Source organism: Fontibacillus phaseoli (assembly GCF_003337355.1).
In the GTDB taxonomy this organism is placed as follows: Bacteria; Bacillota; Bacilli; order Paenibacillales; family Paenibacillaceae; genus Fontibacillus; species Fontibacillus phaseoli.
The window spans coordinates 269167-326837 of the sequence record NZ_QPJW01000004.1; the positions used below are offsets into that span (position 1 = coordinate 269167).

Consider the following 57671-nt stretch of genomic DNA (forward strand, 5'->3'; position numbering starts at 1 on the left):
AGTTTCATAGCGAACTGGCTCTTTGCGTCTCATGGGATGAGAACCCCTAAAAGGGGTTCGTCGTAGTGAGTCCAATTCGGCGCTTAGCGGAATGTTGGAGGAACGGAGTCTCGCGCGGAAGCGCGAGTATCCTCCTGGGACGTAGTCAAAAGCCAGTTCATAGCGAACTGGCTCTTTGCGTCTCATGGGATGAGAACCCCTAAAAGGGGTTCGTCGTAGTGAGTCCAATTCGGCGCTTAGCGGAATGTTGGACGAACGGAGTCTCGCGCGGAAGCGCGAGTACCCTCCTAGGATGCTGTGTCACCAGGCTATTTTAATGCCACGAGCAGCGCTCCGGCGGCAATCATGACGACACCGGCCGTAGCCGTCCAGGAAATTTTTTCGCCGAGGAAAAGAAAGGCCAGGATTACGGCAATCACGACGCTAAGTTTGTCGATCGGGCCGACCTGGGATACTTTGCCGTATTTCAGGGCAAGGAAATAAAACAACCAGGACAGGGCTCCGGCAATGCCGCTTAGGATAATAAAGGACAGTGCTTTTTTCTGCGCGACGATCTCCGCCAACTGCGTGAACTTGCCTTGAACAGCAACGACGCCGATCAGGAATAAGGCCATGATGACGGATCGAATGGCCGTCGCTGCGTTAGCGTCGATGTGCTGGAGTCCGATTTTTCCGAAAATCGCGACCAATGCTGCGGATACAGCGGACAGAAGGGCATAGATAAGCCATAACGGCATCTGAATCATCAGCTCCTTTCAACTTTGGAAAAACAGAAAACCCTTTGGTAAATTCCAAAGGGTTGATTTTATGTATGGAGCGGGTGAAGGGAATCGAACCCTCGCCTCAAGCTTGGGAAGCTGGCGTTCTACCATTGAACTACACCCGCATTTAGCGACTTGAATATTATATCACATGGAGATAAAAGATCAAGCCTTTACACGCTGTCGCATGCTTCACTGAACCGTTGCTTTTCCACTAGATTGTCGCATGCTTCACAGAACCGTTGCTTTCCACCAGATTGTTGCATGCTTCACAGAACCGTTGCTTTTCACTAGATTGTCGCATGCTGCACTGTACCGTTTCTTTTCCACTAGATTGTCGCATGCTTCACTGAACCGTTGCTTTTCCACCAGGTTGTTGCTTACTTCAAGGTTATCGTTAGCTTACATCACTACAATCCGCCGGGCCGCCGCCAAAGAGCGAAGCTCGACATTGATTTTTTCCTTTTCCTCGCTGGTCAGTTGCAGGGATAAGCCATAGTGATAAAATTCAGATCCATAAGGTTTTTGCCAGCGAATCTCACCGAGAAATGTATAGTTTTCCTCACTTAATTGAAAATGGACGGCAGCGCCAATAGAGTGATTTTCAGCATGAAGGTTAAGCTGGGTCTTGATCCGGCAGCCTGATTTGCTGATATCGATCAATTCCGCCTCGGCCAGTTTGCTGCTGACCGGCTTGAAATCGATGGATTTTATCTCGATCCAGCAATCCATCGGCGGATTTATAGTATAACGAAACGGTTCATTTCTGCGGGAATTCATAAGTAGTCGGGAACCTCCGAAAGTTAAGTTACCCAGATTATACAGGGAAAATGGGATGAAAGACATGAATCTATTGCCCCATTTTTCAAAAGTAAACTCGAAATTTCTAAAGAAAACGCTTGCAGATAATATAGGTATATGATATAAAGAAAATAGAAATCTAAACGTTTAGATTTTGTGATTTAAATTCTGCGATTTGGATTTTGATAATTGTAATATTATTATTGGATTCCCCAGAAAAGTTGGTGAAAATCAGGGAGGTTGTGGGTTATGTCTAACATCGGCATCAAAGATATAGCCGCACGGGCTAATGTATCAACGGCTACCGTCTCCTATGTGCTCAACGGAACGCGAAACGTCAGTCCGAAAACCCGTGAACGCGTGTTGGCCGTTATCGAAGAGCTCAATTACAAACCGAACGACATTGCCAAAAGCTTGAAGCGGAGGCGCACCGACACGATCGGTGTCATCGCCGAGGACGTTACCGTCTTTAACACCCCGGAGATTATCGACGGAATCAACGATTACGGGGACCGGCATGATCTCCATATCTTGCTGACAAACCTTCGGTTGGACAAGCGGATCGGCCGTGACTTCACAAATCTGGACAAGTACCGGAGGTATGCAGCAAGCGCCGTATCCGAGCTGCTAAGCAAGCAGGTTGACGGAATCATTTATATCGGCGTGCATACCCGGGATCTGACGGGATTGATCGATACGGAAGGCAAGCCAATCGTTTATACCTACGGGTATACGCAAGTGGATATGGCGATTCAATATAACGATGAGCAGGCTTCCTATGAGGCCATGTCATATCTGATTGAAAAAGGGCACCGCAAGATTGCGATTATCAGCGGCCTGATGGATTCGATACCTTCCAGGCTCCGTCTGAACGGGTATTACAAAGCCGTTACCGAGTACGAGCTTCCTTTTGATCCTCAGTACATAAAAATGGGTGATTGGGAGCGGGAGTCCGGCTACGGTTTGACCAAGGAATTGCTTCAATTGCCTGAGCCGCCGAGCGCAATATTGGCGATGAATGACGTGATGGCCGTAGGGGTGCTCCAGGCTGCAAAGGAGTCCGGGGTGCAAATTCCGGCAGATTTATCGGTGATCGGATTTGATAACCGTGAATTCAGCGATTACTTAAGCCCGCGAATTACTACAATGGATATCCCATTGCATGAAATGGGCTACAAAGCCATGGAAGCCCTGCACTGCTTGATGCAAGGCAAGCCGTACAAACCGGCTGAAATGCCGGTATGCCGCCTGATTGAGCGCGATTCGGTAGGGTTGCTGCGGAACTGAGGGAATATTTCAATAATGTGCCTCAGTGTCCAATAAAATCTAAACGTTTAAATTATTGAACGATTTGTGACTTTGGGGTGTGATCACCATCTGATTCAACCCATACACACGGTGATATTTTACACGGGATCTTAAGAACAGGCTCCCTTGTAAATTCACATATAGAGCTTTCATACATTAAGGAGGGGTTAGTATGAAATTGAGCAAGAACAGGAAATGGGTAGTTCTCTCTCTGGTAGCGGCGCTTTGCCTCGGTTTGTTGTCCGCCTGCGGCGGCAAATCTGAAAGCGGTGTCAATTCTCCGGAAGCTTCGGCCGAAAACGGCGGAAAAGAGGGGGAAGTCACGCTGCGGTTTATGACATGGGATTCGGGACAAACGCTGCAGCCTTACCAGAATGCGATCAATGCCTTTATGGAGAAGCACCCTAACATTAAAGTCAAGGTGGAATCCGTACCGGACAACTACGACCAGAAGCTGCTGACATCCCTTGCGTCCGAAACTGCCCCCGATGTGTTTATGGCTTGGAACTACCCGCTGTATGTCCCTGGAGGAGCACTTGAAGACATGCAGACCTGGGCGGATAAAGACAACTACGATTTAGCCAAATATTATCCGATTCTGATGGATTACATGAAATACGACGGTAAGCTTTGGGGCCTGCCCACTACGTATTCGACACGCGCCATTTATTACAACAAGAAGCTGTTTGACGACGCCGGCGTACCTTATCCGAAGGATGGCTGGAGCTGGGATGAATTCGTCGATACGGTTCAAAAGCTGACGAAGCCCGGACAATACGGCTTTATCATGACGCCGGACGACGTGATGACCATGCAACCTTATGTCTGGAGCAACGGTGGAGATATGGTGAGCGAAGACGGAAAACAGATTGATGGCGTGCTTAACAGTCCGGAAAACGTGAAGGCGTTTACATTCCTCAAACAACTTTACGATGCGTCCTCAAAAATCAATTCCGCGGGCAAGTTCAGTACCAACAATGGGCTGGAGTCGTTCCAAACCGGACAGATCGCCATGTTCGACAACGGCATGTGGCCGTTAGGGGATATTTTAAAAGAAGGCAAGCTGGATCTCGGAACGGTAACTCATCCGCTTCCTGAAGGCGGAAGTCTTAAAGGGATTATCCATACTTCCGGGTATTCGATGCCGAAATCCGGTAAAAACAAGGAAGCCGCTTGGGAACTGATTAAGTTTATGTCCGGTGAAGAAGGCATCAAGATCATTACGGCCAATAAATTCGCGTTCTCGCCGGTCATCTCTGTCGACAAAGAGAACGGATATGCCACGGATCCTTATTTGGAGGCTTTTGCTAAAGAATTGGAAGGCTCCGACAAACTGATCGCCAGCATGCGCAATGAAAAATGGAGCGAAGCGGAAGATATGATTCGCGCAGGGGTACAAGCTATTTTCTACAGCAATGCTGATATCGAGAAAACCTTGGGCGAAGCCGCCAAACAAGCGCAAGACGTATTAAAGTAACGGAAGGGACGGGAAGCCTAACCGCTTCCCTTTTCTTCTCCCAAACGAGGTGATGATGAAGTGGCACTAGCAAGCTCGGATACATTGAAGATGCGCCGCTCCGCCAAATTGAAAAGAAGACGGGAAAACGTAGCCGGATTAATGTTCATTTCCCCTTGGTTGATCGGTTTTCTCCTGCTGATGTTCGGACCCTTAATGTTCTCGCTGGTCATCAGTTTTACCGAATGGAACATGGTCGGAAGCCCGAAATATCTCGGCCTGGACAATTATGTCCGGATGTTTACCAATGATCCGTTTTATTTCAAGGCGCTGGGCGTGACGTTTAAATATGTGTTTATCATGGTTCCGCTACAGGTGATTTTTGCGATCCTGATCGCTTTGCTGTTGAACCGCGCAACTTATGGGATCAAGTTTTTTCGGGCGGTTTTTTATCTGCCTTCCCTGATCCAGGGCGTGACCCTGGCCCTTATATTCAGTTGGATGCTGAACGATGATTTCGGGCCCGTGAATTACATGCTCGAGTTGGTGGGACTCCCGAGGGTCCATTGGCTGACCGATCCGAACGTCGCGCTGTATGCGCTCATCTTCATCGCCCTATGGGGCGTAGGTTCACCGATGGTGCTCTATCTGTCGGCGTTACGGTCGGTATCATCGGAATACTATGAAGCCGCCGATATTGACGGAGCGGGGCCGGTGCGCAAATTTTTCAATATCACGCTGCCTTTGATTACGCCGACAATCTTGTTCAACATTTTAACGAGTCTGATCTCGGCATTCCAGACGATCGTTCTGGCGTTCGTGCTAACGGGCGGCGGACCAGCGAACTCGACTTATTTTTATTCCCTGCATGTTTACCGCAACGCCTTCACCCACTTCAAGATGGGCTACGCGTCGGCGATGGCCTGGGTGATGTTCGTATTGATCGTCATTTTGACCGGCCTTATATTGAAGTCGTCTAAATACTGGGTGCATTACGAAGCTGACGGAGGTGGACGCTGATGCATACGATCGGGACAAAAAAGCGGACCCAGTCCATCGTATTTCTGATTCTGATTATTCTGCTCGCGGCAGCGTTTCTGTTCCCGATTGCCTGGATGCTGTCGACTGCGGTCAAAGCGCCCGAGGATATTTTTACGCCCAAGCCGCAGCTGTTTCCCGAGTCCTGGCATTTCAATAATTTCGGAGACGCCTGGAACGCACAGCCGTTCGGCCGGTTCTTGCTGAACACGTTGATCGTGGTCGTCGTTTCGACCCCGCTTGCGATGCTGTCCTCCACGATGGTCGCTTTCGGCTTTGCCCGGATTAATTTTTGGGGACGAAACGCCTTGTTCCTGCTCGTAATCGGGACGATGGTCATTCCTTGGGACGTAACGGCGATTCCGCTGTATATCGAATATAACAAGCTGGGCCTAATCAATACTCTATGGCCGATGATTTTACCCGGGGCATTCGGTTCCGCCTTCTTTATCTTCCTCGCCCGGCAGTTCATTATGGGTATCCCGAAGGACTTGGACGAAGCGGCGGAAATCGACGGCTGTAACCGGTGGCGCATTTACTGGAACATCATTTTGCCGCTCTGCAAGCCGACCGTCGTAATGATTGGCGTCTTCCATTTCGTCTGGTGCTGGAACGAGTTTTTGACGCCGCTTATTTTTATCAACGATCAGAGCATGTACACGTTGCCGCTAGGCATCAATCTGTTCAAGAACGCGTTTAACATCGAATACGAAAAACTGATGGCCGTATCCTGCCTGTCGGTTCTATTCCCGGCAACGCTGTTCTATTTCACGCAAAATCTAATTCTAGGGGGCATTTCGCTCAGCGGAGTCAAAAAATGATCAAGCGACAAGACTGAGGGGTGGAGGCACATGAACATACTGAGCAATTCCAAGTTTGAGCTGGTCTTGAACGAACGGGGAGCGGTGAAGTCCCTGATATTGAAAGAGGATCGGGCCGGCATGAATTGGGTAGTGGATCCCGCCTATTTAAGCAAAGCCGGTTTCGGAGACGCCGACAAGCTGTTCGGGGAGTGGACAGCTGTCGTCGACGGGCGGAACGTTAGTAGCGCGGAACTTGATCCGCCGCAAATCAAGGTCGAGAACAGGAGACGGGCCACAATTAGTTATGAGGCGTACGGGTTGAAGATCGAACTCCAATATGGCTTGGAGGGCGACAAGCTCCACTGGAAAATAACCTGCGCCAACCCAATCGATTCAAAACGGGTTATCAGCGGCTTCCATATCTGGTTTTCTTTGGCCTATATCATGTTCCGGGATGAAGATGTGATGCGCAATATGGAGCAATCCTGTGCTGTTTTTGGGCATCTGGGCGGTGACTATGCCAAATTTGCCGCCATGCGCCGCAGCAACGGAGCACCGCACCTTGGCATTTACGGGACGAATGGGAGAACGGCGGCACTAGGTTCTCTCTGCAGGTATGAAAACAGGTTCCTGGAACAGGTGTCCCCTTCCCTGGACGGGCTGTTGTTTCACAGGCTCTCACTGGTCGAAGACGGGAGCTCGATGCCGGAATCCGCGGCGGTCGACTGGATCTACCAAGACGGTTACGGTCAATTGGTCTTAGAAGCGGGTCAGAGTGCGGAATGGGAATATGTACTTACCCCATTTGCGGATCAGGAGGATTTCTACAGGCAAGCCGGAGAGTTCGGCCATCCCCGCTGGAAGTATACCCCGGTGCTGACTCAAGGCGGCCTGTTCGAAGCGGAACTTGTAGTTCCCGAAGGAGAGCAAATTCGCGAAGTGCTGGTCTATACCGTCTCGGCGGAAACGGAGAGGATCGAAAAGGAAAGCGTAACTCCGCAGCTCACGCGGGACCCTCGGAAGCAAGATAGCTTACGTCTTTCCCTAAAAAGGGATCAACCCGGAGAACATAAGCTGGAGCTGTATTTGGAAAGCGGACAAATGGATGTGCTGGTCTGGAACGTGCTGGAGCCCGTTGACCGGATTTTAGAGAAGCGCGCCGAATGGCTATGCCGCCACAATTATGATCCGGAAGGGAAAGCCGGGCGGCCGCATGCTTTCTTGCCCTTGTCGAATCAAGGGGAATCGCTGGGCAAGCTGACGTTCCTGCTGATGAAGAATAGTCTGGATAAGCCGGTGCCGGATCAGGTGGAAAAGGCGGAGGCGTCCGCCGTGCTGGACATGAAGCGACATTGGTTCGAACTTGGCAATTTTGCCAAGCCGCGCAAGCTATACGGTACGTTTTACCGCATTTTTGATCTCGACTATATCGCCCATGTGTTTTATTTGCTTTCCCGTATGCCGGCTTCGCTGCTGAGGCTGAATTCACCCGAAACCTATTTGCAATGGGCAGCGGAAGTTCTCTCGGTCCGGCTTAATCCGGACTGTCATTTAGGGCAGCGGGAAAAGGATGAAACCGGCCTTAACGGGGTGTTCACTTTATACATTCACGATTTGTTGAAAGATTTGAAGGCATCATACCTGCAGGAAGAACACCGGCGGCTGCTTAACTTATGGGAAGAATTCGGGGTACGGATGGAAACGGAGAGCCGCCGGTACGGCGGAGCCATTACGGAGCATTTTTACGACAACGCCGGCTTCGGTCCGACGTGCGAAACGTTGCTGATCCTGGGCAAGGAGGAAGAAGCGCGGGAGTATGGGGAGTTGATTCTGGCAAACATCGGATTCAGCAACGACTACCGGGCGCAAAATCCGGACCGCTGGTGGGAGGCACTCTCTTATATGATTCATTCGTTATGGGGGGGCATGGTTGCCTCATCGGCCAGAAGGGCGTATGAGCATTTCGGCGATTACCGGTATATTGAGGCCGCGTATCGTGCGACAATGGCTGTCTTCAACTGCTATGACTGGAACGTGAAGTCAACGCCGCGCCGCCTGCAGCCGGGAGAGGCCGCTTCAACGTTCAGCGTGGCTGCGCCTAATCTGAATATGCCTTCTCTATCTCGCAACCGGTTTGGTCAATCCGTGTTCCGGGAAGCCAGCGATCCACTGTTTGCGGCATTGTTTGCAAACGCCTCGGGTGATGATTGGGATATGGGCGAAGAACTGGTAGCCTACCTCCTCGGATTTGGGACTACCGCCTATGTTTACCGGGATTCCAATGGAGAACTGCATTGCGTGAACGGCTTTCTAACTCGGGAACAGGCCGGTGACGGTTGGATCATCACCAGCTATGCGGCTTACCCCCGGAGAATTCTGATGCTGGACGACAAGCTTGAGCTGTGTGCGGGTCCGGGCGAAAATCTTCGGCAGGCACGTTTTGCGGAGGGATGTCTGACGCCAGCGGGCGGAGTGAATGGTAGTATGGATGCTTAGCGGTTCTATTAACATAATGGAAAAGTAAAGGGTCGTGACCGAAGCAAAACTTTGCCTTGGTCACGACCCTTGTTCTTATTATTTCGCGGCCATGCCGTTCATGATCAGCCTGATGGTATGACGGATTTCTTGTTCTTCGTCCCAAGGCGAGTCCCTTAGCACCAGAAAATGGGTGACAAACAAGCCGATCATCGCCGTTGAGCTGAAACGAAGCAAGGCTGGGGTGGGCAGATCGACGACCTCTCCTTTAGCTTTGAAATGTTCAAGAATCTCCGTAAAACGGTTGAATACCCTCGATCCGATATGCTCCTTGAATTCTTTCTGCAGCATGGGCTGAAACGGAATTTCCTGAAGCAGGATCTTGATGATTTTGAGGTGTTTGCGCGCAAAATTCATGCGGTTGACCGCAACCGCATAGAGGAAGTCTTCCAGCGTAGGATAGTCGGTTTCCAGGACCTCTTTAAAATCGTTCAGGACAAAAGGGGCAAGCAGCTTGCTCATCATCGGGGAAACGATGGCGATCAGCAGTTCTTTTTTCGTTTTGTAATGCCGGAAGATCGTTCCCTCGGCCACGCCCGCTTTTTGGGCGATCTCACTGGTGGAGGAAGAGGCGTATCCTTTCTCGGCGAACACCTCCACGGCAGCATGCACGATTTTAAGCTGCTTTTCGGTCATTTTTTCGTCGCTCATTTTGATGATTTCCTTGATCCATTGATCAACGGGTTCCTGCTGCGGCATAACTTGATTCCTCCTGCATACGGCTAATTATTATCTCATCTTAACATAAAGGGCAGATGCCTTTTCAAATCTTGCGGTGTTTGCGCAGGGCAAGTACGTTCAGGAACATGAACAGCAGCGAGAAACCGATCAGCACGAATACGTTTCCCGCAATCGTATCCCATCCCTTGCCCCGAATCATTACCTCGCTGAGCGCCTCGGTCCCGTAGGTCAGCGGCATCACAATTTTCAGTTGCTGCAGCCATTCCAGAAGGGTCTCCAGCGGGAACAGGCCCGATAAAAATAGCTGTGGAACAATAATGAGCGGAATAAATTGAATCATTTGCAGTTCGTTATTGGCAAATGCAGACAGCAGCGTCCCGAGGGTCAGCGCCGTCATCGACAGGAGCAGCGTCAGCAGCAATACGAAGGCAAAGTAACCAGTCATGAGGATTCCGAGTACTTGTATACAGAACCAGGAGATCAGCAGTGCCTGAATTACCGTAAAGAGGCCGAAGCCGCCGACATATCCGACTACGAGCTCCCAGCGCTTGATCGGGGTCGAGAGAAGCCGCTCGAGCGTTCCGGTGGTACGTTCGCGCAGGAAGGATACCCCTGCGATAAGAAAGACGAAAAAGAATACGAAAAATCCGATCAGGATCGGTCCGAACTGGTCGATGCTCGTCATATCCTCAGATCCGTGCAGATAGGATACGTTCATCTTATCCGCAACTCCGCTCTCTTTCGGCTGAAGTTCTTTCGCAGCCTTCTGAAGCAACATTATCACGGATTTGTTTACACTCGGCTCGCTACCTTCCAATTTGACGTCCAACCCATTCTCCGCCGGGGTTAAAATCGCGTCGATACTGCGGTCGTCCAGGGCTTGACCGGCTTTTTCCTTGGTATCATAAGTAAAAATCTTTGCCCCCTGCTTTTCCAGGCTCGTGATCAAGGGGGCAGGGATTTGGACGATACCCAGATTGGGTTCATAATCTTTGCCGTTAAACACCAGATGCATCAAGGTTAGCACTACAAGAGGCGCAATGAAGATGAGAGCCAGCGTCCGCTTATCGCGGCGAAATTGCCGAAGGATGCGTAAAATGATGGCCCAGATTTTCATGACTCTCCACCCCCGTAATAAATGAATGCCTCTTCGATCGTTTTTTTACCAGCCTGTAAAGTGAGAGCGGATGGCGTATCCACGGCGAGAAGCGCACCGTCCCGGATCATGCCGAGGCGGTCGCATTTCTCCGCCTCGTCCATTACGTGCGTGGTCATGAGGATCGTGGTGCCTTTCGTGTTAAGAGCCCTTAATTCCTTCCAAATGGACTGGCGCAGCAGCGGATCGATGCCGACGGTCGGCTCGTCGAGAACGAGCAGCGGCGGTTCATGCAGTAGGGCAATCGCCAACGATAACCTTCGTTTCATTCCGCCCGAATATTGATCCACTCTTTTGTGTAACTCCTCTTCAAGGGCGACAACCTCCATGACCTCTTGGATCCTGATTTTGCGACGGGGTCCTTTCATGCCGTAAAGGGCGGCGAAAAACTCCAGATTTTCGAGGGCGCTTAGCTCGGTATAGAGCGCGTCGGATTGCGCCATATATCCGATTCGGCGAAGCATGCCCAGCTTCGGCATGAGCGTCCCGAATACACGTACTTCGCCGGAAGTGGCCGTATCGATCCCTGTCAACAGTTTGACGAGCGTGGTTTTGCCGGACCCCGACGGGCCGAGCAAGCCGAAGGTTTCGGCCGGGCGGACTTCGAGTGAGATATTTTCCAAAACCGTTTTTTTTCCGAAACGTTTACCGACGTGGGTCGCTTGAATAACCGATCCGTCATGAGACATTTAGCAGCCTCCTAATTGCATTGAAAATAAAATGAGTGAGTACTCACTTTTTAATATAAGTCAAAGTGCGCAAAATGTAAATGGGAGTGGATTTTTTTTAACATTTTACAAAGTATTACAATTCCTAAGAATTGATTTAACAATTCTGTACGACAATCAAGGCATAGCACAATATACCAATTCATCACCCCCACAAAGTTACATAAATTCTCAACTGCTTATCTGGTCACTTTGAGGGACCCTGGAAACAAAATCATAAAAAAAGGGTGAACCGAATGAAAAACAGTAAAATGCTCGGCATGGCTCTTGCTACCGCCGTATTGGCCTCGGCCACGGCAGTCGGTACCGCTGGAGCCGCCGTCAACACAAAAGCCGGGAATGCGGGAGCCAAGTCTACAGTAGCTCAAATCAAAACGTCAAACGTTAAACTTACCGTCGATGGCAGCCCAGTCTCCGTTAAAACGGTGACGGCCGAGAAAACAATGCTCTACTCGCTCCGGGATCTGGCAAACGCTTTGGGCGCCGACATCAAGCTTAGCGGAGGTAATCTGATCATCCAGGATGCTTTGCAACTGTACGAACTAAGCCTTAAAGTCGGCTCCAAAGATTACCGGGTAAACGGAGAAACGGTTCAATTCGGCACAGCCCCGCAACAGATCGGCGGAACGGTTTACGTCGAGTTGTCGCCGGTAATTGAAGCGCTTGGTGGCGAAATACTGTCAGCCAAGGGTGAACTGAGCAGCGTTGGCCGCTTGTCCGGTCAGTTTGACTTACCGTTTTTTGATGCCGCAGGGAATGTGATTGCCGCCAAAGAGGATGGAGAAGTTCCGCAATTGATCAAGCTGGATTCGGCCGGCCGGTATGAAGTCTTTTCCTCGAATCAGAATGCGGCGGGTGCGGTAGTTTCCCCGGATGGATCGCAGGCTGCCTTTACGGACGAGAACGGCGGACTTTACTTGCTGAATACGGTGAGCGGGTTGGTGAAGCAACTCGGTAAAGATACCTCGGTGAAGACGGATCTGTCCTGGTCTCAAGACGGCAAGAGCCTTTATTTTATCCAAGGGGACAAACAAGAGAAGATTGCATACATAAGCGTGGATACCGGTAAAGTGACCGAGTTGCTGGCGGATAAAGTGGAAAACAAATCCGGTGTGCGGGTTACGGAAGACGGGAAAAAAGCGATCTATTTCGTGCAAGTGACAGGTAAAGCCGAAACGGACAAAGAAGGCACGGAGGAGTCGCTCAAAATCGATTATTCCAAAGCAGGTACTCAGGTATTCTCTCTGGATCTCGCCACCAAAGATTCCAAGCCTGTTCAATTAACCAGCGATGCTTACAATAAGCTGTATCTTTCAGTGCTGGCGGATGGCAGAGCCATTTACGTAAGCGCAGATCCGGATGGCGTGATTCCGAACAGCGTGCTGAAGGTCATTTCTGCGGACGGTAAGAACGTGGCGGATTTAACGGGGGATCTGGATGTCGTTTCGGCAGTAGTGTCGGGAGGCAAACTGATCGTGCTGGCAGCGTTAGAAAACGGCAGCAAGGTTTATGAAGTGGCTTCGTCGGGAGTTAAAACGGAACTGTACAGTACGGATAAAGATGTGACCGAGCTGACGGTTTCCAAAACGGGGACGATCGCGCTGATCGCCGAAGGCAAGGTAGTGCTGGTGCAGGGCGGCAAAGGAACGGAATTAACCAAATAGAACGGAATCGAGAGGAGAATCATCCATGAAATTTTTCAAAAAATTATCATTATTCACCGTAGCATCCGCTTTATTGCTGTCATCGGCGATTGCGGGTACAGCCGGGGCCAAGGACGATTTGAAAGGCAAAATCACCGTGAACGGTTCGACGGCATTGCTTCCGCTCACTTTGCAGGCCGCAAAGGAGTTTCAAAAACTTCATCCGAAGGTTAAGATCGCTGCCAGCGGCAAAGGTTCCGTTACCGGCCCGCAGGCCGTTAAGAAAGGAATTGCCGATATCGGAGCGTGCGACTGGGACGCCAGTATCGATGTACCAGGGTTTAAGGCATTCGACGGTCAAGTGGCCAACAAGGTCGCCGTCATCCCGTTTGCCACGATCGTAAACAAAAGCGTAAAAGTCGATAATTTGACTACCGAGCAGCTTAAGGGCATCTATTCCGGTAAAATTACAAACTGGAAAGACGTTGGCGGAGAAGATGAGGACATTGTGGTGATCACCCGTTCCTTCGGTTCCGGCACGCGCGTTAATTACCAGGCTAAAGCACTGGGCGGTGGCGATATCGTGAAAAAAGAGAAGAACTATAAAGAAGTTGGCTCGAGCGGCGACATGAAAACGGCTGTAGCGACGACTCCGAATTCGATCGGTTACATCGACCTTACCTACATCAGCGGCAGTGACTTTAAAGCCGTGAAACATGACGGCGTTGCAGCGACTACGGAAAACGTCATTAACGGCAAATACAAAATCTGGTCCTACGGTTACTACATGACCAAAGGTGAGCCAACCGGGGCGACCAAAGCGTTTATCGAATACGTGCAAAGCAAAAAGTTCCAAGAAAGCTCGCTGAAAAAGCTCAAATTCATTCCGATTTCCGCCATGAAATAATTCGTTCTTATTGTTATCGTAACCCGGCCAGCCCTGTTTTTCGGGGCTGGCCGCTGTATGGGAGGAAACTATTGTGAGCATGCCAGTTCATCAAGCCGGCAATCCGGAGGAAGCAGACCCGGCTCCTTCGTCCAAACGCGTGTTGACCGGGCGGTTTAGCAAGGCCTTTTTTATAAATAAGCTGTTTAAAAATTATTTTCTGTTTAGCATTCTAACGCTCTGTGCCGTGCTGGCTATGGTCATCTTTTTTATCGGCAGAACGGCGGTCCTTGTATTTGGAGACGTTTCTCCGGCCGAGTTCTTCTTCTCGTTGGACTGGACGCCGGAAGAGGGACGCTTCGGTGCCGGATTGTTTATTATCAATACGCTGTCTTTAACCGTACTGACATTGATTATGGCTGTTCCGATTTCTGTCGGACTTGCGATTCTCATGGCTGAAATCGCTCCGAAATGGCTGAAAAAGTCCATCCGGCCGGTTCTCGATCTGCTGGTAGGCATCCCCTCGATCGTATACGGTTATCTTGGTTTAACCGTTCTGCTCCCGCTCCTTCGTGAGCTGAGCGGTGAGGGATTGGGGGACGGCTTGTTGGCGGCCGCCATCGTGTTGACGATCATGATTCTGCCGACGATCAGCCGGATTAGCGACGATGCCATCGGTGCCGTCCCGAAAAAATACCGTGAGGCCGCCTATGCGCTGGGCTCAACCCGCCTCCAGGTCATTTTCCGGGTTGTCTTGCCGGCGGCCGGCCGGGGAATTGTGGCCGCGGTCATTCTGGGGATGACCCGGGCCATCGGAGAAACGATGGCCGTTGTTATGGTAATCGGCAACACGCCACAGTTGGCTAAGTCGTTGTTCGCACCTGCGTCGGTGCTGACGAGCAATATCGTGATGCAAATCTCGAACGTCGAGTTTGATTCAACATGGAATTACGCACTGCATATGATGGCTTTCCTGCTGCTCCTCATTTCCTTCGCGCTCATTCTGATCATCCGCTATCTCGGAAAAAAAGGAGGGGCTGAATCATGAACCGGTTCGGCGCATCACGAAAACAGGCCCGCTCGCTGCGGTTGGACCGGATCGCAACGGCTTGTTTCTACGGGCTCGGCGCACTGGTCTTGCTCCTGATTTTTTGGCTTTTGTTTACGATTTTGGGGAAAGGGTTGCCGGGAATTACCCTGTCATTCCTGACCAAGCTCCCCGAGGAAATCGATCCCGGCGGCGGTATCGGCCCCATGCTGTTCAATTCCTTTTACGTGCTGATCCTGTCGCTGATCATATCTATTCCGATCGGAGTCGGGGCCGGTATTTACATGGCCGAATATGCGCCGAAGAACCGGTTTACGGAAGTGCTGCGGATCTGCGTCGAGTCGCTGTCCTCCGTTCCGTCCATCGTTTTCGGGCTACTGGGACTAGCGATCTTCGCTGAGCTGCTTGGCATCGGGCTTACGATTCTGGGCGGCGCGGTCAGCCTTGCGTTCCTCAATTTGCCGATGCTGGCCCGCGTCACTGAGGAAGCCGTCCGGGCAGTTCCGGACGACTTGCGGAATGCTTCGTATGCGCTTGGCGCGACGAAGTTTGAGGTGATCCGCACGGTCGTTCTCCCGGTGGCGATGGATGGTATTGTCACCGGCATTTGCCTTGTGGCCGGGCGGGCTTTCGGGGAGTCGGCCGTCATTATTCTGACGGCGGGCCTCAGCACGTCAGGAGAGATGTGGGACTTCAACCTGTTCTCGCCCGGCGAGACATTGGCGGTTCATCTATGGTACGTACAATCTGAAGCTATCGTGGAGGATGCCCGCCAGATTGCCGATAAATCGGCAGCGGTGCTGGTTTTTGTGGTGCTGCTCATCAACATGGTATTCCGAGTGCCCCTTTGGTTTAACAACCGGAAGTTGAAACGTTAAAAAAAAATCGCTGTATTCGCAAGCGGCGGAGGCTGGTTATCCGCTCTTGCGATACAGCGATTTTTTAATTCAGGGTTGATCTTGGACATGTTATTCTGCCTTTTGAAGCTGCTGGCGGATGTCTTCTTCCAGCGCTTCCGGCTCAGTGCGGGCACTGTATTGCGTTACGATATTGCCTTGGCGGTCGATGAGGAATTTGACGAAGTTCCACTCGATATCGCCCGTACGGTAAGGCTCCGGAGTATTTTCTACCAGATACTTGTATAACGGGTGAGCGTTCTCACCCTTTACATCGATTTTGCTGAACATCGGGAAAGTTACCTGATAGTTCAAGTCGCAAAAGCTTTTAATCTCATCCTCGGTCCCGGGTTCCTGTCCGGCGAATTGGTTGCAGGGAAATCCGAGTACGGTAAACCCCTTATCCTTATAAGTGCCGTAAAGATGCTGAAGCCCTTTGTAATGGGGGGTCAGGCCGCAGGCGCTGGCCGTGTTGACGATCAGCAGGACTTGTCCTTTGTACGGTTCAAGCGTGGTTTCTTTTCCGTCGATGGTATTTACCTGGAAGTTATACAGGGATTGACTCATGGCTCCGCCTCCGTTTTCAAATGTAATCTATTCAATTTTAACTATTAGTACGACGAAACTCAATTTGAATGGAAAATGGATCGATGATCAAAGGGAGCGAAATAGACTAAAAAGTGTAAAAAATATGAAAGTAAATCATTGGAATGCCTCTGTCGATTCCGGTTATAATTTAGGAAGATATTTTTTTTGAATATAGAAATCGGAATCGGAATTGGTTAAAAATGGGAGGCGGGAAGATGGCCAGGAAATCAAGAAAAGTGACTATCGTTGGGTCAGGTCTCGTCGGGGCGGCGTGTGCATATTCGATGATCAATCAGTCCATCTGCGATGAGATTATCATGGTGGACCGAACCTATGACCGTGCGGTGGCTCAGGCGCTGGACTTGTCGCATTGCATGGACTTTACTTCCAACAGAACAAAGGTCCATGCCGGTTACCTGGAGGATTGCAGGGATGTCGACGTAGTCGTGCTGACCGCCGGAGCCAATCCAAAACCGGGGCAAACGAGGCTGGATGTGCTGGAGGACGCGGAAAAAATCACCTCGGACATCGTGTCCCGCATCATGAGTAGCGGCTTTGACGGCGTGTTTGTCGTGGCGGCCAATCCGGTGGATATCGTGACTTATATCGTGCGCGAGGTTTCCGGATTTCCGCGTCATAAAGTAATCGGCACAGGAACCTCCCTGGACTCGGCGCGATTGAAAACGCTGCTGTCCGACGTTTTCTCCATCGACCCCCGCAGCGTAAACGGGTATGCGTTAGGAGAGCATGGGGAGTCCCAATTCGTAGCCTGGTCCCACGTGACGATCGGCGGGAAGCCGGTGCTGCAAATTCTGGATCAGCATAAGGAACGTTTCAAAGATGTGGATTTGAACGAGATCGCGCGCAAAACGAAGGATGCGGGATGGGAGATTTTTACCCGAAAGGGCAATACCCAGTTTGGAATCGGGAACGCGCTTGCCTACATCGTACGTTCGATTCTTAATGACGAGCATAAAATTATCGCTATCTCCGTCATCCTCGAAGGCGAGTACGGACAAAGAGACGTTTGCACCGGAGTCCCGGCCATCATCGGGGAAGGCGGCATTCAGGAAGTGGTAGAGCTCAACCTGACGGAAGAGGAACGGCTCAAATTTCAGCATTCTTGTTCCATATTGCGAAGCGCGATTCAGGGTCTTCCCGGGAAGGGTTGAATCCGCTGTCGCAGAACAGGAATTATCTCATTTAATGATGATTGGGATCGATGACGTTACTCAGTAAATGGAAATTGTGCCCGAAATGTTGAGGATGAGAGTTAATGAAAAATAGGGGTTCTCATCCCAGGGACGCAAAAAGCTCTCCCTATAGGGAGAGCTTTTAACTTATACGTCCCAGGAGGGATACTCGCGCTCCGGCGCGAGACTCCGCTCAGCCACTCCCGCAAAACGCGGGAGGCCTCGCTCCGACGAACCCCACAGGGGTTCTCATCCCAGGGACGCGAAAGGCTCTCCCTAGGGAGAGCCTTTAATTATTACGTCCCAGGAGGGATACTCGCGCTCCGGCGCGAGACTCCGCTCAGCCCCTCCCGCAAATCGCGGGAGGCCTCGCTCCGACGAACCCCACAGGGGTTCTCACCCCAGGGACGCAAAAAGCTCTCCCTAGGGAGAGCTTTTAACTTATACGTCCCAGGAGGGATTCGAACCCCCGACCGACGGCTTAGAAGGCCGTTGCTCTATCCAGCTGAGCTACTGGGACATGAAAAAATAAAAAACAGAAGCAAAAAATATTTTATCATAGCTAGTTAGGTTGTGCAACAGGTTTTTAGCAAGGCGCCAAATCGGACTGATGCGAACCGACGATTTTTTGTCTTCCATACTCTCTATGCTATAATTCTGGTGAATTAGACCGGAAGAAAGGAGGTGCCCTTATTAGCGGTCATCATCAGAGCGAGAAGGACAACCTTGTTTTATTTCCCAAAACATTGGATTTTTATCAGATAGAGCTGACGAGAATGCTGGAGACGGAGCGTTACGGCGAGGCTTCGGAGCTCCTGAAATTTTTGTTGCAATGCCAAGGGCAGGACTCCAGACTATACGAGGAATGGCAGGCGCTGCTGGATTGGCTGACAGACGCATTTCCCCTGCTGCAGGGGGGCGAATCAGGCAGTGTCGAGGATGATGAAATCGGCGAGGAAGACATGGCTAGGCAGCATGTGGAGGCCAAACTGGCGGAAGATAAAAATTATGCCGACAAGCTGCTGCATGCCGTCATGGAAAAGCCGATGTCCGAGCAGACGTTTCTGGCGCTGGAACAGCTCGCCTACCTGGATCGGCCGGAAGTCGACGATGAACTGATCGGCTGGCTGCACCGCAAGGAGATACATCCTCTCCTGCAATACCGGGTATTGCAAATTTTGCGGCGCCGGGGAACTCAAGGCATGATACCATTTTTCCGTTCGGGCGAACATGTGGAAATCGAAATAGAGTCGGTGCCGCTCAAACCGGAGGAATTTCCCCAGTCCGTTCAAATTGTTTTGGAGCGGGTGGGGGAGCAGACGCAGGTTCACGATCCGACGTTGTTTTATTTTGCCCAGGAACTTTGGACCCAATTTGTTATGGCGATTTACGGAACGAACGATTACAAATCGCTGCTTGGCGAAGAGGAGACCATGATCGATATTTGGGCAGCGGCGCTGCATCAAATGGTGGCCGACAGTCTGCCCGGGGGAATAAGCGATGAGGAAATTCGCAGTCTCTACGGCATTACGGACAGCCTACGTCTCCGTTTCGAACAAGCATACCGTTCTATGCGCCAGTTCGTTGCTGCCGGCGTGAACGGTTAAGAGTTTTTTCGGCAAAAGAGCTAGGTTGCTGCAAGTGTGGCTCCGAACGGCTCTTGTAAAAAGAAGTATTGTTGTTTATAATATAATGGTTATTCTGAACGTGGACTAAGGACAGCTATACTGGAACCAAGGTAGCTGCTTTTATCGCGCGATTCGGTTTCAGTATTTTAAGTATATGTGAAATTTGGAGGGGAAGGCATAAAATGAAAGCAACTTGGGAAAAAATAGAGAAGAACCTCGGCGTTCTTGAGGTTGAAGTGGAAGCGGAACGTGTATCCGTTGCACTTGATAAAGCTTTTCAAAAAGTAGTTAAGAAAGTAAACGTACCTGGTTTCCGTAAGGGTAAAGTACCACGGGGGATTTTTGAATCCCGCTTCGGTGTTGAAAGCTTGTACCAAGACGCCATCGATATTTTGCTTCCTGAAGTTTATTCTGAAGCGGTCGATCAAACCGATATTTTCCCGGTAGACCGCCCGGAAGTGGACGTAGAACAATTCGCTAAAGGACAACTTTTCAAATTCAAAGCTAAAGTAACAGTAAAACCTGAAGTGAAGCTTGGTGATTATAAAGGAGTCGAAGTTCCTGCAACTGACGTTGAAGTCAGCGAAGATGAATTGAACGAAGAGCTTACCCGTATGCAAGAGCGTCATGCTGAACTCGTTGTTATCGATGAGGAAGCGGCGCAAAATGGCGACACGGTTGTTATCGACTTTGACGGCTCGGTAGACGGTGTTCCATTTGAAGGCGGCAAAGCGGAGCGTTACTCGCTCGAGCTCGGCAGCAATACATTCATCCCTGGTTTCGAAGAGCAAGTGGTCGGTTTGGCAACAGGCGACTTCAAGGACGTAACCGTTACGTTCCCTGAAACTTATCATGCTGAAGAATTGGCCAGTAAAGAAGCGGTATTTAAAGTGAAAGTTCACGAAATCAAACGCAAACAGCTTCCTGAATTGGACGATGAGTTTGCCAAGGACGTTAGTGAATTCGACACGTTGAACGAGTATAAAGAAGACTTGAAGAAACAACTGGAATCCCGCAAGCAAAAAGAAGGCGAAGCGGAACGCGAGAAAGTGCTCGTTGATAAAGTCGGCGAAAGTGCAGAAGTTGAAATTCCGCAAGCCATGGTGGACAGCGAAGTTCAAAACATGGTCCGCGATTTCGACAACCGTCTTCGCGCTCAAGGCATGAACCTGGACATGTTCCTAGGTTTCTCCGGCCAAAGTATCGATGACTTGAAAGAACAGATGAAGGGCGACGCCGAGAAACGCGTTCGCAACAATCTGGTTCTGGAGCAAATCGCCAAAGCCGAGAAAATCGAAGCAACGGAAGATGAAATCAACAAAGAGCTTCAGGATATGGCTGAAGCATACAAACGCAGCACTGATGAAATCCGTAATATCCTTGCCGCAAACGGTTCGCTCGGTAGCTTGAATGAAGACGTGCTTCTTCGTAAGACGATTCAGTTCCTGCTTGAAAACTCCAAGGAAGTTCCAGCCGTAAAGACTGAAAAATCCGAAGAATCCAGCAAGCCGGCTGCCAAAAAGTCAACCAAGAAAGCAGCAGCTAAAGCCGAGCCAAAAGCAGAGGCTGAAGAAGCGGTAACCGAAGATAAACAAGACGAAGAATAAGCATCGTCTTTTCGCCTAAGGGATTCACGGGCACACCAACACATTACAAATGTTAAGGCACGTATACTAAAATGCGTGCCTTAATTTTTCACTTTTCGACATACATTTATTTCCAAAGTTGATCCGGACAACCCTTCGGTTACATATTGTATTTTCGGGAACATAAACTGTAATGTGTGAAAAATGACATGCGCGTTTGAACGTGATAGAATATTGTAGGGCGCAGGAAATTTGAAAAGGAAAAGAGGTTGGTCACATGAGTCTGGTACCTATGGTCGTAGAACAAACAAACCGGGGAGAACGGTCCTACGATATCTATTCGAGACTGCTCAAGGATCGCATTATTTTTCTCAGCAACGCGATCGACGATGACGTAGCCAATCTCGTGATCGCTCAACTGCTGTTTTTGGCAGCGGAAGATCCGGAAAAGGACATTCATCTGTACATCAACTCGCCGGGTGGTTCTGTTACAGCCGGGATGGGTATATATGATACGATGCAATATATCAAACCCGATGTGTCAACGATCTGCGTGGGAATGGCTGCCAGCATGGGGTCGCTTTTGCTTACTGCAGGAGCACCGGGCAAACGTTTTGCACTTCCGAACAGCGAAGTGATGATTCATCAGCCTTTGGGAGGAATCTCGGGCCAGGCAGCGGATATTAAAATTCATGCCGACTGGATTATCAAGACACGGGAGAAACTGAATCAAATCTATGTGGAACGGACGGGTCAACCCCTTGAAAAAATTCAGCGCGACACGGATCGCGATTTCTTCATGAGCGCGGAAGAGGCTAAGGCCTACGGGATTATCGACCAGGTCATTAACAAGCCCATTAAATCTTAAAGGGGTGTTTACATGTTTAAATTCAACGATGAAAAAGGACAATTGAAATGCTCGTTCTGCGGCAAATCGCAGGAACAAGTCCGCAAGCTGGTTGCCGGACCGGGCGTTTATATATGCGACGAATGTATCGAACTGTGCACGGAAATTGTGGAGGAGGAGCTCGGACATGAAGAGGAGCTCGATCTGAAAGAAATTCCGAAGCCCAAGGAAATTCGCGATATTTTGGATCAATACGTAATCGGGCAGGAACAGGCGAAAAAATCACTGTCCGTGGCCGTTTACAATCACTATAAACGGGTTAATACGCAAAGTAAGATTGAAGACGTCGAACTGCAAAAGAGTAACATTCTCCTGCTTGGGCCTACGGGTTCCGGTAAAACATTGTTAGCGCAGACGATGGCTAAAATTTTGAATGTCCCGTTTGCGATTGCCGATGCGACTTCCCTTACGGAAGCCGGTTATGTCGGTGAAGACGTGGAAAATATTTTGCTGAAGCTGATCCAAGCGGCTGACTATGATGTGGAAAAAGCGGAACGCGGCATCATTTATATCGATGAAATCGATAAAGTGGCGCGTAAATCGGAAAATCCGTCCATTACCCGCGACGTTTCCGGTGAAGGCGTTCAGCAAGCACTCCTGAAAATTCTGGAAGGCACGGTGGCTTCCGTTCCTCCTCAAGGTGGACGTAAGCACCCGCATCAGGAATTTATCCAAATCGATACGACGAATATTTTGTTTATTTGCGGCGGCGCCTTTGACGGGTTGGAGCAGATGATCAAACGCCGGATCGGCAAAAAAGTGATCGGATTCAATACGGGCAGCGATGGACAAAAGGATTTGAAACCGGGGGAATACTTGTCGATGGTATTGCCGGAAGATCTGCTGAAATTCGGATTAATTCCGGAATTTGTCGGCCGTCTGCCAGTCATCTCGACATTGGAGCCTTTGGACGAGAAGACCTTGGTCCGTATTCTGGCCGAGCCGAAGAACGCTTTGGTGAAGCAGTACCAAAAGCTGCTGGAGCTGGACAATGTAAATCTCCAGTTTGAGCCAAAAGCGCTTGAGGCGATTGCTCGCGAAGCGATCAAACGGAATACCGGCGCTCGCGGACTTCGTTCCATCATTGAAGGCATCATGCTTGATGTGATGTATGAAGTTCCTTCCCGCGATGACATCACGGATTGCGTTATTACCGAGAAAGTCGTTCTGGAGAAAACGGTACCCGAACTGGAAGACAAGAAGAGCAAGAAACAAGAAGAGAGCGCGTAAGGCTTTAAGCCGTAATCGCGACAAAATAGATGCCGAAATCTCCATCTTTGCAGCAGAAAGGTCCCTTGACGGGCCTTTCTTTGCAGGGGTGGAGCTTTGGCGTTATGGGGGAGACCTAAAATGTTCTTGAGACAAGATACGCGGCAGGTCAAGGTCGGGAATCTGACGATCGGCGGCAGCAATGAAGTGATCATTCAGAGTATGTGTACGACCAAAACGGCGGATGTAACCGCTACAGTTGCCGAAATTCACCGGCTTGAAGAAGCCGGATGTCAGTTGGTTCGTGTGACGGTCAACAATGAAGAAGCTGCTGCGGCCATCAAGGAAATTAAGAAGCAAATTCATATTCCGCTCGTCGCCGACATTCACTTCAATTACAAATTGGCTCTCATGGCCATTGAAAATGGTATCGACAAGGTCCGAATTAATCCGGGCAATATCGGCCGTCGCGAAAAGGTGGAGGCTGTGGTTAAGGCTTGTAAAGAACGCGGAATTCCGATCCGGATCGGAGTTAACGCCGGTTCCCTGGAAAGCCATCTGCTTGAGAAATACGGATATCCCACACCTGAAGCGATGGTGGAAAGCGCCTTGTTCCATATCGGTATTTTGGAGGAACTGGATTTTCACGATATTATCGTTTCGCTGAAGGCTTCGGACGTGCCGATGGCTATTGCCGCTTACAGTAAGGCTGCCGAAGTAATTCCTTATCCGCTTCATTTGGGAATTACGGAAGCAGGGACCCTGTTCTCGGGTACGGTGAAAAGCGCTGCGGGGATCGGGGCGCTGCTCTCCATGGGAATCGGATCTACGGTACGTATTTCGCTGAGCGCCGACCCGGTGGAGGAAGTGAAAGTGGCTCGGGAACTGTTGAAGACGTTCGGGCTGATTACCAATGCGGCTACGCTCGTTTCCTGCCCGACCTGCGGACGGTTGGATATCGATCTGTTCTCCATAGCCAATGAGGTAGAGGATTACATTTCGAATTTGAAGGTGCCGATTAAAGTGTCGGTCCTTGGCTGCGCCGTAAACGGCCCGGGCGAGGCTCGTGAAGCCGATATCGGAATCGCCGGAGCCAGAGGGGAAGGCCTTTTGTTCAGATACGGGGAGATGATCCGCAAAGTGCCCGAAGCAGAACTGCTGTCCGAATTGAAAAAGGAAATCGACCATATTGTCGAGGTCTACGAAGCGACTGGGGAAATTCCCGGGCGCAAGGAGCATCGTCCTACTGCCGCAAGATAAATGTCAACAAGCGCAAGCGTGAAAATTGGATGAACAAGCCTGAGGCGGAGCCTCGGGCTTTTTTGTACTTTTGGGAGTTTCCCGTTTTATGATGGAGCGAAAAGGCTATACTACCAAGTATCAGTCAAAGTGGGGAGGCCTGTGACATGGAACTGAATGTGATTCTGATGTCCGTCCAATTGTTTTTTGCCGTTGTAGTCGGTTTGTATTTCTGGAATCAGCTGCGCAGCCAGAAGGGAAACCGTACAGCGGTTGATCGCGAATCTCGCAAGGAGATGGAGAAGCTGCGCAAGCTGCGGGCGGTATCGCTCACCAAGCCGCTTGCGGAGCGGACGCGTCCTGCTTCATTGACCGATATCGTCGGTCAGAAAGACGGGCTCCGCGCGTTAAAAGCGGCGCTGTGCAGCGCCAATCCGCAGCACGTGATCGTTTACGGGCCCCCGGGGGTGGGCAAAACCGCAGCGGCGCGGGTTGTGATGGAAGAGGCCAAGAAGAATCCGGCCTCACCGTTTAAAGCCGACGCGAAGTTTATGGAGATCGATGCGACGATCGCCAGGTTCGATGAGCGCGGCATTGCGGATCCGTTAATCGGATCGGTGCATGATCCGATCTACCAGGGGGCCGGCGCTATGGGCGTCGCAGGCATCCCGCAGCCAAAGCCGGGGGCGGTTACGAAAGCGCACGGCGGGATCCTGTTCATCGATGAGATCGGTGAACTTCATTCGATCCAGATGAATAAGCTGCTGAAGGTGCTGGAGGACCGCAAGGTGTTCCTGGAAAGCGCCTATTACAATTCGGAAGATACCGGAACACCGGCTTATATTCACGATATTTTTCAAAACGGGCTGCCGGCGGATTTCAGGCTTGTAGGCGCTACAACCCGATCGCCGCAAGAAATTCCGCCAGCGCTTCGTTCGCGTTGCATGGAGATTTACTTCCGGCCGCTGCTTCCCGAGGAAATCGCACAGATCGCCGAGGATGCGGTGAAACGGATCGGCTTCCAGCCTTGTCCGGAAGCCGTGGACGTCATAAAAAAATATGCGACAAACGGTCGCGAGGCTGTCAATATGGTTCAGCTTGCAGCCGGTCTTGCCTTGACGGAGAAACGCGATCATCTGTTGGCTGCGGATCTGGAATGGGTGGCGACCAGCAGCCAGTTGACGCCGCGCCCGGACCGCAAAATTCCGTCGCATCCGGAAATTGGCGTGGTGAACGGGCTTGCGGTTTATGGCGCCAATATGGGGACACTGCTCGAAATTGAAGCCACGGCAGTGCCCGTTGAAAAAGGAAAAGGAACCTACAACATCACAGGTGTGGTGGATGAAGAAGAGATCGGCGGCGGCAGCAGGACGCTGCGGCGTAAAAGCATGGCGAAAGGTTCGGTCGAGAACGTCTTAACCGTCTTGAAGCGAATCGGTTTGGATCCATCCGGATACGATCTCCACATCAATTTCCCTGGCGGAACTCCGATTGACGGCCCCTCTGCCGGGCTGGCGATAGCTACGGCAATCGCTTCGGCAATCAAACGGGTTCCGGTAGATCACCGCATCGCTATGACCGGCGAAATCGGAATCTACGGCAAAGTGAAGCCGGTCGGCGGTGTCGTCGCCAAAGTGGAGGCCGCTTTCCAAGCGGGAGCTACGACTGTATTGATCCCAAAGGACAATTGGCAGAGCTTGTTTGAAGGCTTGGACGGTCTTCGCGTGATTCCGGTAGAGTCGGTAGGTGAAGTATTCCGGCATGTGTTCGGGGCCGAAGCCGAGAAGGATTTTGGGCTCACTGCAGGCGGGGAGCTCTTCCCGCCCGTTCCTGCTCCGGCACCGTTCCTTCATGCGGAATCGCCTCCACCCGGCGGGGTCATGTAAGGGCGATTTTTTCATGGGCGGCTGCCAATCAAGCAGCCGCTCTTCATTGGTGTTTTCATGTAACATTTGCTAAAATAGGAATGATATCTTACGAGAACGTTTGGAGGTGCAAAAGCGATGGGACCCCATAAACCCAAAGGCCGTCGTTTTCCTTTGCTGCCTTTGCGCGGCCTTCTCGTCTACCCTAGTATGGTGCTGCATTTGGACGTAGGCCGAGAGAAGTCTGTAAAGGCGCTGGAAAAAGCGATGGTCGACGACAATTTGATTCTCCTCTGTTCTCAATCGGAAGTGAACATTGAAGAGCCGACCCAGGAAGACATTTTTCGCATAGGTACGGTAGCGAAGGTCCGGCAGATGCTGAAGCTTCCCAACGGCACTATCCGCGTGCTGGTGGAAGGCATGGAACGTGCCGAGATCGTGGAATATTTGGATAATGAGGAATATTACGAGGTGATCGCGAAGGAGCGGCCGGAAGAAGATTCCGCCGACCCGGAAGTCGATGCGCTCATGCGCACGGTGCTTACCCAATTTGAACATTATATCAATTTATCCAAGAAGGTAACTCCCGAGACGCTAGCAGCGGTATCGGATATTGAGGAAGCGGGCAGGCTCGCGGATGTAATTACGAGTCACTTGTCGCTCAAAATCAAGGATAAGCAGGAGATCCTGGAGACGATTGATGTCAGACAACGGCTTGAGAAGCTGCTCGATATTTTGAACAATGAGCGCGAAGTGCTCGAACTGGAGCGGAAAATTAGCCAGCGCGTCAAAAAGCAGATGGAAAAGACGCAGAAAGAATACTATCTGCGCGAGCAGATGAAGGCGATCCAGAAAGAGCTTGGCGAGAAAGAAGGCCGCGCCGGCGAGGTGGAGGAACTTCGGGCCCAGCTTGAGGAGAAGAACTTGCCTGATAAAGTCCGCGAAAAGACGCAAAAAGAAATCGACCGTCTGGAGAAAATGCCTTCGAGCTCTGCGGAGGGCGGAGTCATCCGCAATTATGTGGATTGGCTGCTCAGCTTACCGTGGGACAACAAGACCGAGGATGACCTGGATTTGAGCAAGGCGGAGCAGGTGTTAAATGAGGATCATTACGGTCTGGATAAGCCGAAGGAACGCGTTCTGGAATATCTCGCCGTTCAGAAGCTGGTCAAAAAGCTGAAGGGGCCGATTCTTTGTCTGGTGGGACCACCCGGGGTCGGTAAAACCTCGCTCGCCCGTTCTATCGCCCGTTCGCTTGGGCGGGAATTTGTCCGGATCTCCCTTGGCGGTGTCCGAGATGAAGCCGAAATCCGCGGACACCGGCGTACCTATGTAGGTGCAATGCCGGGCCGCATCATTCAAGGCATGAAGACGGCAGGAACGCTGAATCCGGTATTCCTGCTGGATGAGATTGATAAAATGGCTTCCGATTTCCGCGGAGATCCTTCCTCGGCACTGCTGGAAGTGCTGGATCCGGAACAGAATAACACGTTCAGCGACCATTTTATAGAAGTGCCGTTCGACTTGTCGAACGTCATGTTCGTCACAACAGCCAATGCGGTGCATAACATTCCGCGTCCGCTGCTTGACCGGATGGAAATGCTCTACATCCCGGGCTATACGGAATTAGAGAAGCTGCAAATCGCTACCCGTTATTTGCTGCCGAAACAAAAGCGGGAGCATGGCCTGGAGCCGGAGCAACTGGAACTCGGCGAGGAGGCTTTGCTGCGGACCATCCGGGAGTATACCCGGGAGTCCGGCGTGCGGAATTTGGAACAGCAAGTCGCCGCGCTTTGCCGGAAAGCCGCCAAGAAGGTCGTTTCCGAAGGTTTGGAACACATCGAAATTCTGCCCGGGGACATCAAGGATTACCTGGGGGTTCCGAAATACCGCTACGGCGTGGCGGAACTGGAGGACCAGATCGGTACGGTGACCGGACTTGCCTGGACCGAGGTAGGCGGAGAAACGCTTGTCATCGAGGTAACCGTCGTGCCGGGCAGCGGGAAGTTGACTTTAACCGGGAAGCTTGGAGATGTCATGAAAGAATCGGCGCAGGCCGCGTTCAGTTATACGCGTTCCAAGGCGTCGGAGCTTGGAATAGCAACCGACTTTTATGAAAAGAACGACATTCACATTCACATTCCGGAAGGCGCTATCCCTAAAGACGGTCCTTCTGCCGGCATCACGATCGCAACCGCGCTGATCTCCGCATTGACTGGCCGCCATGTGTCCAAAGATGTAGCGATGACGGGTGAAATTACGCTGCGCGGGCGCGTGCTGCCGATCGGGGGATTGAAGGAAAAATCATTGGCCGCCCATCGGGCAGGCTACAAAAAAATATTGCTGCCGAAAGACAATGAGCGCGATTTGCGCGACATTCCGGACAGTGTGAAGGAAGACGTGGTTTTCGTGCCGGTGTCCCATATGGACCAGGTGCTGGAACATGCGCTTGTGGAACAGTCCGGGCTGCATTAGAGAGGATTGGAATCATGAAAATAACCAACGCAGAGTTTGTGATCAGTGCCGTTGGCCCCGATCAATATCCTGAGGACGCCTTGCCGGAGATTGCCCTGGCAGGGCGTTCCAACGTGGGGAAGTCTTCGATGATCAACCGCATGATTAACCGCAAAAATTTGGCCCGGACGAGCTCCACCCCCGGGAAAACCCAGCATTTGAACTATTACCGCATTAACGATGAGGTCTACTTTGTCGATTTTCCGGGGTACGGCTATGCCAAGGTTTCGAAATCCCAACGCGAGGTATGGGGCAAAATGATCGAGAAGTATTTGCTGGAGCGGGAAACGCTTCAATTAGTGCTGCTTGTGATCGATTTACGGCATCCGCCGTCCAAAGACGACGAATTGATGTACGATTGGCTGAAGCATTATGACCTGCCGGTCTGCGTCGTAGCTACAAAAGCCGATAAAATCCCGAAATCACGCTGGCAGAAACATCTGAAAATCATTAAGGAAGCGCTTGTCATGCGCGCCGGCGACCAGATCATCATGTTCTCTTCCGAGGAGGGCATGGGCAGAGACGAGCTGTGGGCCCATATTTCGCGATTTGCCTTTCCGGAAAGCCCGGAAGAGGCAGGGGAAGATAACAGAAAAAATTTGCCCGAATCGTTGGATAAAGAAGGGATTTGAAGAATGATCGGCAGGAAAGTGAGCATGCAGGGGGAATTTTGCATCTAAAAACGGCTTAAACCGTTTTTTTCTGAAAAATGGCAGGATTTCACGTTTTAGCCGCTGAGCAAGAAATTGAATGAGTAGTGTATAATTATTTTAAAGGATTGTTAAAAGAATTGAGGAGATTTTTATGGCTCAGCGGTTAGCCACAGAGTATGTTAATGCCAGTTTAAGTTTGTCGGAAGTTCAGATGTCGCAGTTTGTTCACAAAGTCTATGATCCTCATGTCCGCCAGCGGGTGAAAGTGCTGGACAACGGCGGCCAAGTGGTGGTACTGGAGGATGACGGCGGGGAAGAAGTCCATCTGCCTTTTGACCGCAAAGACGGTTATTATGTCTGTGAATTGTCTTTCCGCTTGGAAACACCACATTTAACGAATGTCATGAGACTTTTGTTCGCTGCTTTCAAGGGCTCCGGAATGGTTACAAGAATTTATAACGGATTCATGATGATGTATTATTATCAAAATGGCCGGGTACGCAAAATCGTGGAATACTCCCGTGACTCGTACAAATTGGTGTTCGAATTCAAGGACACTCTGGGAGAACTCCAAAGAATCTACCGGAATAATGATGTGGAACGGGAGATTGAGTCGATTCACGGAAGCATCAATACCCTGCTCGACAAACGCATTATCGCCATGGACCCAGAAGCCGTGAACCTCATTGACGATGAACTCCGCGGCTGCACGCGCCGATTATTCGTACTGGAAGCATAGTAATTTCTAAATAGCAGCTTCAACCCGCCGACAAGGATGACCATTCCTTTTCGGCGGGTTTTTCCACTTTTAGGATTCACCTTTCCTGAAATGATCAAGTGAGCAAGCAGGAGTAGTCCAAAAAAGGGGGGACTCAGGACCAAGTTTTCTATGCGGAAATCCAGGAGGACGGATCGTTTTTTCTGGACAAATATCAGGATTTCATTCATTGAAATTCCCGAAAAATGCGCACAACGAACCTATGAAAAGAATATTATTTATCTGGAAGCAAAAAAGTATTGCATTTGTCTCCGAGAGATGTTATTTTTAATCTCGTTGAAAAGAATATAGGAACCAGGATTCACTCAGGACATGGAGATGTTGCGAGAGATTTTTCCCTCGGGAAGTGAATGACGTAGGTCCTAGCGGATGAAATTTTTTCAAACATTTTATTCCTAGGAAGGGGGAACCGGAAGATGGAATATTCAACTTTCGGAAGACACGTTGCTGTTGATACTTGGGGAGTCGACTTTGAGGTACTGAACAACGCGGAGTTGCTGCAAGTTCATTTGGTGGAAGCCGCCGAAGCTTGCGGAGCCACGGTGATGTCCGTGCAAGCCAAACAGTTTGAACCACAAGGTGCTACGGTGCTTGTTTTGCTGTCGGAGAGCCATCTCTCGATTCATACGTATCCTGAGAGAGGTTTTGCTGCGATTGATTGTTACACATGCGGAGAGACTGTAGATCCGCAAATGGCGATTGATTACCTGGTGACTGTTTTGCAACCGGAAAAATGCTATGCAAAGAAATTGATTCGCGGTTTGGGCGAACTTGAAGTGGTAACGCCTGAAATTAATCAAGTAGAGCTTGTTTAAAAGCGATCTTTATAACATAAGAAAGATGGGTAAACTAAGATAACCATGGAACTTTCCATGGTTATTTATTTTTAGCTATGTGGCTTCATATTTCATAAATAATTCATAAAAAAATCATAGAAATTGCAGGGTAACGGACTACCCCTGTGATATAATTAACATAGTTTGTTTGCATATATTGCTGTGACATCTTTTAGAGGCAGGTGAACTTGCAATGCACATTGTCGTAGTCGGGCTGAACTATCGGACGGCGCCTGTTGAAGTCAGGGAACGTTTTTCGTTTGCGGATAAAGATATGCCGCAAGCGCTGCAGGAGCTTCTACGCACCAAAAGTGTATTGGAAGGCGTCATTATTGCTACCTGTAACCGGAGTGAAATTTATGTGGTCGTAGACCGGCTGCATATGTGCGGGTATTTTATTCGTAGTTTTATGGAGAAATGGTTTGGGATTCCACGTGAGGAGTTTACCAAACATTTATATATGTATGAGGACGAGCAAGCGATACGTCATCTTTTCCGGGTATCTTGCGGATTGGACTCCATGGTGCTCGGCGAGACGCAAATTTTGGGTCAGGTCCGCAACGCATTCCTCCTGTCTCAAAGCGAAAAAGCGACGGGCAAGTGGTTTAATATGCTGTTTAAACAGGCCGTGACTTTGAGCAAGCGGGCTCACTCGGAAACCGCAATCGGTGAAAGTGCCGTTTCCATCAGTTATGCGGCTGTTGAGCTGGGCAAGCGGATCTTTGGCAGCTTCAGCGGGAAAAAGGTTCTGATTCTGGGAGCCGGCAAGATGAGTGAATTGACCGCTAAACATTTGAGCGGCGCGGGAGCCGATGAAGTGTTTGTCGCTAATCGTACCTTCGCACGGGCCCAGGAACTGGCTTCCAAATTCAGCGGTACTTCCTGCTCCATGCAGGAGGCGATGCAGCGGCTGGAGGAAGTGGACATTCTGATCAGCTCCACCGGCGCTGAAGGCTATGTCGTTACTTCATCGCAAGTGTCGCAAAGTATGAAGCAGCGTCAGGACCGTCCGTTATTCATGATTGACATCGCGGTTCCGCGGGATATCGATCCGGCGATCAGCGAATTGCAGAACGTATTTCTGTATGATATCGATGATCTTGAAGGTATTGTGGAGAGCAATCTGGAGATGCGGCGGGGGGAAGCCTTGAAAATCGAGGACATGATTGAGGAAGAAATCGCGGCTTTCGGTAACTGGCTTCAGACGTTGGGCGTTAAACCCGTCATCCGCGCCTTGCAGGAGAAATCTTCTTCGATTCACGAAAGCACGCTTGAAAGTATGTTCAACAAGCTTCCCGAGCTTGACGAGCGCCAGCGGAAAGTCATACGCCGATTGACCAAAAGCATCGTGAACCAGATGATGCATGATCCGATTAACCGCATTAAGGAAATGGCGGGCGAGGAAAACGGAGCGGAAGCACTGAACTGGTTTACGGAGATTTTCGCCTTGGAAGATCAATTGGAGATGTTAGCCGATTCCGCCGGTAAGGAAAGCGTCGCTTCCCTAGAGATACCTGAATCTTCGGCGGATGAGAAGCAACCGCTGGAGGAAAAGCCGTCGCTGTCCCTGGTACAGGCATCGGTTTAGTTATATGCCCTGGGCTTACTGTTTCATCCTGCACTGCAGAATTTCTGCAGCCGGAGAGACTGTCGGCACGGGGCTTATTTCTATCGCTGGAAAAATGCTGGGGTGTACAGTATGCTATACACAATGGCTAACGCGATAATTAGTTGATAAGAGGCATGGACCTGTTCTGTGGCCGGGGAGGGTTGCTTTTGACACATTATGTTCCCTTAATGATGAACCTGGAAGAACGAAGGTGCGTTATCGTTGGTGGCGGAACTGTAGCGGAGCGAAAAGTGGCTTCCTTGATCGAAGCGGGTGCAGAAGTAACGCTGATTTCTCCAACAGCGACGAACCGCTTGCAAGGTTTTCATAGTGAAGGTCGGATGGACTGGATTCAGCGCGGTTATCAAGCTGGCGATCTGGCTGGCGCCTTTTTGGCTTATGCCGCAACGGACCGGCAGGGCATTAACGATGAAGTTGTCCTGGAAGCCGAAGGATTGGGCATTCCGGTTAATCATGCCGGGGACGGGAGCAGAGGCTCCTTCATCACTCCGAGTATCGTGCGGCGCGGAGGCCTGATTTTGGCTGTTTCTACGTCAGGAGCGGGACCTGGAGCTTCCAGGGCGCTAAGCCGGGAAATCATGGAACGGTATGGCGATGACTATGAAACTTATGTGGATTTTCTGAGTTTTGTCAGGACTGCGGTGAAAAGGCGGGTTCAAGACCGCCAAATGAGGGCAAGGCTGTATAAATCATTGGCTGAAATGGATATATTGTCATCGATTCGGGAAGGGCGCTTCCAACCCTGGAACGAGGCGGAAGTGATAGCATGGATGGATTCATACCGGGAGGAATGAAGATGATAAAGCGAACTATAGTAGTAGGAACCAGACAGAGCCAATTGGCCTTGACGCAAACGGGCCATGTGATCGAGGCGTTGAAGGCGATTTGCGAGGAACATCGGCTGCCGTACGATTTTGAAATCAAAAAAATAGTTACTAAAGGGGACCGCATCTTAGACGTCACGTTGTCCAAGGTCGGCGGAAAGGGCTTGTTTGTCAAAGAAATCGAACAAGCGATGCTGGACGGGGAAATCGATCTGGCGGTACATAGTATGAAGGATATGCCTTCCGAATTGCAGGAAGGCCTGGTGACTGGGGCCGTACCAAAACGGGTGGACCCCCGAGATGCATTCATCTCAAGAGAAGGACTAAGCCTGGACAAGTTACCACAGGGAGCCAAGGTGGGGACTAGCAGCTTGAGACGATCAAGCCAGCTTAGCGCTTATCGCCCCGATCTCGTAATCGAACCGTTACGGGGAAATATAGATTCCAGGTTGCGGAAGCTAGAGACGGAAAACTTCGATGCGATTATTTTGGCGACTGCCGGATTGTTCCGGATGGGCTGGGAGGATAGAATCACTTCCCATCTCCCCGTGGATATTTGTTTGCCGGCGGTAGGACAGGGGGCGCTCGGCATCGAGTGCAGAGAAAGTGATGACGAGGTCCGTCACTTGCTTTCGCTCTACAATGATCCGGAAACGGCGCTGACGGTTGGAGCGGAGCGCAGATTCTTGGGTGTGCTTGGCGGGAGCTGCCAGGTTCCAATCGGTGCTTACGCCGTATTGGGTAAACATCATTATGGGGACGACGAGAGTGGCCTTTCCGGCGAAATCGTGCTGACCGGTATGGTCGGGACGCCGGACGGAGGTGTTGTCCTGAAAGAAACGATGGCGGGAAATGACCCTGTGACGCTAGGAGAGGCGGTAGCGGACAAGCTAATTTCCAGAGGAGCGGACGAAATTTTGGCAGCAGCCGGGGAGTGAAGGACATGACGGGAACGAAGGGGAAAGTGTATTTAGTCGGGGCAGGACCCGGAGATACAAGGCTGATTACTTTGAAAGGTCTCGATTGTCTGGAAAAAGGGGATGTAGTCGTTTATGACCGCCTCGCAAATCCAAGCTTACTGAGGAAAATGAAGCGAGGGGCCGAAAAAATATATGTTGGTAAACGGACGGACCGCCACACGATGAAGCAGGAGGATATCAACCAGTTGTTGGTTGATCTGGCTTTGACGGGCAAAACGGTCGTGCGCCTGAAGGGCGGGGATCCGACCATTTTCGGGCGCGTCGGCGAAGAAGCCGAATTGCTTCGTAAACATGGAATACCTTATGAAATCGTGCCGGGCATTACCGCTGCGATATCGGTCCCGGCTTATGCCGGGATTCCGGTAACGCACCGTGATATGGCTTCTTCGCTTTCGATCATTACCGGGCATGAGAGCCCGGACAAGCTGGATTTGTCGATCAATTGGGAAAAGGTGACCAACGCTACGGGGACGCTTGTGTTTATGATGGGCGTAGCTAAAATCGGGTATATCAGCAAACAGCTGATCTCCTATGGCAGACCGCTGGAGACGCCGGTCGCCCTTGTGCGCTGGGGAACCCGCGCCGAACAGGAGACGCTGACCGGTACGTTATCCGATATTGAGCAGAAGGTCATCGAGGCCGACTTTAAGCCGCCGGCCGTCATCGTCGTCGGGGAAGTCGTCAAACAGCGGGAGCAGTTGAAATGGGCCGAAGATATGCCCCTTTTCGGCAAGCGGATACTTGTCACCCGTTCTCGTTCCCAGGCTAGCGAACTGGTTCGGCAGATCGAGGACCTCGGCGGGGAGGCCTATGAGTTTCCCGTTATTGACTTTGAAATGCCGGCTGGCGACGTTCTGAACAGTACTAGCGAGGCTCTGGACAAGTTGACGGAGTATGACTGGGCTTTTTTCAGCAGCGTAAACGGAGTTGAATTTTTCTTCAAACACCTGGACAGGCTGGGAAAAGACGTCCGTTCACTGTTTAAAGCCCGAATCGCTGCTGTCGGCCCGGCGACGAAGGAGGCGCTGCGGAAGTACGGTATCTGCGCCGAAGAGCTGCCTGGACGATATCAGGCCGAAGGGCTGCTGGAGCAATTCGAAGGGGCGCTGAAGGCGGGGCAGAAAGTCTTGTTGCCGCGCGGCGACTTGGCCCGCTCCTGGTTGCCTGACGTGCTTCGCGAGCTGGGACTGGCCGTTACGGAAGCCGTAATGTATGCCACCGTCCCGGTCGGAGAAGATGACGACGAACTGGCCAAGATGCTTAAAGAAGGCCGCATTCATGCCGTTACCTTTACCAGTTCCTCCACCGTCACGAATTTCGTCGGCGCTTTGAAGGCGATGGGATTCGAAGATCCGGTGGAGGCTTTGAGCAGGGCGCAGATTGCCTGCATCGGACCGGTTACTGCAAAGACGGCCGAAGATGCCGGCCTTTCCGTCGGCATGCTTGCTCAGGAGGCTACCATCGATAGCCTGGTGGCGAGGTTGTGCGATTGGCAACAGGAAAGTGAAATTAAGAAATAGCCGGCTTGGCTGTAATATATGTGAATCCAGGAGGTAATTCAGCATGAGTTTTCCTATAGTAAGACACCGTCGTTTGCGGCAATCGCCCGCGATTCGCGGTATGGTGCGCGAAACGGTATTGACGGTGGATGATTTCATCCAGCCGATTTTTGTCACTTATGGCAGCGGCGTGAAAAACGAAATCTCATCCATGCCGGGCGTGTATCATTTTTCGCTCGATACGCTTGAAGAAGAAGTAAAAGAAATCGTAGACCTTGGCATCCCTGCGGTGCTGCTCTTCGGTATTCCGGAAAGTAAAGACAGCGTAGGTTCGTCGGCTTTCGCCGAGGCCGGCATCGTTCAGCAAGCGACCCGCAAAATTAAATCTTTGTATCCCGATCTGCTTGTCGTAGCGGATACCTGTCTGTGCGAGTTTACCGACCACGGCCATTGCGGCATGGTGCATACTTTTGAGCGGGACGGTCATGTATGCGGCGATGTCATGAACGACGAATCGCTGGATTTGCTAGTGCGTACCGCGGTTTCCCAAGCCCGGGCGGGTGCGGACATCATCGCTCCGTCCAACATGATGGACGGCTTTGTACAGGCTATCCGTTCAGGATTGGATGAGGCGGGGTTCGCTAACGTGCCGATTATGTCGTATTCGGTTAAATATGCCTCCGCGTTTTACGGTCCATTCCGCGAAGCGGCCGATTCCGCGCCGCAATTCGGCGACCGCAAAACCTATCAGATGGATCCGGCCAATGCGCGGGAAGCGCTCCGGGAAGCGGAGTCCGATGTGCTGGAAGGCGCGGACATGCTGATGGTAAAACCGGCGCTGGCTTTTATGGATGTACTGCGAATGCTCCGCGACCAGTTCGATCTGCCGCTCGTCGCTTATAATGTCAGCGGCGAGTATTCCATGGTCAAGGCGGCGGCTCAAAAAGGATGGATCAATGAGCGGGCTATCGTAACGGAAATGCTGCTGGGCATGAAACGGGCCGGAGCGGATATCATCATTACGTATTTTGCCAAAGACGCCGCGCGCTGGCTGCGCGAGGGTAAGTAAGAACAACCCATCAACGGACAAGGAGAGGGTTTTGATGAGTGAAAAGATCGGTCGCCGCGGCGAGGAGTTATCCAAGCAGGCTTTCGAGGAAGCGAAACAATTTTTGCCGGGCGGCGTGAATAGTCCGGTTCGGGCTTATAAATCGGTTGGCTTAACACCAGTTTATATAGAACGGGGCGTAGGCTCGCGGATCTATGATATCGACGGGAATGAGTATATCGATTATGTCGGCTCTTGGGGTCCGCTTATTATGGGCCATGCCCACCCGGAAGTGGTCTCAGCGCTGCAAGAGACGACTGCCAAGGGGACGAGCTTCGGCGCTCCCACGTTGCTGGAGACGAAGATGGCCAAGCTGGTTGCCGAGCGTGTTCCGTCGATCGATGTAGTCCGGATGGTCAATTCCGGGACGGAGGCGACGATGAGCGCGATCCGGCTGGCGAGAGGTTATACGGGCCGGAACAAAATATTGAAGTTCGAAGGTTCCTATCATGGCCATGCGGACAGCCTGCTGATTAAGGCCGGGTCCGGCGTGGCTACACTGGGTCTTCCCGACAGCCCGGGTGTGCCGGAAGGGGTAGCGGCAAACACGATCACCGTCCCCTACAACGATCTGGAATCCGCGGAGCTGGCCTTTCAGCGGTTCGGCACGGAGATCGCGGGCATAATAGTGGAGCCCGTGGCCGGAAATATGGGCGTCGTTTCGCCTCAGCCGGGCTTTCTGGAAGGTCTGCGCCGGTTGACGACGGAGCACGGAAGCCTGTTGATTTTCGATGAAGTGATGACCGGCTTCCGGGTTCATATCCACTGTGCCCAAGGCCGTTTTGGGGTTACCCCGGATCTGACTTGCCTCGGGAAAGTGATCGGCGGAGGACTTCCTGTCGGAGCCTATGGCGGCAAGCGCGAAATTATGGAGCAGATCGCACCGAACGGACCGATTTATCAGGCCGGAACGCTAAGCGGGAACCCGCTGGCCATGACGGCCGGATTCTCGACGTTGTCGCTGCTGACTCCGGAAGTTTATGACCGTCTGGAAGTCTTGTCGGCAAAACTTGGTGCCGGATTCGCGGCCAATGCCAAGGAAAAGGGGATTCCTTACACGATTAATCGCGTTGGATCCATGGTGTGCCCATTCTTTACGGATTCGGAAGTGATTAATTTCGAAACGGCCAAGAGCAGTGATCTGGATCTGTTCCGCCGCTATTTTGCCGCGATGATTGAAGAAGGCATCCATATTGCACCATCCCAATTCGAAGGGATGTTTGTTTCCGGGGTTCATACCGAGGCTGACATTGATGCAACGATTGAGGCGCACCGCCGTGCGCTGCAAAAGCTGTGAGTACCGGGATGAACGGACAGAAGCGCGGCGAGTGGCTGGAACTCATGCCGGGCAAGCTGAATCCGCCGGAACAGGGGGGCCGCTATGAAGCGGCCCTCATTTGGCTTGAACGCGTTTTCGGCTTCCCGCCAAAATTGCAGCGGTCCCTTGACGCGGAAGGCGGAATCAAGCTGGCAGGAGATCGTCTCCGACTGCGGTTGTTCCCGCCTAGTACTTCGCAGTACGAGCCGGTAGATCGCCCCGTAGAGATACTGTACGAGGATGATTTCTCCCTTGTTGTACATAAACCCGCCGGCATTAAAATCCATCCGGACGGAGTGAACCCGGAGCCTTCGCTTGCCAATCTGGTATCGGCAATCTATTCGCAGCGGGGCGAGCCGGTAGCCCCCGAACATATCCACCGTCTGGACGAATATACATCCGGGCCGGTACTATACGCCAAAAATACTTATGCCCAGCTTAAACTGGACGCTGCCATGGCGCGAAAGGAAATCGGCAGGGTTTATGTGGCGCTGGCGGAAGGAATCGTGAATCCTTCCCTCAGCAGCATTAACGAGCCGATCGGCAGGGACCGTCATCATCCTTCGCGCCGTCGCGTGTCTCCGTCAGGTAAAGAAGCTAGGACACGGGTGGAACTCCTGGAGACTTATTCGAAGGCCAGCCTGGTACGTCTCATTCTCGAAACCGGGCGGACCCACCAGATCCGCGTTCATCTGAGCCATGTCGGTCATCCGTTGATCGGCGATGCATTATATGGCGGAAGCACCCGTTATTTGCCGTATCAGGCGCTTCACGGGGAAAGCCTGGCCTTCCCGCATCCTTTAACCGGTGAGACCGTTCATGTAAGTGATCCCTGGCCGGCGGAGTGGGACAAACTTCGGGCCAAATTGCTTGACGCGCAGTAACAAAGTAACGTGGAATTTCGCCCGCCGGGAACATCGAATGCTTATTGCTTTTATGGTGAAAAAGCAGGCATGCACTCTTTTTTCAAGCATATAGATAAAAACGAGCGATGATTTGGACCATGCAGTTTTCTGGATACAAAATCATGTTTGTATATGCTGAAAGGAGGCAATATTTTTGGCGGATCAATCCTACGGTCTGAGGTTCGATATTTATGAACGAGTACATTTGTCTGAAAATGTGGTAGGGATCGACGAACTGGAAGAAATTGAACTGTTCCCGAAAATTCAGGTCATCCCCGGGGAAGAATATGCTTCGCTTCGCGGTCACTTGTTGCTGTCTGGACTTTATCGGGGCGGGGGCGGTACGCAAGAACTGGAACACTGGATTCCAGTGGAGATTACGATTCCGCTCAGCCGGGTCGGCAAACTGGAGGATATCGCGGTTGAGATCGAAAATTTCGATGTCGACCTGCTCAGTGCCCGCAGCCTGAACATTACGGGCGTTTTGTCCCTGCAAGGAATTGAAACCTCGTCGCTGACCGTGGAGGCGGAGGAGTGGAAGGACCGTGAATTTGTGGCGTCCCACGAGCCTTTCGCTGATTATCGCGGCGATGGGCAACCCGAGAGTAAGTTTTCAATCAGAGAAGGATTGGACGCTGAAACTCTTGAACGCAGTTATACCGAACATTTCCGTACCTGGGAGAAAGAAGCCTTGCCGGAATTGAGCGATACGGACGAGCAGCAAAGCATATTGACTTGGAACGATAGCGCATCCCCGCTTTTTGCCCAGTCCGTTTTGGCGGACAAGGAGGCGGAGGAGCTGGAGGAGAATCCGGCTGCCAACGAAGCCGATTTCTCGAATGAAGATCACTTTAAGAACCGGGATCAAGAACTCCAATTTGCAGAAGAGCAGCAATCCTGGTTTAAAGAAGAACAGCAGTCATGGTTTAGAGAAGAAAGTCGCCCTTCGGTAGCGGTTTCGGAGATTGCCCTGGATGATTTGGCGGACCAGGTTCAGACCGAAAGGGAAGAAGCGTCTCCATTCTCCGGAGAAACACCGTTTCAGTTTGAAGCGGATGCCCCTGTTTTCTCCGAATTAGAGAAGGAAGAAGACGTACTATCCGGGGATGACAGTCAAGATACCGAAATCCGTCCCGGGGTGGAAGAGAAGAAAGAGCTCAAAATTGCCCTTGGCAGCAAAAAGAGCGGAGACAGCCCGCAGGAAACCCAATTCGGCATCAGCAAACTGTTGTCCACGCATCGTACGGATACTGAATCCGGGCATATTTTGCAGGAAGATCAGAGCGCCGTTTTGACGGCGGAACAAAGCGATGGAGAAGAAGTCCGCTGGAAGAGCTTGTTCATCGGAAATACGGAGGATCAGACGCCATTCCGCAAAGTCAGACTGGTGATTGTCCAGCGTGAAGAGACATTGGATGAGATTGCGGAGCGGTATCAGCTCAGCTCCCGGGAACTGCAGCTTTATAACCGTCTGTCGGAGCAACATATATCGGAGGGACAGGTGCTTTACATCCCTTAATTATTACTGCTTATGTTAAAAAGCTGCACGCTGAATGTGCGGCTTTCTTTATTATTGTCCTCTGTAAGCGACAGTTGTCTATTTTCGATCCCTTTTGTTGACTCATGAAGGTATTCAAGCTATTATGATAAAGATAAACTCAAAAATTCTTTATTGTAAAGACTTGGAATGGGAAGAGTAGGCAGTGAACCCTTCAGAGAGCGGAATTGTTACGCTGGAAAATTTCGCAGGACACAGCTGTCCGAAGTCGCCCGGGAGTCGTCCGTTTGATCCGCAGATATGTAGGTTAGAACGGGCCGGCAGCAGCCGTTATCTGTTTGAGTGTCGCATGTGAAAATTCACCTGATCCCGGAAATTTGGGATATAAAGAATTGAAGCCTGCGAAACAAAGGTGGTACCGCGAAAGATAAGCCTTTCGTCCTTTGAGACGAGGGGCTTTTTTGTGTTTTTTGCCTTCGGTAATCGATATGCAGGCTGACCAGCCTGCCCTGCTCCCAGTAGCTGCACCCTTCATGGATATCGCCTACCGCCTAGGTCATTTAATTGTTACGGAGGTTTGATACAATGACAGAAAACCATGAACAATCCCAGTCGGCCGAGATGCCGACCACGTACGATCCGAAAGCGGCCGAGCAAAAATGGTATCGCTATTGGATGGAAGGCGGCTTTTTCAAGGCCGGAAAAAAACCGGAGGCAGAGCCTTTTACGATTGTGATCCCGCCGCCCAATGTGACCGGCATGCTGCATATCGGCCATGCGCTGGACTGCACGCTTCAGGATATTTTGATCCGTACGAAGCGGATGCAAGGTTATGATGCGCTTTGGCTTCCGGGATCGGACCATGCCGGGATCGCCACCCAGACCAAAGTGGAACAAAAGCTTCGCGAAGAGGGCGTGACACGTTACGATCTCGGACGCGAGAAGTTCCTTGAGAAGGTTTGGGAATGGAAAGATAAATATGCGGCTTCCATTCATGAGCAGTGGGCTAAAATGGGCTTTTCCCTTGATTATTCGAGGGAACGGTTTACCTTGGATGAAGGCCTTTCTTTGGCGGTACGCGAGGTGTTCGTCAAGCTCTATGAAAAAGGCTTGATCTACCGGGGCAAGTACATTATTAACTGGGACCCGGTTGCCCGCACGGCGCTATCCGATATTGAAGTGGAATATAAAGAAGTTAACGGCTATTTGTATCACTTGCGGTACCCGCTTAAAGACGGCAGCGGTTTTATTACGGTTGCCACCACGCGGCCCGAAACGATGCTTGGCGATACGGCGGTAGCCGTTCATCCCAAGGATGAGCGTTATAAGGATCTGGTAGGCAAAATGCTCGTTTTGCCGATTACCGGCCGGGAAATTCCGGTCATTGCAGACGATTATGTCGATAAGGAGTTCGGTAGCGGGGCCGTGAAAATCACGCCGGCGCACGATCCGAACGACTTTGAAGTAGGCCTGCGCCATGAGCTGCCGCAAATCATCGTGATGGATGAGAGCGGTACGATGAACCAGGAAGCGGGTAAATATCAGGGGCTCGATCGAAGCGAATGCCGCAAGCAAATCGTTAAGGATTTGCAGGAAGCGGGCATTCTGGTTCGTATTGAGGACCATGTCCATCAAGTAGGGCACAGCGAACGGACAGGAGCTGTAATTGAACCGTTTTTGTCAACACAATGGTTCGTAAAAATGAAGCCGCTGGCTGAAGCTGCAATCGCCTCCCAAAAATCTGGCGACGGCGTTCAGTTCGTACCGGACCGCTTTGAAAAAACGTATCTTCATTGGATCGAAAATGTCCGCGACTGGTGTATCTCCCGGCAATTATGGTGGGGGCACCGCATTCCGGCCTGGTATTGCGAAGCGACCGGGGAAATGGTCGTTGCCCATGATGAGGCGGAAGCCAAGGCCAAGCTGGGACGGGATGATATAAAACAGGATGAGGATGTTCTCGATACCTGGTTCAGCTCCGCTTTATGGCCTTTCTCGACACTCGGCTGGCCTAACGAAGAGAGCGAAGATTTCAAGCGCTATTTCCCTACAAGCGTACTGGTTACGGGGTATGACATCATTCCGTTCTGGGTCTCCCGCATGATCTTTACCGGATTGGAGTTTACAAAATCGATTCCGTTCAAGAATGCCTTGATTCATGGCCTGGTTCGCGATAGTGAAGGCCGCAAAATGTCCAAATCGCTGGGCAATGGGGTCGATCCGCTAGAAGTAATCGAGAAGTACGGCGCCGATGCGATGCGATATATGCTCTCGACCAGCAGCACGCCTGGACAGGATCTTCGCTTCCATTGGGAACGCGTAGAGCAGGCTCGTAACTTTGCCAATAAAATCTGGAATGCTTCCCGTTTCGCATTGATGAACCTGGAAGGTGTCACGATCGAAGACATTGATATCAGCGGCGATCTGGCAACCGCCGACCGCTGGATTCTGCACCGGTTCAATGAAACGACAAGAGAAATCACCCGATTGATCGATGCCTACGAATTCGGGGAAACCGGTCGTCAGCTGTATAATTTTATCTGGGACGATCTCTGCGATTGGTATATCGAGTTTGCCAAATTGTCGCTCTATGGAGAGGACGCAGCCGCTAAACGCAAAACCCAATCCGTACTCGCATACGTGCTGGATCGCACACTGCGGCTGATCCATCCGTTCATGCCATTTATTTCCGAGGAAATATGGCAGCATTTGCCGCATCGTGGCGAATCGATTACGCTGGCCGAATGGCCGAAGTACGATCCTGCGCTTGAAGCTCCGGATGCTGTACAGGAAATGAGCCTGCTTGTCGACGTCATTCGCGCCGTTCGGAATATCCGTGCGGAAGTGGGCGTTCCGATGAGTAAAAAAATCGAATTAATCGTTAAACCGGCATCTGCTGAATTGCTGCAAATCGTAAATCAGAATGCGCACTATATCCGCCGTTTCTGCAACACGTCTCAATTTGAGGCTTCCTTAGAGGCGGCAGTACCTGGTAAGGCGATGTCCGCCGTGGTTACCGGAGCGGAATTGTATTTGCCGCTCGCGGGTTTGATTGATATCAGCCAGGAAATTGCACGCCTTGAAAAAGAGGTTGAACACTTGAACAAAGAAGTGGAACGCGTGGAGAAAAAGTTGGCTAACGAAGGATTCGTCTCCAAGGCTCCGGCCAAGGTGATCGAAGAAGAACGCGCCAAAATGGCGGACTATTCCGGCAAGCGCGATATCGTATTGGCCCGGATTAGCGAACTGAAAGGCTAAAGCCCTCGGGTCACTCTTCCTTTCCGGCTGAGATCAAATGTCCGATATTAAGGACAACGATCTCGGCCGGACCTTACTGTGTTATGAGACGATGTTTTTTATTCCAACAATTCAAATGAAGGTGAAAGTGATGGGGGCTCATAAAGAACAGAGCGAAGAAGTGTCGTTGCAAAGTTACGGCGAGGCTGTCGATTGGATTAACGGGCTGATTCCGTTCGGAATTCGTCCGGGATTGGAACGGATCCATTTGTTAATGGATCGTTTGGGCAATCCGCAGCGGAGGCTGAAATTCATACATGTGGCCGGGACAAACGGCAAAGGATCATCCTGTGCTTTTTTAACCCAAACGCTGCTCGAATGCGGGTATAGTGTTGGGACGTACACCTCCCCGTATATCACCAAATTTACGAACCGGTTTCAGTTCAATGGAGAAGATATTCCGGAGGAAACGCTATTGTCCCTGACAAATCGGTTGAAGCCGCTTGTTCTGGAAATCGCCGGAACCGAACTTGGTTCTCCGACGATGTTTGAAGTTAGCACGGCAGTCGCCATCCTTTACTTTGCCGAAGAATGCTACCCGGATGTCGTGGTATGGGAGACAGGTCTTGGGGGAAGGATGGATGTAACCAACATTGTGACGCCGATCGTTTCGCTGATTACGAATATCGGATATGATCATACGGATGTCCTTGGAGATACAATCGAACAAATCGCTACCGAAAAGGCCGGGATTATCAAGCCAGGCGTTCCGGTAGTCAGCTGCGTGGAACAAACCGAGGCGATTGGCATATTGAAGGATACGGCGGCTAAGCAGAACAGCAGTCTATATTTGATGGGCGAGCAATTCACCTTTGATCGGCTTCAAGTTAGCGACCGGGGGCAAGTCATGCTGTTCCGCGGACCTTTCCGTGAGTTCGAGCTGCAGATGAGGATGCTGGGTGAGCATCAATGCAAAAACGCGGCCGGAGTCATGATGGTGCTTGAAGTGCTGCGTCAATATATGGCTTTTGTGCTGGAAGATGAGACGGTGTCATCCGGGTTTAAAACTACCTTTTGGGCAGGACGCCTGGAGCAGGTGTCGGATGAACCTCGCATCGTCCTTGATGGAGCGCACAATCCGGAAGGTGCGGAGACGCTTGCCAAGAGCATTCGGGAAACTTTCCGGTACCGGAAGCTGAATTTGATGATGGGGATGCTGGCTAATAAGCATCATCATGCCTACTTGCAGCATATATTACCTATAGTGGATACACTTATACTGACCGAGCCCGATTTTCGCCGTAAACTGGATGCGGAAGCACTGTACGATCTTGTCCAGGAACTGAAAGACGCCAAGGCGAAACCTGAGTTGGATATTATTGTGGAACGTGACTGGAGAAAGGCTCTTTCGCTATTGGAGTCACGGACGGAACGGGAAGATCTTGGGGTAGTCACCGGCACGCTGTACATGATTTCGGATGTGCGGGCAACTCTTTTGCATCAAACCGATTCTGAAAAAGGCTGGTGAACTATAAATTGTTAAATACGACTGAACAACATGTGCATTTTATCGGTATCGGAGGGTATGGCATGAGTGCCATTGCCCGCGTGATGCTGGAGATGGGTTATACCGTAACCGGATCGGACGTGGCTTCCCAGGAATTGACGGAGAAGCTGGCGGCTAAAGGAGCCAAAATCTATATCGGCCATACAGCGGAGCATGTCCATGGCGCCGATTTGGTGGTTTATTCAACCGCACTGCCGCAGGATAACGTGGAACGCTTGGAAGCCCAGGAGCAAGGGATCCCGATTTTGCACCGTTCGCAGATGCTGGCCAGACTGCTCAACGAACGTCATGGGGTGGCTGTTGCCGGAGCGCACGGCAAGACTACGACATCTTCGATGATCGCGCTTGTCATGGAACAGTGCGGGACCGATCCAACCTATATTATCGGCGGAGAGATTATGGACATCGGGACGAACGCCAAAGCCGGACAAGGGAAATTTGTTGTGGCCGAAGCGGATGAAAGCGACGGATCGTTCCTTCAATACCATCCCTATCTAGGGGTTGTTACGAATATCGAAGCCGATCATCTGGAAAACTACGGCGGCGATTTTGGTCGCTTGAAGGAAGCTTACGTCCAGTTTTTTAATCAGATCAAGCCGGAAGGTAAAGCTGTGATCTGCGGAGATGACGATAATATCAGGGAATTGCTGCCTAACCTTAAATGTCAAAGTATTACTTACGGCATTGAATCGGACTGTGATTATACGGCAGAACAAATCAAGCTTGGGGACCGCCATGTGAAGTTTACGTTGATGCATGGGAAGCAGGAGCTAGGCGTAGTTGAGCTGTCTGTCCCGGGGAGACATAATGTATATAACGCTATGGCTACAATTATCGTATGTCTCGAAGCCGGCATTCCTTTTGCAGAGATTACCGCAGCCATTGCCGGATTTCATGGAGCAAAGCGCCGGTTCCAGGTGCTGGGTGAAAAAGGCGGGATCCTCATTATCGATGACTATGCGCATCATCCGACGGAGATTGAAGCAACGATTGCCGCAGCAAAAGCAACCGGCAAGCGAATCATCGCCGTATTCCAGCCTCAACGCTATACGCGGACGTTCTTCTTGCTGGATGCGTTCAGCCGGGCGTTTGGCGGGGCGGATGAAGTGATTATCACGGATATTTACTCGCCGGCCGGCGAGAAACAAATCGAAGGGGTCAACTCCTCCAAACTGGTTGAATTGATCAAGGAAAACAGCAATGCGGGAGCCAAGTATTTTCCTACTAAGCAGGATGTCATAGAGGAACTCCAAGGCCGGCTTCAACCGGGAGATCTTGTTCTGACGATGGGAGCCGGGGACATTTACAAGGTTGGATACGAACTGGCTAAGAAGATGTCCAACTAGTACCTGTCCCCAACTAGTACCTGTCCGTTTATAAATGCTGCGTGCGTACGGCTTGGCTGCTGGTCGGAGTATCCGGGTGCAATTAGCTGGGAAATATACAGTTAATTTTGTGCTTTTCCACGGAATTCCGAAATTAACTGGAAATTATCCAGCTAATTTGCTGTTGTTACCTGTAAATCAGCAATTTCGGTTGAATTAGCTGTAGGTTTTCCAGCTATATGAGCCTACCAAAGCAGAATAAGCAATTTAACTGGATAAAAACCAGCTAATTTTACCTCTGATAGTATCTTTGTCTCGCATTAATCATTTGCTATAGGATTCAATATAGAAAACCTCGTTAATGCGAGGTTTTTCTTATGGGCTGGCATATAAGCCGCTCTCAGTTCATATTGTATTTTTAGAAGAATGGACAAGGAGCGTGCGGACAGTGAATAAGGCCAAAATGACTTTCCGGTTTGACGACCAAGGACGGCAGACCCCGGATCATCGACAAACTCCGCAAGAGGAGCAGGCACAGCAGGAATGGCAAACTCCGCAGGAGGAGCGGGTTCGGCATAAGTGGCAAGCTTTGCAAGAGGGGCAAACCCCTCCTAATCGCCAAGGTCCTCAAGGCGGGCAAACCCCGCCCGAGCGGACGCTATATGCGGTGCCTGCACCGGAGCGAAGAGCGGCGGAGATTCCTTTAGATGACCCGGTGGTCGGACATGTGCATAATGACAGGGGAAAGAGTAATGTAGCAACGACAAAGGGAATAGCAATGGAATCGGATTTGTACCGGGAAGAGCATGGGGAGCCGATTCCCCCGGGGCAAAGCTACCGCCCGGTGGAGATGACGGATGATTGGGGAGATCCTTTTACGGACTATACGGGAACCGGAGGGACGATTTTGCCGTCCTATACCGCTGTCCGCGAGCATCGTACGTCGTGGTGGAAGGTTGCGGGTTCCCTGACCGGAGCCATAGTTACGGGTGCTTTGTTCGGTTTTGTGGTCTTGTCCATGTTCAACGGGGAAGTGACCGTACCTATCCCTGGAATTTCCGTCCCTAATCAGACTTCGGCGGGAGAGTCCGTCACGGATGTTCCTGTTTTAGGTCCAATTATCGGATTGGATGATACGGAGTCTTCCGCTGGCATGAAAGTCAATATCGCGTTACCTCCGCAAAGCTATTATTTCCTTCAGTACGGCGTGTTCAGCACGGCGGAAGGGGTGGAGCTCGCACAAAAAGAATTGCAAAATTCAGGAATCGCCGCGGCCAGAGATACCATTGACGAGAAGCGGGTTTATGCCGGGGTCTCCTCCGACCGGGAGCAAGCCAAGTTACTCAGTAGCCAACTTAAGACGGCCGGGGTTCATCTCATTTTGCATGAACTATCACTGCCATCGTCGGCGGAGATCGTGTTCGACGGAGACGTGACACTGCTTGAACGGTATTTTGCCGAAAGCGCCGAACTGGTCGGTTTGCTCGGTTCCCTGTCGGCTTCTCGACTTGTTGAAGCTACTCCACAGGCACTAGCGATCGAGGAGATTGAAGACCTTCGGCAGAAGCATCAATCCTGGACGGAAAGTGCGGCGATCGTCCGCGGTAAGCAGCCGGAGGAATTTGCCTCCGGGGCCGGCGAAATGGAAAAGGCGATGAACAGCGCCGTAGAGGCTATGGCTGAATATAACAAAAAACAAGTTAAAACGTTGCTCTGGGAAGTTCAGGATGAGGTCATGAGCTTTATTTTGGCAGAGCAAAAAATGGTGGGTACGGGAGGCTGACCGGAGGCATCACGTAACAAAACGGCAGGGGATTGGTAATACTTCCCCTTGTCGTTTTTGTGTTTGTATTGAGGCAGAATAAACCTTATAATAATGAAGTGTCAAAAAATGGCGAGGATGACAGTGAAAAGCTGTCGATTTTTATTCAAATCAAATCTGGTGAGCAGCATTGCCCAAGGAAGAGAGGCTTCCTCTGGACAAGCCGGGCCGGTAAAGGAGAGTAGTGCACCTTTGGATTCTTCTGCAGTACGCCGCATCATTCTTGCATCGACATCCCCGCGCCGACGTGAACTTGTGTCTTCTTTACATATTCCGTTTGAAGTTATGCCCAGCCATGCCGATGAAACGACGCCGGAGGGTTGGACGCCGGAGAAAATCGTGAAGGAGCTTGCAAAACGGAAGGCAGACGCTGTCTATCTGACCCTGGAGAAATCAGAACATGGTGTCATTGTCGGTAGTGATACGATTGTCGTACGAGACGATGTCGTGCTTGGAAAGCCGAAGGATACGCAGGAAGCCGCCTCCATGCTTCGTTCATTGCAGGGCAGAAGCCATCAGGTGTTTACCGGGGTTGCCTGTGTGGACAGCATTACTGGAGCAAGCCGGGTGGATTACCGGATGACGGTAGTGACGATGAAGCCGTTGACGGAAGTACAAATCGAAGCTTATGCCGCCAGCGGAGAAGGACTCGACAAAGCCGGTGCTTACGCTATTCAAGGTCTTGGTGCGACGATCGTATCCGGGATTGAAGGGTGTTATTTTAATGTGGTCGGACTTCCGTTGTCATTATTAGCAGAGATGCTGACTTCTTTTGGCATCACCGTTTTTTAGAGTCAAGGAAGAGATAAAGCATATCCTTCCGGAATGCATTTTGTCCACAAGGCCGTCCAGGCTTTGTCAAAAACATTCGGAAGCGAGGGGATTGCGCTTGGAAACGGCAACTTATATGCTGCGTGATATTCCTAATGAAGAACGGCCCAGAGAACGGTTGCTGCAATATGGAGCAGGTGCGTTAAGCCTGACTGAACTGTTGGCTATTTTGCTGCGGACAGGAACCCGCCATGAATCGGCGATCCATGTGGCCCAGCGCATGCTGGGGGAAAGCGGAGGCATTCGCGGCATCGTGGATCTCAGTCTTGACGAATTAACACAATTAAAAGGAATCGGACCGGCCAAAGCGGTGCAGATCAAAGCGAGCATCGAACTTGGACAAAGATTGGCCAAAACCCGTCTGCCGGAGGCACAGATTATCCGCAGCCCGCGGGACGCCGCCGATCTCCTTATGGAACAGCTCAGGTATTTGCAGAAAGAACATTTTGTCTGTCTATTTTTGAATACGAAAAATCATATCATTGCTCAGGAAACGCTGTCGATTGGGAGTCTGAATGCGTCGATTGTTCATCCGCGCGAAGTATTCCGCTCCGCCATCAAGTGCAGCAGTGCATCTGTCGTCTGCGCCCACAACCATCCAAGCGGCGACCCGACGCCAAGTCCGGAAGACATTCGGATGACGGAACGACTGTGTAAGGCGGGAGATATTGTGGGAATCGACGTATTGGATCACATCGTCATCGGCGACGGGAAATTCGTCAGTTTGAAGGAGCAGGGCTTGATGTAATATAATAGATAAGATACAGAAGGAAAGGGAGATACAGCATGTTTGGTGGCTTTACGAAAGATTTGGGAATCGATTTGGGGACGGCTAACACCCTGGTTTATATCCGTGGAAAAGGAATCATTGTGCGAGAACCCTCGGTAGTAGCAATCCATACCGATACAAAAAATATTGTCGCGGTCGGAGAATCGGCCAAGAAAATGATCGGCAGAACGCCGGGCAACATCCGGGCGATCCGTCCGATGAAAGACGGCGTAATCGCAGACTTCGATACGACGGCAACCATGATCAAGTATTTCATTCGCCAAGCACAGAAGCAGCGTTCGCTGTTCCAGCGTCATCCTAACGTAATGGTATGCGTTCCTTCGGGTATTACCGCCGTTGAACAACGCGCCGTGGAGGATGCGACGAAGCAAGCCGGAGCACGTGAAGCCTACACCATCGAGGAGCCGTTTGCCGCGGCGATTGGAGCCGATCTGCCGGTTTGGGAACCGACGGGAAGCATGGTCGTGGATATCGGCGGCGGAACGACGGAGGTTGCGGTTATCTCGCTCGGAGGCATCGTAACCAGCAAATCGGTACGTGTTGCCGGAGATGAAATGGATGAATCGATCATCCAATATATCAAGCGGCAATATAATTTAATGGTGGGCGAAAGAACCTCCGAACAGTTGAAAATGGATGTCGGGTCCGCCCTTGCTTTGGAAAAGGTGGAAACGATGGAAATCCGGGGCCGCGATTTGGTTTCCGGCTTGCCTAAGACCATCACCATCACTTCGGACGAAATTTCCGAAGCGCTTAGCGATACGGTAAATGCCATTGTTGACGCTGTTAAGGTAACGCTTGAGAAATGTCCTCCGGAGCTTGCGGCCGATATTATGGATCGTGGTATCGTACTGACCGGTGGCGGCGCTCTGCTACGTAATCTCGACAAGCTGCTGGCCGGCGAGACGGGAATGCCGGTCATTGTTGCTGATAATCCTCTGGATTGTGTGGCAATCGGAACGGGCAGAGCATTGGATAACATTCATTTATTCAAGTCCAAAAGCAGTTCCGCGCTCCGCTCCAAACGCTAATAGCGATAGCGAACAAGATGCGATCCAGCTTGATAGATATCTGTAATATGTCTTGGAAGCATCGTTCGTTGTACGGAAATGTTGGATTTATTTTATGAAGCATACTTATAAGCGGCGCCGTCCGGCTAGCGGACGGCCAATCCGTTTTTCTCTGCTTTGATCGTATTTATCCGGGAGAATCCCTGCCTGCGGGGATGGGAGAATAATGTAAGGTTGGAGGGTGCTTAAACTGTTTAAGCTGCTTGGCAACAAAAGACTGTTTATTTTGTTGATGGGACTCATTCTATTCATTGCGGTCATGGGTTTCACTCTCGGATCGAGAACCAACTTGTCCTGGCCAGAGAAGTTTGTGAAGGATACGGTCGGCTTCGTGCAATATGTGTTTTACAAGCCCGCTGGTTACGTAGCGGGCTTGTTCGAAGATATCTCGGAATTGCGTTCGCTTCAGGAAGAAAACGAGGAACTAAAAATTGCGCTGTCTCACTATACTCGAGATAAAGCTTATTTTAACTGGGTCGAGCAGGAGAATAAACGGCTTCAGAATGACCTGAATTTTACGAATGCCCAAAAAGAAATGTACGACTACACATGGAAGATCGCGCATGTCATCAGCGTGAATGATGATCCTGTCAACCGGACGGTCGTGCTCAACATCGGAGGACGGGAAGGCGTGAAAGAAGGCATGGCCGTTTCATCCGCCGAGGGTCTGGTCGGTGTCGTTAGCCACGTAAGCAATTTTACGTCTACCGTGAAACTCGTCACGACGATGGATGCAAGAGACCCCAATTCGAACGGAATCGCGGTGACGGCCGAAGGCAAGGAAAATCAGGTTTTCGGGGTCATCGAGACTTTCGACAAATCGAATGGTACCTTCTTGATGAGCCGGATCGAAGATCAGAAGTCTCTGGCTAAGGACGATCTTATCGTCTCCTCCGGGATCGGGGGCGTGTTTCCCCGCGGGATGATCATAGGAAAGGTGACCGACATTCAGGTAGGCGAATACGGTCTGACATATACGGCTACCATCAAGCCGGCGGCAAGCTTCACGGATTGGAAGGAACTGTTCGTAGTCTTTGAACCGGAGGCTGAAAAAGAGTGAGGAAGCGCAAATATATCCTGATTCTGCTGCTGTTCCTTCTGTTTATTGTGGAGGGAGCGATCATCCCTTGGTTGATTCCTCCTTCCTGGGAGACTCGCATTACTCCGCATTTGGTTTATGTCGCCATTTTATTTTTTTCCGTTTATGAGAACCGTCATACCGGGCTGGTGCTGGGGCTCTGTTTCGGGTTGCTGCAGGATGTGGTTTATTATGGTTCCATGATCGGGGCCTACTCGTTTGCGATGGGGCTTTCCTGCTACTTGTTGGGGCTTTTGTCACGAACGCGTCAAGCTCCGCTTCCTTTAATGATGATTATCATTTTGATAGGCAGCCTGCTATTGGATTCGATTTTATTCGGGACGTATTCTTTGTTCGGTCTTGTTCACGAGCCATACTCCTGGGCTTTGATGAATCACATTATTCCGAACGTTTTCGTTCAATTCGTATTCGCGTTAGTGATCTATGTGCCGCTTCGACGTCAGCTTGAAATCATTACCAAACGACGTTCAGTCGAGGACAAGGCTTGATTTCCGCGACTTTTGCCCGGAAGAAGCAGGAACTTGCCGCCTTCTGCTCGAATTGATTAGGGAGGAGGGACAGGCTTATGACAGTAAAACCTAATCATGTTACGATCAAAGGCATCAAGGATGGCCTGGTTTTCCTGCTGGACGACAAGTGTGAATTCGGAACTTTGCTGGAAGAATTACGTTATAAATTGGAACATAGCCATCAAAATATTTTGACCGGTCCGATTATACATGTTGACGTAAAGTTGGGGAAGCGGATCGTAAGCGAAGATCAAAAAGAGTTGATCCTAGATATATTAAGGCAGAAGGGTAACCTGCTTATCCGCTCGGTGGAGATGCCTGAGCTGGAGCCGGCCGCGGATCCATTGGAAACTTTGACTACGATGTGTGGGATTGTACGGTCCGGTCAAGTGCTTCACCATGAAGGGAACCTGATGTTCCTTGGGGACGTAAACCCCGGCGGGACTATCGCTTGCACGGGAGACATATTTATACTTGGATCATTGCGAGGTATGGCGCATGCAGGGGTGGAAGGCAGCGAAGATGCGGTTATAGCGGCCTCTTATTTGGCACCTACCCAACTCCGAATTGCCGAGGTTATCAGCCGGCCTCCGGATGAATGGGAGAACCGGGAGACCAGCATGGAATTTGCTTTTTTGCGTGACGGAAAGATGCAGATTGACAAAATTAGCAATATGCTCCGGATCAGGCCGGATTTTATCGCGTTTAAAGGGGTGTAATCTATGGGAGAAGCTATCGTTGTCACATCCGGTAAAGGCGGTGTGGGGAAAACGACCACCTCGGCCAATATCGGCACGGCGCTTGCGCTGCTTGGCAAAAAGGTGTGTCTGGTGGATACGGATATCGGACTGCGGAATCTGGACGTCGTGATGGGTCTCGAAAACCGGATTATTTATGATTTGATCGATGTGGCGGAAGGACGTTGCCGGTTGAATCAGGCTCTTGTCAAGGACAAGCGTTTTGACGAGTTATACATGCTGCCCGCGGCGCAAACCAAGGACAAAAACGCGGTGAGTCCGGAGCAGGTCAAGGATATTATACTTGAATTGAAAAAAGAACATGAATACGTAATTATCGACTGTCCTGCCGGGATCGAGCAAGGGTTCAAAAATGCGATTGCCGGCGCGGATCAAGCCATTGTTGTTACTACGCCGGAGCATGCCGCAGTGCGGGATGCGGACCGGATCATCGGACTGCTTGAAAGCTCGCATATCGCTTCACCCAAATTGATCGTTAACCGGATTAGGGCAAACATGGTTAAGTCCGGCGACATGCTCGATATCGAAGATATACTCCAGGTGCTGAATATCGACCTGATCGGTATCGTACCGGATGACGAGGCCGTGATCAAAGCTGCTAACTCCGGCGAACCGACGGTGATGAATCCCGAATCGCGGGCGGCTATCGCCTACCGGAACATCGCCCGGAGAATTTTGGGTGACACGGTTCCGCTGATGCTGCTGGATCAGAAGAAAGGCATGTTCACGCGCTTCAAAAAGTTTTTTGGAATGGGTTGATTTCTGTTGTTTTTTAAACTGAAAAAATTGGACTGGCCGATGGTGGGCATCCTCGTCGTATTCATGGTGTTCAGCACGCTGCTGGTTCGAAGCGCGATCGCTCCCTATGAAACGCAATTTAAAGCCTACGATTTGAAGACGCTCGGATTTTATCTTGCCGGATTTATCGTCGTATTTGGTATGTCTCTGGTGGATTACCGGACGCTTTTGAAATACAGCTGGTATATTTACGGGGGAGGCTGTTTCCTGCTCGTCCTGGTGTTTTTGTTTGCCCCCGAAATTAATGGAGCCCGCAGCTGGTTTATGCTTCCGGGAGGACTACAGTTTCAACCGGCCGAACTGGTCAAGGTCATCTTGATTCTGACTACGGCTTACTTGCTGGGTCAACGAAACGGACAGCCGCTGCGCTTCCGCCGGGACATTATTCCCATCGCGGCGGTGACCATGCTTCCGTTTATTTTGGTGCTTATTCAACCCGATCTGGGCAATGCCATTATATACTTGGTCGTACTGGTCGCCATGCTGTGGATCGGAAACACGAAATATAGCCATGTGTTGATCGGACTTACCGCCGTCATCGCGGCCCTAATTGCTTTTGTTACCATTTTCAACAGCTACAATGTGCAAATTCACGACTATCTGGAACAGCACAAGAAGCTGCACTGGTACCAGCGGATCAATACGTTTATTAATCCGGACCAGGCTTCGAGCGATGACAAGCATCAGTCCAGTTACGCCAAAATTGCAATAGGCTCCGGTGGATTGCTCGGAGACGGGTACTTGCAAGGCGAATTAAAAAACAAAAAGTTCGTTCCCTATCCTTATTCCGACTCCATATTCGTCGTAGTCGGCGAAGAATTCGGATTTCTCGGCTCCGCTCTGCTGCTGCTCATCTACTTCCTGTTTATTTACAGGATGATTCTTATTGCCTTGCACTGCATCGACAAGAGGGGCGCCTACATGATCGTCGGCATTGCCGCGATGTTTTTGTTTCAAATTTTCGAGAATGTCGGGATGATGATCGGATTGATGCCGATCACGGGAATTACGCTCCCCTTTATTAGTTATGGCGGGACTTCGCTGCTAATTAATATGCTATGCATCGGACTGGTTTTCAGCATTAAGCTGCATCAGGAAAAGTATAAGGTAGATTAAATAACCGGTGCCGGCGGGCATCGGTTTTTTTGTGATCGGTATGTTAATACCTAGGAAGCGCTTCGGGTTCCCTCCGCAAGAAGCTCGTTCATATTCTGGTCAAGCTCCTCATACATATATAGCACGAGATGTGATCGGGAGGGTGGGGAACATGGACGTGAAATCGAATGTGCGGAAGCGGTGCGAAGAAGTAATCAGACAGTTGACCGTAGGGGATTTGGCCCAGAAAGGCCATCCCTCTGATTTTGATGGAATGCCTGCCGGAAAGGGAGAAGGAAATATCGGCCGGGCAGGCAAGCCCATGTCAAAGCCCCTCTTTCCGGCCGATGCGGATGAGCCGGATCCGGAACTGCTCTGGAAACGGGGACAGGGCCGTTGGAATGGTATGGATGTGACGGGCAACGGGGAGGACGGATTTTCCGGCGGAAGCCAGAGGTCATTTTGGACGATGCTGTTTATACGAACGGTGATCAGTACTCTTTTATTCGCCGCCTTATGGGGAGTTGAAAAGTATGAGCCCGCCTGGTCGGTTCCCGTCCGTGCGTTTGTGGCTCAGTCGCTTACAAAGGAAATGGATTTCAGTGCGGCCGAAGCCTGGTATGAAGAAACCTTTGGAGGACCGCCTTCCTTTATTCCGATATTTAAGCATCATGAAGAGAAAGGGCTAAGAGTCGGATCGGGTAATGGGTTTACGCTTCCGATCAGCGGTAGGCTTGCTGCGCCGTTTGCCCTTAATCTCAAAGGGGTAGAAATTATCCCCGCTGGAGATTCGGACCGCGGCGAACAGGTTAAAAGCGTAGAAACGGGACGTGTGTTGAGCATTGCCAACGATGCTTTCACGGGGAGGACCGTCATCGTCCAACATGCAGGTGGGTATACGTCGGTGTACGGTCATTTAGACCAATTGTCGGTAATGAAAGGGGATTGGGTGGAAGGCGGAGATCTTATCGGGAGTCTTTCGGCCCCAGGAGAATCCGCTCAGCCTACTTTGTATTTTGCCTTGAAAAAAGATGATCGGTATATCGATCCCGCGGATGTGATACCGTTTGATTAAATGGAGCGGCATGAGTATCTCCTTCCATCCTTTATTTGTCCTGATTATGCTCGCTTCGGTTTTTACCGGCCATTTTTTGGAACTGCTTGCCTTGTTTGCGATCGTCTTCGTGCATGAGCTCGGTCATGTTGCCTGTGCACGCCTGTTCGGCATTACCGTACTGTCCGTTCAAATGCTTCCGTTTGGGGGCGTTGCGGTAATGGAAGATACCGGACACTTAACCGCCGGCCGGGAAGTTGCCATCGCTTTGGCCGGCCCGGCGCAAAATCTGCTGTTGATCGGAATATCCTGGCTACTTTATGCCGCGGGCATTTGGGAGGGGCCCTTTTTTTCATATTTTGTACAGAGCAATTTGCTTATTGCCTTGTTCAACTTGCTGCCGATCCTGCCGCTAGACGGAGGGAAGGTCTGTCAGGCTTTATGTAGCATCGGACTTCCTTTTCATACCACACTGGTTTGGTCGCTAAGGATTAGCCTCTTATTTAGCCTGCTTGTGATTCTGTATTCTCTGGTTCCGCTGTTGCTGGGATACGGAGCTTTGCAACTCAATTTGCTGCTGGTCGGGGCATTTTTGTTCTATTCCAACCTTACGGATTACAGGAATATTCCATATCGGTTTTTGCGTTTTCTGGTTAATCGCGAACATACCTTTACCCGCCATCTTATGACCGGATGTTTGGCTCAGCCGATTGTAGCCGACAAAATGAAACCTTTGGATGGTCTTTTGCGTCTCTTTAAGAGGGAAAAGTATCATTTCATTTATATTATGAACGCTCAAGGGAATATTGTAGCTGTGGTGCCCGAGCAGAGGGTGATTTCCTCTTATTTGCGGGGGGACCCCGGCGCTTGAATTTCCGAAGCCATGGTATAATGGAGAAAATAGTTTGGATAGATCGTATGAGTGAGGGTGAGATCAATGAAACAGTTGATTGTTCACTGCGGCCCTGATTCCACCCAGATGGCGCTGCTGGAAGAAGACAAGTTGGTGGAGTATGCAGCCGAGCGTTCTCAAAAAAGAGGACTTGTTGGCAGTTTTTTTAAAGGAAAAGTAATGAATGTAATTCCCGGGATGCAAGCTGCTTTTGTCGATATCGGCCAAAAGAAAAATGCATTTCTCTATATTGATGATTTGCTTCACCCGCATTTGGAGATGCAGCCAAAACAAAAGCCTTCCATTTCGGATTTGCTTAAGCCGGG

At 50.9% G+C, this 57671-nt stretch carries 49 protein-coding genes, 2 tRNA genes and 1 other annotated feature (1 of these 52 running past the window's edge); of the genes, 43 read left to right on the top strand and 8 right to left on the bottom strand.

The window, feature by feature from the left end:
• Positions 1-308: 308 nt before the first annotated feature.
• From DFP94_RS13925 to DFP94_RS13935, 3 genes are all read right to left on the bottom strand, one after another.
• Entirely contained in the window at positions 309-737 is a 429-nt protein-coding gene (locus DFP94_RS13925; RefSeq protein WP_114497063.1) for an EamA family transporter, read from the bottom strand.
• Positions 738-812: 75 nt separating this feature from the next.
• Positions 813-886: transfer RNA gene (locus DFP94_RS13930), tRNA-Gly, on the bottom strand.
• Between the two features lie 277 nt (positions 887-1163).
• Complete coding sequence (locus DFP94_RS13935) at positions 1164-1541, bottom strand: PilZ domain-containing protein (protein ID WP_181873147.1); 378 nt, start codon at positions 1539-1541, stop codon at positions 1164-1166.
• Between the two features lie 270 nt (positions 1542-1811).
• Between DFP94_RS13935 and DFP94_RS13940 the strand changes: the two genes are divergently transcribed.
• The 5 genes from DFP94_RS13940 (at position 1812) to DFP94_RS13960 (ending at position 8663) form a co-directional block, all read left to right on the top strand.
• Complete coding sequence (locus tag DFP94_RS13940) at positions 1812-2849, top strand: LacI family DNA-binding transcriptional regulator (RefSeq protein ID WP_114497065.1); 1038 nt, start codon at positions 1812-1814, stop codon at positions 2847-2849.
• Positions 2850-3042: 193 nt separating this feature from the next.
• Entirely contained in the window at positions 3043-4347 is a 1305-nt protein-coding gene (locus DFP94_RS13945) for an ABC transporter substrate-binding protein (protein ID WP_245954814.1), read from the top strand.
• A 60-nt stretch (positions 4348-4407) separates the two neighbouring features.
• Positions 4408-5346: a carbohydrate ABC transporter permease gene (locus DFP94_RS13950; RefSeq protein WP_114497066.1), complete on the top strand. Its 939-nt coding sequence runs from the start codon at positions 4408-4410 to the stop codon at positions 5344-5346.
• Positions 5346-6185, top strand: a complete 840-nt coding sequence (locus DFP94_RS13955) for a carbohydrate ABC transporter permease (RefSeq protein ID WP_114497067.1) — start codon at positions 5346-5348, stop codon at positions 6183-6185. Before DFP94_RS13950 ends, DFP94_RS13955 begins: the two co-directional genes overlap by 1 nt.
• 30 nt (positions 6186-6215) lie before the next feature.
• Positions 6216-8663, top strand: coding sequence for a hypothetical protein (locus DFP94_RS13960; protein ID WP_114497068.1), 2448 nt, complete (start codon positions 6216-6218; stop codon positions 8661-8663).
• Positions 8664-8741: 78 nt separating this feature from the next.
• Here DFP94_RS13960 and DFP94_RS13965 read toward each other — a convergent pair whose 3' ends face one another.
• From DFP94_RS13965 to DFP94_RS13975, 3 genes are all read right to left on the bottom strand, one after another.
• Positions 8742-9401, bottom strand: coding sequence for a TetR/AcrR family transcriptional regulator (locus DFP94_RS13965; protein ID WP_114497069.1), 660 nt, complete (start codon positions 9399-9401; stop codon positions 8742-8744).
• 64 nt (positions 9402-9465) lie between these two features.
• Positions 9466-10500 (bottom strand): ABC transporter permease, encoded by a 1035-nt coding sequence (locus tag DFP94_RS13970; protein ID WP_114497070.1) that lies wholly within the window; start codon positions 10498-10500, stop codon positions 9466-9468.
• Positions 10497-11228 (bottom strand): ABC transporter ATP-binding protein, encoded by a 732-nt coding sequence (locus DFP94_RS13975; RefSeq protein ID WP_114497071.1) that lies wholly within the window; start codon positions 11226-11228, stop codon positions 10497-10499. The genes DFP94_RS13970 and DFP94_RS13975 overlap by 4 nt, the downstream gene beginning before the upstream one ends.
• Positions 11229-11503: 275 nt before the next feature.
• Between DFP94_RS13975 and DFP94_RS13980 the strand changes: the two genes are divergently transcribed.
• The 4 genes from DFP94_RS13980 to pstA all read left to right on the top strand — a co-directional run bounded on the left by DFP94_RS13980 (position 11504) and on the right by pstA (position 15722).
• On the top strand, positions 11504-12931 hold the full coding sequence (locus tag DFP94_RS13980; RefSeq protein ID WP_114497072.1) for a stalk domain-containing protein: 1428 nt from the start codon (positions 11504-11506) through the stop codon (positions 12929-12931).
• A 25-nt stretch (positions 12932-12956) separates the two neighbouring features.
• On the top strand, positions 12957-13817 hold the full coding sequence (locus DFP94_RS13985; protein ID WP_114497073.1) for a phosphate ABC transporter substrate-binding protein: 861 nt from the start codon (positions 12957-12959) through the stop codon (positions 13815-13817).
• A 79-nt stretch (positions 13818-13896) separates the two neighbouring features.
• Positions 13897-14844 (top strand): phosphate ABC transporter permease subunit PstC, encoded by a 948-nt coding sequence (gene pstC, locus DFP94_RS13990; protein ID WP_114497140.1) that lies wholly within the window; start codon positions 13897-13899, stop codon positions 14842-14844.
• Positions 14841-15722, top strand: coding sequence for a phosphate ABC transporter permease PstA (gene pstA / locus DFP94_RS13995; RefSeq protein ID WP_114497074.1), 882 nt, complete (start codon positions 14841-14843; stop codon positions 15720-15722). The genes pstC and pstA overlap by 4 nt, the downstream gene beginning before the upstream one ends.
• 90 nt (positions 15723-15812) lie before the next feature.
• On the opposite strand, the gene DFP94_RS14000 is transcribed toward pstA, so the two are convergent.
• Positions 15813-16307 carry a glutathione peroxidase gene (locus tag DFP94_RS14000; RefSeq protein WP_114497075.1) on the bottom strand — a complete coding sequence of 165 codons (495 nt, stop codon included), beginning with the start codon at positions 16305-16307 and terminating at the stop codon, positions 15813-15815.
• 236 nt (positions 16308-16543) lie between these two features.
• Here DFP94_RS14000 and DFP94_RS14005 point away from each other — a divergent pair, with 236 nt between their 5' ends.
• Complete coding sequence (locus DFP94_RS14005) at positions 16544-17500, top strand: L-lactate dehydrogenase (protein ID WP_114497076.1); 957 nt, start codon at positions 16544-16546, stop codon at positions 17498-17500.
• 467 nt (positions 17501-17967) lie between these two features.
• On the opposite strand, the gene DFP94_RS14010 is transcribed toward DFP94_RS14005, so the two are convergent.
• A tRNA-Arg gene (locus DFP94_RS14010) sits at positions 17968-18041 on the bottom strand.
• A 256-nt stretch (positions 18042-18297) separates the two neighbouring features.
• Between DFP94_RS14010 and DFP94_RS14015 the strand changes: the two genes are divergently transcribed.
• From DFP94_RS14015 to DFP94_RS14175, 33 genes are all read left to right on the top strand, one after another.
• A complete protein-coding gene (locus DFP94_RS14015; RefSeq protein WP_245954817.1) occupies positions 18298-19128 on the top strand; it encodes a hypothetical protein in 831 nt (276 codons plus the stop codon).
• A 203-nt stretch (positions 19129-19331) separates the two neighbouring features.
• Entirely contained in the window at positions 19332-20756 is a 1425-nt protein-coding gene (gene tig, locus DFP94_RS14020) for a trigger factor (RefSeq protein ID WP_114497078.1), read from the top strand.
• Between the two features lie 256 nt (positions 20757-21012).
• Entirely contained in the window at positions 21013-21603 is a 591-nt protein-coding gene (gene clpP, locus DFP94_RS14025; RefSeq protein ID WP_114497079.1) for an ATP-dependent Clp endopeptidase proteolytic subunit ClpP, read from the top strand.
• A gap of 12 nt (positions 21604-21615) precedes the next feature.
• Positions 21616-22872, top strand: coding sequence for an ATP-dependent protease ATP-binding subunit ClpX (gene clpX / locus DFP94_RS14030; protein WP_114497080.1), 1257 nt, complete (start codon positions 21616-21618; stop codon positions 22870-22872).
• Positions 22873-22992: 120 nt separating this feature from the next.
• Entirely contained in the window at positions 22993-24111 is a 1119-nt protein-coding gene (gene ispG / locus DFP94_RS14035) for a flavodoxin-dependent (E)-4-hydroxy-3-methylbut-2-enyl-diphosphate synthase (RefSeq protein ID WP_114497081.1), read from the top strand.
• 146 nt (positions 24112-24257) lie between these two features.
• Positions 24258-25976, top strand: a complete 1719-nt coding sequence (lonB, locus tag DFP94_RS14040) for an ATP-dependent protease LonB (protein ID WP_114497082.1) — start codon at positions 24258-24260, stop codon at positions 25974-25976.
• 117 nt (positions 25977-26093) lie between these two features.
• Complete coding sequence (gene lon, locus DFP94_RS14045; RefSeq protein ID WP_114497083.1) at positions 26094-28430, top strand: endopeptidase La; 2337 nt, start codon at positions 26094-26096, stop codon at positions 28428-28430.
• Between the two features lie 14 nt (positions 28431-28444).
• The gene (gene yihA, locus DFP94_RS14050) at positions 28445-29101 is read left to right on the top strand and encodes a ribosome biogenesis GTP-binding protein YihA/YsxC (RefSeq protein WP_114497084.1); all 657 of its coding nucleotides are present in this window, start codon (positions 28445-28447) and stop codon (positions 29099-29101) included.
• 172 nt (positions 29102-29273) lie between these two features.
• The gene (locus DFP94_RS14055; RefSeq protein WP_114497085.1) at positions 29274-29861 is read left to right on the top strand and encodes a non-ribosomal peptide synthetase module; all 588 of its coding nucleotides are present in this window, start codon (positions 29274-29276) and stop codon (positions 29859-29861) included.
• A gap of 455 nt (positions 29862-30316) precedes the next feature.
• Positions 30317-30715 (top strand): adenosylmethionine decarboxylase, encoded by a 399-nt coding sequence (gene speD / locus DFP94_RS14060; RefSeq protein ID WP_114497086.1) that lies wholly within the window; start codon positions 30317-30319, stop codon positions 30713-30715.
• 214 nt (positions 30716-30929) lie between these two features.
• On the top strand, positions 30930-32324 hold the full coding sequence (hemA, locus tag DFP94_RS14065) for a glutamyl-tRNA reductase (RefSeq protein ID WP_114497087.1): 1395 nt from the start codon (positions 30930-30932) through the stop codon (positions 32322-32324).
• Positions 32325-32512: 188 nt separating this feature from the next.
• Positions 32513-33160 carry a precorrin-2 dehydrogenase/sirohydrochlorin ferrochelatase family protein gene (locus tag DFP94_RS14070; protein ID WP_245954819.1) on the top strand — a complete coding sequence of 216 codons (648 nt, stop codon included), beginning with the start codon at positions 32513-32515 and terminating at the stop codon, positions 33158-33160.
• A gap of 2 nt (positions 33161-33162) precedes the next feature.
• A complete protein-coding gene (hemC, locus tag DFP94_RS14075; RefSeq protein WP_114497089.1) occupies positions 33163-34128 on the top strand; it encodes a hydroxymethylbilane synthase in 966 nt (321 codons plus the stop codon).
• 5 nt (positions 34129-34133) lie between these two features.
• Positions 34134-35690: a uroporphyrinogen-III C-methyltransferase gene (cobA, locus tag DFP94_RS14080; protein ID WP_114497090.1), complete on the top strand. Its 1557-nt coding sequence runs from the start codon at positions 34134-34136 to the stop codon at positions 35688-35690.
• A gap of 43 nt (positions 35691-35733) precedes the next feature.
• On the top strand, positions 35734-36738 hold the full coding sequence (gene hemB / locus DFP94_RS14085; protein ID WP_114497091.1) for a porphobilinogen synthase: 1005 nt from the start codon (positions 35734-35736) through the stop codon (positions 36736-36738).
• A 34-nt stretch (positions 36739-36772) separates the two neighbouring features.
• Positions 36773-38074 (top strand): glutamate-1-semialdehyde 2,1-aminomutase, encoded by a 1302-nt coding sequence (gene hemL / locus DFP94_RS14090; RefSeq protein ID WP_114497092.1) that lies wholly within the window; start codon positions 36773-36775, stop codon positions 38072-38074.
• An 8-nt stretch (positions 38075-38082) separates the two neighbouring features.
• On the top strand, positions 38083-38979 hold the full coding sequence (locus DFP94_RS14095; RefSeq protein ID WP_245954821.1) for an RluA family pseudouridine synthase: 897 nt from the start codon (positions 38083-38085) through the stop codon (positions 38977-38979).
• Positions 38980-39154: 175 nt separating this feature from the next.
• Entirely contained in the window at positions 39155-40519 is a 1365-nt protein-coding gene (locus tag DFP94_RS14100; protein WP_114497093.1) for a LysM peptidoglycan-binding domain-containing protein, read from the top strand.
• A gap of 155 nt (positions 40520-40674) precedes the next feature.
• Positions 40675-40945, top strand: a binding site (T-box leader).
• Positions 40946-41083: 138 nt separating this feature from the next.
• Positions 41084-43756: a valine--tRNA ligase gene (locus DFP94_RS14105; RefSeq protein WP_114497094.1), complete on the top strand. Its 2673-nt coding sequence runs from the start codon at positions 41084-41086 to the stop codon at positions 43754-43756.
• 130 nt (positions 43757-43886) lie between these two features.
• Positions 43887-45263 carry a bifunctional folylpolyglutamate synthase/dihydrofolate synthase gene (locus DFP94_RS14110; RefSeq protein WP_114497142.1) on the top strand — a complete coding sequence of 459 codons (1377 nt, stop codon included), beginning with the start codon at positions 43887-43889 and terminating at the stop codon, positions 45261-45263.
• Between the two features lie 8 nt (positions 45264-45271).
• The gene (gene murC, locus DFP94_RS14115; RefSeq protein ID WP_114497095.1) at positions 45272-46648 is read left to right on the top strand and encodes a UDP-N-acetylmuramate--L-alanine ligase; all 1377 of its coding nucleotides are present in this window, start codon (positions 45272-45274) and stop codon (positions 46646-46648) included.
• A 427-nt stretch (positions 46649-47075) separates the two neighbouring features.
• Positions 47076-48410 carry an SPOR domain-containing protein gene (locus DFP94_RS14120; RefSeq protein WP_181873148.1) on the top strand — a complete coding sequence of 445 codons (1335 nt, stop codon included), beginning with the start codon at positions 47076-47078 and terminating at the stop codon, positions 48408-48410.
• A gap of 231 nt (positions 48411-48641) precedes the next feature.
• Positions 48642-49241: a Maf family protein gene (locus DFP94_RS14125; RefSeq protein WP_245954825.1), complete on the top strand. Its 600-nt coding sequence runs from the start codon at positions 48642-48644 to the stop codon at positions 49239-49241.
• 115 nt (positions 49242-49356) lie between these two features.
• Positions 49357-50028 (top strand): RadC family protein, encoded by a 672-nt coding sequence (gene radC / locus DFP94_RS14130; protein WP_181873153.1) that lies wholly within the window; start codon positions 49357-49359, stop codon positions 50026-50028.
• Between the two features lie 38 nt (positions 50029-50066).
• Entirely contained in the window at positions 50067-51101 is a 1035-nt protein-coding gene (locus DFP94_RS14135) for a rod shape-determining protein (RefSeq protein WP_114497098.1), read from the top strand.
• 220 nt (positions 51102-51321) lie between these two features.
• Positions 51322-52200, top strand: a complete 879-nt coding sequence (gene mreC, locus DFP94_RS14140; protein WP_114497099.1) for a rod shape-determining protein MreC — start codon at positions 51322-51324, stop codon at positions 52198-52200.
• Complete coding sequence (gene mreD / locus DFP94_RS14145; RefSeq protein ID WP_114497100.1) at positions 52197-52727, top strand: rod shape-determining protein MreD; 531 nt, start codon at positions 52197-52199, stop codon at positions 52725-52727. Before mreC ends, mreD begins: the two co-directional genes overlap by 4 nt.
• A gap of 77 nt (positions 52728-52804) precedes the next feature.
• Positions 52805-53467 (top strand): septum site-determining protein MinC, encoded by a 663-nt coding sequence (minC, locus tag DFP94_RS14150; protein WP_114497101.1) that lies wholly within the window; start codon positions 52805-52807, stop codon positions 53465-53467.
• A gap of 3 nt (positions 53468-53470) precedes the next feature.
• Entirely contained in the window at positions 53471-54265 is a 795-nt protein-coding gene (minD, locus tag DFP94_RS14155; RefSeq protein WP_114497102.1) for a septum site-determining protein MinD, read from the top strand.
• A 6-nt stretch (positions 54266-54271) separates the two neighbouring features.
• Positions 54272-55420, top strand: coding sequence for an FtsW/RodA/SpoVE family cell cycle protein (locus tag DFP94_RS14160; RefSeq protein WP_114497103.1), 1149 nt, complete (start codon positions 54272-54274; stop codon positions 55418-55420).
• Positions 55421-55571: 151 nt separating this feature from the next.
• Positions 55572-56474, top strand: coding sequence for a M23 family metallopeptidase (locus tag DFP94_RS14165; RefSeq protein ID WP_114497104.1), 903 nt, complete (start codon positions 55572-55574; stop codon positions 56472-56474).
• Positions 56467-57324 (top strand): M50 family metallopeptidase, encoded by an 858-nt coding sequence (locus DFP94_RS14170; RefSeq protein WP_114497105.1) that lies wholly within the window; start codon positions 56467-56469, stop codon positions 57322-57324. Before DFP94_RS14165 ends, DFP94_RS14170 begins: the two co-directional genes overlap by 8 nt.
• A gap of 66 nt (positions 57325-57390) precedes the next feature.
• On the top strand, positions 57391-57671 hold the beginning of the coding sequence (locus DFP94_RS14175; RefSeq protein WP_114497106.1) for an Rne/Rng family ribonuclease. Its footprint extends 901 nt past the window's final position; the window shows 281 of its 1182 coding nt (coding positions 1-281); the start codon lies at positions 57391-57393; the stop codon falls past the right edge of the window.

Bases quoted from the DNA above. Each gene is read 5' to 3' on its own strand.
- DFP94_RS13980 (WP_114497072.1), top strand. From the start codon at position 11,504: ATGAAAAACAGTAAAATGCTCGGCATGGCTCTTGCTACCGCCGTATTG.
- pstC (WP_114497140.1), top strand. From the start codon at position 13,897: ATGCCAGTTCATCAAGCCGGCAATCCGGAGGAAGCAGACCCGGCTCCT.
- DFP94_RS14055 (WP_114497085.1), top strand. From the start codon at position 29,274: ATGGCTCAGCGGTTAGCCACAGAGTATGTTAATGCCAGTTTAAGTTTG.
- yihA (WP_114497084.1), top strand. From the start codon at position 28,445: ATGAAAATAACCAACGCAGAGTTTGTGATCAGTGCCGTTGGCCCCGAT.
- pstA (WP_114497074.1), top strand. From the start codon at position 14,841: ATGAACCGGTTCGGCGCATCACGAAAACAGGCCCGCTCGCTGCGGTTG.
- DFP94_RS13940 (WP_114497065.1), top strand. From the start codon at position 1,812: ATGTCTAACATCGGCATCAAAGATATAGCCGCACGGGCTAATGTATCA.
- DFP94_RS14165 (WP_114497104.1), top strand. From the start codon at position 55,572: ATGGACGTGAAATCGAATGTGCGGAAGCGGTGCGAAGAAGTAATCAGA.
- DFP94_RS13975 (WP_114497071.1), bottom strand. From the start codon at position 11,228: ATGTCTCATGACGGATCGGTTATTCAAGCGACCCACGTCGGTAAACGT.
- hemA (WP_114497087.1), top strand. From the start codon at position 30,930: ATGCACATTGTCGTAGTCGGGCTGAACTATCGGACGGCGCCTGTTGAA.
- DFP94_RS14095 (WP_245954821.1), top strand. From the start codon at position 38,083: ATGAACGGACAGAAGCGCGGCGAGTGGCTGGAACTCATGCCGGGCAAG.
- DFP94_RS13945 (WP_245954814.1), top strand. From the start codon at position 3,043: ATGAAATTGAGCAAGAACAGGAAATGGGTAGTTCTCTCTCTGGTAGCG.
- DFP94_RS13960 (WP_114497068.1), top strand. From the start codon at position 6,216: ATGAACATACTGAGCAATTCCAAGTTTGAGCTGGTCTTGAACGAACGG.
- DFP94_RS13955 (WP_114497067.1), top strand. From the start codon at position 5,346: ATGCATACGATCGGGACAAAAAAGCGGACCCAGTCCATCGTATTTCTG.
- DFP94_RS14110 (WP_114497142.1), top strand. From the start codon at position 43,887: ATGGGGGCTCATAAAGAACAGAGCGAAGAAGTGTCGTTGCAAAGTTAC.
- minC (WP_114497101.1), top strand. From the start codon at position 52,805: ATGACAGTAAAACCTAATCATGTTACGATCAAAGGCATCAAGGATGGC.
- DFP94_RS13935 (WP_181873147.1), bottom strand. From the start codon at position 1,541: ATGAATTCCCGCAGAAATGAACCGTTTCGTTATACTATAAATCCGCCG.
- DFP94_RS14105 (WP_114497094.1), top strand. From the start codon at position 41,084: ATGACAGAAAACCATGAACAATCCCAGTCGGCCGAGATGCCGACCACG.
- DFP94_RS13970 (WP_114497070.1), bottom strand. From the start codon at position 10,500: ATGAAAATCTGGGCCATCATTTTACGCATCCTTCGGCAATTTCGCCGC.
- minD (WP_114497102.1), top strand. From the start codon at position 53,471: ATGGGAGAAGCTATCGTTGTCACATCCGGTAAAGGCGGTGTGGGGAAA.
- hemB (WP_114497091.1), top strand. From the start codon at position 35,734: ATGAGTTTTCCTATAGTAAGACACCGTCGTTTGCGGCAATCGCCCGCG.
- DFP94_RS14135 (WP_114497098.1), top strand. From the start codon at position 50,067: ATGTTTGGTGGCTTTACGAAAGATTTGGGAATCGATTTGGGGACGGCT.
- DFP94_RS14015 (WP_245954817.1), top strand. From the start codon at position 18,298: ATGCTGGAGACGGAGCGTTACGGCGAGGCTTCGGAGCTCCTGAAATTT.
- DFP94_RS13925 (WP_114497063.1), bottom strand. From the start codon at position 737: ATGCCGTTATGGCTTATCTATGCCCTTCTGTCCGCTGTATCCGCAGCA.
- tig (WP_114497078.1), top strand. From the start codon at position 19,332: ATGAAAGCAACTTGGGAAAAAATAGAGAAGAACCTCGGCGTTCTTGAG.
- clpP (WP_114497079.1), top strand. From the start codon at position 21,013: ATGAGTCTGGTACCTATGGTCGTAGAACAAACAAACCGGGGAGAACGG.
- lon (WP_114497083.1), top strand. From the start codon at position 26,094: ATGGGACCCCATAAACCCAAAGGCCGTCGTTTTCCTTTGCTGCCTTTG.
- hemL (WP_114497092.1), top strand. From the start codon at position 36,773: ATGAGTGAAAAGATCGGTCGCCGCGGCGAGGAGTTATCCAAGCAGGCT.
- DFP94_RS14005 (WP_114497076.1), top strand. From the start codon at position 16,544: ATGGCCAGGAAATCAAGAAAAGTGACTATCGTTGGGTCAGGTCTCGTC.
- speD (WP_114497086.1), top strand. From the start codon at position 30,317: ATGGAATATTCAACTTTCGGAAGACACGTTGCTGTTGATACTTGGGGA.
- hemC (WP_114497089.1), top strand. From the start codon at position 33,163: ATGATAAAGCGAACTATAGTAGTAGGAACCAGACAGAGCCAATTGGCC.
- ispG (WP_114497081.1), top strand. From the start codon at position 22,993: ATGTTCTTGAGACAAGATACGCGGCAGGTCAAGGTCGGGAATCTGACG.
- DFP94_RS13985 (WP_114497073.1), top strand. From the start codon at position 12,957: ATGAAATTTTTCAAAAAATTATCATTATTCACCGTAGCATCCGCTTTA.
- DFP94_RS13965 (WP_114497069.1), bottom strand. From the start codon at position 9,401: ATGCCGCAGCAGGAACCCGTTGATCAATGGATCAAGGAAATCATCAAA.
- cobA (WP_114497090.1), top strand. From the start codon at position 34,134: ATGACGGGAACGAAGGGGAAAGTGTATTTAGTCGGGGCAGGACCCGGA.
- DFP94_RS14000 (WP_114497075.1), bottom strand. From the start codon at position 16,307: ATGAGTCAATCCCTGTATAACTTCCAGGTAAATACCATCGACGGAAAA.
- radC (WP_181873153.1), top strand. From the start codon at position 49,357: ATGCTGCGTGATATTCCTAATGAAGAACGGCCCAGAGAACGGTTGCTG.
- lonB (WP_114497082.1), top strand. From the start codon at position 24,258: ATGGAACTGAATGTGATTCTGATGTCCGTCCAATTGTTTTTTGCCGTT.
- clpX (WP_114497080.1), top strand. From the start codon at position 21,616: ATGTTTAAATTCAACGATGAAAAAGGACAATTGAAATGCTCGTTCTGC.